We start from the raw sequence: 57,671 nt of genomic DNA, 5'->3' as shown, positions 1-57,671 counted from the left end.
TACTACAGAAGAGAGTCAACAGGATAAAGAGTCTATTTCTTCACCAAAAAATGAGCAAGAAGTAGAAGTTTCTCCATCACCTGAAAATGAGTAATTAAGTCTTGCAGAAGGAAGAAGTAGATGGGGATAGTCTTCGAAAAGGCACTTCCTGTCTACAAACCCCAAGCAATTTCAATACCGTCTAGAGGGGGGTATTATACTATGTTCTCAAAAATTTTTCTACATTTGTAAACCGAAAAGAAAAAGTACAAAATAATATCAAATAATTGAATGCCAATTAATACGAAAAAATCATCTTAAAAACTTACCCTTTTAATTGTGCAAATTAATTATCTGGTTTATAAAATGGAGACAAAGTTTTGCTTTATTTACAATTAGATGAAGGTATCAAAGAAATAATTAAAAAGTATGCTCCTGCTTTGACTAGCATAGGTGTAGATTTTTTGAATTCAGAAGTAGAAGAAGCAATTTATTACTTTTGTCAGGATTTGGAAGATGCTTTGAGGACTACTATATCTTAATTGGTATTGGAAACAAAATAATTGAGAAGATTTTGATGCACCAAATAATTTTTTAATTAAAGCACTTAAAAAGCGTTTAGGTCTGGAATTCTCCACAAACAGCTGATTGGCATTTAGTAGTCAGCTTCTTACAAGAGGCAATCCCTCTTAAAATTAAACGACTTATAGAAGTCGGGGATTTACAGAACTTTTGAGGATGGTGAGGTACCATTAAAGATGGTAGTCCTGTATAGTAATGGTCAATGGTGGCTGAAATGCTTGCTATACCGTTACCGAAAAAATTACAATGCACCACTACCTTAAAGATTAAATCTATCTTCCCTATTATACCAGTTTGAAAAAAGGGTAGTCCTGTATAGTAATGGTGAATGGTGGCTGAAATGCTTGCTATACCGTTACCGAAAAAATTACAATGCACCACTACCGAAAAAAGAATGCTATAAAAAGTGCATCTTGATCGGATATGCTTAAAAATAGATGACCCAGTGCAAGTTAGATGGTTATCTCTATCTTTTTCCCTTTTTTTTCAATACTTATCCCTTCTTCCTTCTTGCTTCTTCCTTATTTATTATTGGTATTAGACCTCTCCAAAAATACCTATTTTGGAACAGTACTATAAAGGTTTCAGAACCTTTTCTGGAGATGTCTATTGACTAAAGCGATCAAACTTTGTACCTCACTAACTCCGAAACTGCTGTAAACCCAAGCTTTTAGCGTGCTGAAAGCTTAGTGCTAAAATACTGATAGCTAGTTAAAGACAATTGGCATCCTTACAAATCGGATGATAAATGAATGGAAAATCAAATGTTTAAAAGTGAAGGAATGAAGCTGAAGTTCACTGGGGAAAAGATAAAGGGAATTATCTAGTGGTTGATATTCAAGAAACGATTATAGGAACAAAAGCGACGATAATTTTTAGGAGCGGAAAAAGTATTGATTTGCGGAAAGCTAGTAGGATGACTAGGGAAGAATTACTAGAATATGCTGAAGGAAACTATAGAAAATTTTGCTAAGTAATGAAAATTTATCTGAATAATTTTACAGTGAAGTTGTTTGAGAAGTTTGCTAATTACAAATTACAAATTACCAACCTTCATTTAAAAATAAAATTACATCAGGAGCTAGAAAACTTCTAACTCCTCAATGATTGAAGTTTACAAGTAATTAGACTAATCATCCTTGGGTCCAAAAACCATTTGTACTACCATTTGTTTTCCGTCTGATTGATGATAGCGATCAGCCCAATGTCTAATGATTTCGTCTAACTCTTCTTTAGCTTGCTCATACCGGTCTGGAGAAATATCAAACTCCTCCAAAACACGCATTACCTTGTTGTTTTGTTCTGCCCAATCCCTCATCATACGGAAATAACGAGCTGTCTCTTCGACCATGATATAAGTACGTTCCTCCTCATCTTCTGGAGAATAAGAAGAGCGAGTGAGGGCATAAAAAGGCATTCCCCAAGTAGAATCTATCTTAGTTACCGTACCAGAATAAATCAAGCGACGTTTAATATGTTCTGCTAAAGCTTCACTTAGAGGCATTCGGCGTTCTGGTGGTAAATCTTCCTGAGACCGCCTGTGTAAAAACTCAATTAACTCCATAAACTGAAAAGAATTAATCAATTTAGCATCAGGCATATTTGGAGGGAGTTTAGTTTCAGTGTATCGCTTTTCCTCAGTAGTAAGATTGTTACCAGGAACCCTTGATTGCCCAGGATTCCAAGGATATTGTTCGAGCCACACATAGGGAAACTGAATCAAATAGCGAGGTTTTTGAGAACCCAACATTTTTAGTAGTTTGCCTTCATTGAGTGCTTTTTCTACTTCTTGCACGATCACTTTAACCCGTTTAGGTTCTATGTGATGCAGATGTCCTGTCATGCGAAGATTTTCACCTTGTTCAATATAGGTCATATAAATCGCACATTTAGCCGCAGTTGCAGCTGCATCCAAGAAAGCTCCATGACGATGCCCGCTCGTCCTCATGGCACTAAATGCTAAATATAACATAATCTGATCCATAGCACTGGGGCTAAGGCTATTAATCAGATCGGTATCACTTTTCATTACAATCCCCAAAATAACAAAAACTTAAGAGGCATAGTATCATCCTCTATTAAAAATATGCTGACCATGATGATACTTCAATAATAGAAAGTCAGCCAAATATAACTCTTGCACCAAGCAAGTATATGTCTTTGAGACTTTTTGCATTTGGCGTAAGAGCAGGCACGCAAATTAAGCGTGCGAATAGATTGTTATCTTAGTAGATTTTTACACCCTGTGTACTTTTGACTGACATGCATATTTATATCAATATAACATACAAAAGTACTATAGACCGCACTTAATAGCAGTAGTATCAATAGTTACTAAGGTCAATAACCCATTGAGATTTGATGTTCTCTGTTAACACTTAAAGGTCTGAAGTTATATAGTTTAAATGCCCAACAGCTTTTTATGATATTAAACAATAAAATTCTCTCGTTAATTAACAAGAGAATTTTTGACAAATTTTCAGAGAGTTAAGATCGTCAAACCAAAGCCTTAAGTAACTTTAACAAAGATGTAATTAAGAATTAAAACTTAATACAGCAAGAGACATTTTAATAAGCTTCAGCGTCCACTACCACGATGAGAACATTTGTCATTTTCAAGCTCACAATCAAAATCAGAAGTACCAATTGTGTTTACAAAAGCTCGTATACTTCTCTTTCTGACATTATCTTTATGAGTTCTAGTTCGAGCAGATCCTCTGAAAAATGTAGAAGAGAATGCTACTTCATTTTCAGTGATTAAAGCTTTACTACTAGGAGCATTACCTAGTAATAATAAAAAAGAAAAAATTATCGCTGTATAACTTTGCATAGGTTAAATCCGTGTGAGAGTGTCTATTCTCTGATACAAACATGAAAGATAAAATCAGGATATTTCACTAATAATTTATGAATTGAATTTTCTTTTATACCCATTTTAAACACTAAAATATTGACCAATAATTGTGGTGAGTAAGTAATACTAATATTTTAAAAAGGGGTTGAGTAAAAAGCTCTTAGAGTGGGTTTACGAAGAGAAGCGGATGTAAAGTTAAGACCTAAATTAATTCCACAGATTATGAAAGAACAAAAACGATGTTTCAACTACCTACCCATTATTATCCGGTTTAGATAGCCCTCATTCAGTAAATAAAATTATTAACAGGTTGGTGGCCTAAAATTTTATTTGTGTTTGTCAAAAAATTTAGTTATATGAGTATTGCTTAACTACTAATTCACAAATTCCGGTAAAATGTAAAATTAGTCAAAACTCACAAAAATCAAGTTAAAATGGAAAAAGGGTTTATTCTTTGGTTTACAGGCTTAAGTGGAGCTGGGAAAACAACTATCAGTAAGGTTGTGGCAGAAAAATTAACAGAAAGAGGTCGTAAAGTAGAGATATTAGATGGAGATATAGTTAGAGAAAATCTATCAAAAGGGTTGACTTTTAGTAAAGAAGACCGAGATATAAATGTCCGGAGAATTGGGTTTGTAGCTCATCTCCTCAGTCGTAACGGAGTAGTGGCAATTACCGCAGCAATAAGTCCCTACAAAGAAATACGCAATCAAATTAGGAAAATGGATGAAAACTTTATAGAAGTTTATATAAATGCACCTTTAGCAGTATGCGAAACACGGGATGTAAAAGGATTATATGCCAAAGCAAGGGCAGGAGAAATCAAAAACTTTACTGGTATTGACGACCCTTACGAGCCACCAGAAAATCCAGAAATTACTTGTTACACAGATAAAGAAACATTAGAAGAAAGCGTAGCTCATATAATTAGTAGTTTAGAAAAATCAGGTCATTTAGCATAATCTAAAGAATAGGGAGGGATTCAGCAATGAGGCAAAATAAATCCAGATACTGGGAAGAAGACATTTTGCTAATAATATCTTTATCCAAAAATCTAAGCTATGGAATCATAGTTTTATTATGCAGTTGCTGGGGATTGGCATATTCTGCACAAGCTCAACCCCTCTCTCCAAAATTTCAGAAAGCACCAGCAAACTCAACTTTACCCAAACTAACAGAACCTTGGCCTCAAGGTACGGAACCAACACCACCACTGCTTCCTCCAGCACCAGAACCAATATCTATTCCTGAACCAGAAACTCCTTTACCAGACTCAACAGCATATACACTCGGCGGTGGCGATCGCGTTCAAATAGATATCTTCAATATGCCAGAATATAGTGGGGAAAATGGCCAACATCAAGTACAAATTGATGGGACTCTTAACTTGCCATTGGTAGGTAATATCTCGGTTGAAGGAAAGACTTTAGATGAAGCAAAAGAATTAATTCAAGAAAAATACGGAGAATATCTACAAATATCTATAGTTAATCTTAATCTCTTAGCAGCACGTCCATTAAAAATAGCGATCGCTGGAGAAGTCCAACATCCAGGTTCATATACTATTTCTCCTATTGTTGATGGAGGGGAGGATAATCAAAGTGGGACTCAATTACCGACAGTTACTAAAGCATTACAGGTTGCAGGTGGAGTGACAACTTCAGCAGATGTCAGGCAAATCAAAATTCGTCGTACCCAACTCAATGCTCCAGAGCAAGTCATCAGTATTAATTTATGGAAATTACTGCAAGATGGTAATTTGCGCCAAGATATTCCTCTGCGGGACGGGGATACTTTGTTTGTCCCTAGTATTACTGAAGTTAATCCAGTAGAGTCTGCTCAATTAGTAAATGCTAATTTTGCTGGTACTAATACTCAACCTCTCAATATTGCAGTGGTGGGAGAGGTGGCACGACCTGGTCCATATATATTAGAAACAGGTATTGACCAAAGTCAACTTTCAGCTACAGAAGAAAACTCAGATTCTACCGAAGCAGATAACAATATTTCATCTGCTCAAAATACTAAGTTGCATACTGTCACTAAGGCGATTAAAATGGCAGGGGGTATTACTCCATCTGCAGATATTCGGCAAATAAGGGTACGCCGACTAACTCGTGCTGGTACAGAACAAGTTATAAAAGTAGACCTTTGGCAACTTCTGCAAAATGGAGATTTAAACCAGGACTTAGTTTTAGAGTCAGGAGATACAATTTATGTGCCAGTAGCAGATGAAGTTAACTTGGATGAATTAGCTGAAGTTACCGCATCAAGTTTTTCTCCTGGCAATCTAAAAATTAATCTGATTGGAGAAGTTGTTAATCCTGGGATAATTTCTATGGTTCCTAATAGTACGCTTAATCAAGCTTTATTAGCGGCAGGGGGTTTTAACCAGGGAAGAGCTGAAACTGAAGAAGTGGAACTTATTCGTCTCAACCCAAATGGTACGGTTACTCGTCGTCAGGTACAGGTAGATTTTTCTGCAGAAGTTAATGAGGAAACTAATCCTACTTTACTTAATAATGATGTAATTTTAGTTGGTCGTTCTGGTAGGGCAGCTTTGACTGATAATGTTAGAGGTGTTTTAGCTCCTTTCAGTCCTATTAATAGAATTTTAGGGATATTTTTAGATATTTTTAATTAAGTTTCTAGGAATAAGGAAGAAGGGAGAAGGAAGAACAGGACTTACGCAAATTGACTATTAAAGAACCATTTGTAGGGGTGAATGGTATTAGATAACGCCAAGCTCCGAATGGCGCCCTAGCCATAAGTAGAGTCTCTGCGTAAGTCCTGAAGAAGCAAGAAGCAAGAAGCAAGAAGCAAGAAGCTTTAGTTATCTAGCAGAGGTAGATGAGGTACAAATATAGATGGTAAAGCCTTTTTCGTGTGGGCATCTTGCCCGCGACTAGTGTACCTCACTAATATGAAATAGGCTGTATTTATCAAAATAATTGGGTTGCGCAACCCCGCCTTTCAAGGGGAAATATTTTTGGAGACTTGCTCAAATCCCCGTTACAAAAATAACTTCTCATATCATATCCGCTGGGGTGCGTTTGTGTAAAACCAAGGGTGAATATCTACAGGAAATTTACGTTTTTTCAAGCTTTTAAGCCTTCTTCCTTCTTCCTTCTTCCTTCTTCCTTCTGCTCTAAAATTAAAATTATTGAATGAAGATATATAGTAATTGCAAGTCTGCCATCAGATATTCTTAAATATATCTTGCTTAATTCACAGTAATAACTTTATTTTTAACTTTTAACTTGATAGATATGGAACCCGAAAAAAAATCTCAATTATCTTTATATAGTAATAGCGGTCAACTCCTAAATCAGAGGAAAAACTTTACTCAGAATCAATATATATATGAAGCTGAATTTCATCAACTAGAGGAAAAATTATCTCAAAAAGAAAATAAGATTTGGAACTTAGTATGTCATCGTTTTTTCTTGATTTTCAGTGTAGCAACTGCCACAACAACGGGAGCATATTTCTGGACTTTAAATCAGATTCCTATATATCAGGGAAAATTTCAAATATTAGTTGAACCAGTTAAAATTACCAATTCAGTTAATTATCAATTAGGCACAGAATCACAACAATTAACTACAACTTCTCAAGAAAGTTGGGAACAACAAGCAGCAAAAATTATTTATGGTACGGGAAAAGAGAGAATCACTTCATATCCAAACCAAAATATTCAACAAAATCAAGAATCAGATAACTATAGTTTAGATTATCAATCTCAAATTCAAGTCTTAAAAAGTCCGCAGTTTATGCTGCCAATCATTGCAGATATACAAAAAGAATATCCAGAAATTAATTATAATTCTTTGTTTCAAAAACCAGAGAGGCCACTTTTTAGTCAAGAGAAACTAAAAATTCAAAGATTAGACAATACAAAAATTATAGAAGTTAGCTATCGAGATTCGGATGCAAAAAAAATTCAGTTTGTATTAGATAAACTAGCAACAGCTTACACTGAATATGGTCAAAATGACCAGAAAACTAATACTGATGAAGGGTTGGATTTTATTGAAGAACAAATTTCAAAAAATCAACAAAAAACCAAAGAATTACGACATAAATTACAACAACTACAGCAGGAATATCTGTTTATTAACCCAGAACTTAAAAGTCAAGAATTAGCAGCAGAAAGTAATCAAATTCAATCACAAAAACTAGAGAATAAAATATTACTAGACCAACAGCGATCGCTCTATGCCATGTTACAGAGTCAGTTGGGAATTAATCCAGAAGAAGCTTTGATAGCTTCAGCTTTAAGTCAAGCAGCAAGATATCAATCATTACTCAATCAATTACAGGAAGTAGAAACAACAATTGCTTTAGAATCAGCTCGGTTTAAAGAAAAAGCACCTCAAATGCAAGCTTTATATCAACAAAGAGAAAAATTAATGCCTTTATTAAATCAAGAAGCAGAAAAAGTTATTGGTAGAGATATAGAAGAGGTAAGTAAAAAGGCTTTAGCTTTTCAAGACTCAGTTCGCTTAGAGTTAATTCATAAAATGATTTTGGCTGCTAATCAAATTGAAGTTCTCGAAGTCCGGAGTAAAGTATTAGATGAAGCTGAGGCAAAATTAAATGAATATATTGCAAAAATGCCAGAAGTAGTAGGAAGTTATCAAGAAATTCAGCAAGAATTAAAAAATTCAAATAATATACTCAAAGATTTGTTAGAAAAACAACAGCAATTACAGATAGAAGTAGTATTTGAAAAAGTACAACCTTGGGAATTAATCGCACCACCAGAATTGCTGAAAACTCAAAATGGTGAGTTAGTAACAATCTCTCCAAATATGATATTAAATCTTGCCCTCGGAGGAGTAACAGGATTAGCATTAGGAATATTATTGGCTAAATTGGGAGAAGGATTTCAACAAGATGTTTTTCAAACGCCAAAAGAAGTCAAAAAATCTATTGGGTTGCCATTGTTAGGAATAATTCCTATACATGAACAAAGAAATTGGATGAACGATGAACTAAAAGAAAATAATAGTTCATCTCTAGTATTATATCCCTCAGCTTTTCAAGAAGCCTTCCGCACTTTAAATGCTAATATTCGTCTATTAAATATAGAAAATCCCATTCATTCTTTTGTAATTAGTTCCGCAACACCAGGGGATGGTAAATCTACAGTCGCAGCTCATTTGGCCAGGGCAGCTGCCGCTATGGGTCAACGGGTACTATTAATAGATGGGGATCTACGTTGTCCACAGATTCATAATATGATGGGACTTTCTAATCAACAGGGTTTGAGTAGTATAATTGCCGATTGTGTGCCAATAGAAACTGCAATTGAGCGATCGCCCGTAGATGAAAATCTATTTGTGTTAACTTCTGGCCCTATTCCGCCAGACCCGACGAAAATTTTGTCCTCACCGCAGATGCACCAATTAATTCAAGATGCAGCTACAACTTTTGATTTAGTTATTTGCGACACAGCGCCATTATTGGGTCGAGCAGATGCTAGTTTATTATCAGCTTGTACTAATGGATTAATGTTAGTAGTGGGATTAGGTAAAACAGAGCGAGAAGCTTTAAGTTTAGCTTTAGATGATTTGAGTATGGCAGGAGTACCAATGTTGGGAATAGTTGGTAATGGCGATCAAGCTGATTCTTATTATCAGCGGTATTATGATTATGAATATGTTCAGTCACGTTAAGAAGAAATGAAGTAGTTTTACTTAACTATCTCAAAAACACTAAGACTTAATTTTTTAATAGTTTCAGGATTTATACCAATTTGATAAATGTTTGTTACGAATTGTAGAAGTAAGAAAGAAGGAAGAGGAAAGAAGGAAGAAGGGATAAATATTGAAAAAAAGGGAAAAACGATATAAATAACTATCTAAAATGAACTGTAATAGCTATTTTTAAGCATGCTCGATCAAAGTCTATATTTTTGTAGCATTCTTTTTTCAAATTGGTATTAAACAGAGAATATAGATATAGCGAGGGCGAATACCATTCGCCCCTACAGGTGGTGGGTTAAAAGTCAATTTGCGTAAGTCCTGAGTTTATTTGTAGATAAAATTACAACAGATTGCACTTGAGTAAGGTACACTAATCGCAGGCAAGATGCTCGCATTTGCATTCATTCAATTGTTAATCTCTGTACTTCATATACTTGGAATCTGCTGTATCTTGATATTCTGTAGAAGATACAAAATAGATTCTAAAGATAGAGAAGGTGAAAAATTTTCCAAATATTTTGGAATTTCTGCCGAAATATACGATTTTATTGTTAGTTGTTTAAGCAGATATTACTAAGAAAATTAAGCTAATTTTTGAGAGATAGAAAAGTTAGTAATTAACCTAGATAATGGTATTGCGTAGTTTAATAGTAGGACTCAATTTATCAAACAAATTGTTCAGTTTAGTCTGAAAAAAAAATCAAAGATTCGCTTAATCTATATACCCTTTTCACCATAGTAAATATAATCCAATTGTAAATGCTGAACAGTCTTATATCGCAGTCGAAGGAAAGCTTAGAAGATATCAAAAGCTTAAAACTCAGACAACGCAAGAAAGAATTATGAAGTATTAAAAGTGAGATTTACCTGTTCCAAAAAAATTCATCCCTTGATTCAGCAACCCCCACAGTTTTTTCCACTCCCCCACTCCCTCACTCCCCCACTCCCCCACTCCCCATCTCCCCATCTCCGAAGTGAACTTAAACTACAACGATATACTTTGCAAATGACTACGAGGATTGAAAGTACGATTAGCTTTAATTTTTTCATAGCACTCTTTTTCTATAGCACTAATATCTTTGGGGACAGTAATAGTAACTCGTACTAACTGGTCAGTACGTCCCCCTGACTTAGCCTTTGGCCATCCCTTACCTCGTAACCGTAAAGACTGACCGGAACGAATACCCGCAGGAATATTAACATTAACCATACCATCAGGAGTTGGCACCTCAATAGATGTACCCAATACAGCTTCATCAGGAGTTATTGGTACTTCACAAAGTAAATTATCTCCGTCAAACTGGAAAAAAGAATGAGACTGAATTTCTACCTTCAGATACAAATCTCCTCTTTTCTTAGTGTATGGATCTAATTGACCTCTACCTTTAACTCTAATTTTACTTCCTGGTTTAACCCCTGGAGGAATAGAAACTTCTCCACTACCCACACGCTTCTGTGTTCCTCGGAAAGCTTCTGAAAAAGTAAGAGTAATATCAGCTTCTAAATTCAGAGAAGCTCCTGACTGACGATTTTCAAAATTAGAAAAACCATCAAATCCATTATTAAATCCCCCTGGCCAACCTGTATTAGTCTTGTAGGTATAAGTTTGTCGTCCACCAGGATTACCACCTGGAGTTCCACCACGACCTAATAAGGTATTGATAAAATCTTCAAAACTGGCATACTGACTAAAATCGAAACCTCCAAAATCTACGGTAGTACCACCAGTACCTCCAGGCCATCCGCCACTTGTAGAACCTACTTGATTCCAGTATTGACCAAATTGGTCATACTTTTTACGTTTTTCTGGATCTGATAAAACTTCATAAGCTTCATTAACTTCTTTAAAACGAGCTTCTGCTTTCTTGTCACCCGGGTTCATATCTGGGTGGTACTTCCTCGCTAATTTACGATAAGCTTTTTTTATTTCTTCGGAAGTAGCGCTTTTAGTTAAACCTAAGATTGAATAATAGTCTTTAAAATCAGTTGTAGCCATTCATCTATCTCCTCATTTTAATATTTTTCAGATTAATTTGAATTTGATATACGATTACTTAGTAGTTAATTATAAGAAAACTATTTTTGACTACTGTCAATTACAAAAAGCCAAAAGTAATATACCCTGTAGTTTCAAGTGTTTTTTTTGATTTGTCAGATGCGATATTCTTAACGAAGTCAGAAGTCAGAAGTCAGATAGGGGAGCCGTCGGATTGGCGACGTACAGAAGTTATTTTTGTAACAGGGACTTGAGCCTCGCTCCAAAAATATTTCGCCTGAAAAGGCGAGGTTTTAGACCCAATTATTTTGATAAATTTAGATACACATTGTCATGCTTGCTCGAATAGAAATTAGTTTCAACCTATATCCAGGTTTGCCAAATTTTTTATATATAAAAAAACTACTGCCAGATATTAGTAACTAATCAGTCAGGTTGAATTATAATGTTTGACTTTCTTTCAAGTTATCAAAGTTTAACATTCATTTAAGTTCGGTTTTTCCTGAAAGAGTAATAGCAATTTCCGTACTCTGTTTTATAGTTTAGCTATAGACACTCAGCTATTATCTATCAGGTTGATTTCAAACTATTACCTGCAAGGTATTGAAGTTTCATGGCTGTAATAATTTTTATTTAGTGCTATAACTCCACATTAAAAGTTAATTATTAATTATGAAAAATGTCAGAATTAAAGCTATTTTTTGGTTGTAATATAGGGATGAATTTAATTAATATTGTATGTATATAAAATTTCATTTTAGTAATTAATAACTAACAATTCCCTTTACTTAAAATCAGAGCATTGACTAAAAGATTTTTTTCTTTTTTTCGATAGGTAGATGCTCTACAGCGCTCCTGCTAATTGATGACCTCACGTCATCACAAAAACTCTGTAGGGGCGAATGGCCATTCGCCCCTACTAGATATGGCCATTCGCCCCTACTAGATATGGTGATTCTGCATAAGTCCTGATGATATTATTTAGCAATTCGTTTCAGTACGTCTAATCCTTCTTTACAAGAAGGAGGAGCATCTGTTAACTGTCGATACATTTTCATTATTACTTCTTCAGGAACTTGACGCTGTCGTTGTAGATTTCTTTTTAAGCATAATTCTAATGATTTGTCAAGCCATAAACCAGTTAGATGGCTAAATCCACTTTCCTTTGCCAAGTCAATTACTTGTCGTCGTTGCCGACGTTGGACATTAGTAGCGTCATATATGGCGAGAGATGTCTGGCGTACAGCTTGGTAAAATTGTTGCTGTACTTGCTGCCATACTTGGAGCCAAGGCCCTTGAATTGCTTCATCACCAAATAACTGAGCACGGATAGCATCAGTAGAGTTAAACTAAGCAAACCCATTTCCGGTTATCCCTTTATAGAGTCTGCTTGTCTTCAGAACCGGACGTGAGACTTTCACCTCATCACGGCTCCTCTCTTAAACGTCCCTTTTCATGGGTACATCTTGCTTCAGAGTTAACATATCGTCAATCCATATATAATTTTCAGGTAAGTCCTGTGGCTTAAATTGTGGATATGTCTTGTTATCTGACGCTGTTTTACTGTCGTGGCAATGTCGGTGCAACAATTGTTTATTTTTGAGTGTGTTGTCACCACCTTTAGACCTTGGTTTTATATGGTCAACTTCCATAAGGTCAGTCGATCTAAAGGTTAGTCCACAAAATGCGCATTTATTTTTTTGTCGTTTTAATAGCGTTGCGACTTCTTTCCTTACGCCTGGATATTTACCGATTCTGTTACTCCAATAAGTCCAATCGCCGTCATAAGGGGATTTACTACCTTTCACCTTGATGTGCCTTATAATAGATACATCCGAGTGTTGGTTTAGTATATATTCGCCGTCGTTAAGTATCCAGTTTCGGGTTTCTTTGCAGCGGGGGAAATACTTTTTCTTCACCCATTTGGCGGACTTATTTGGATGCCTTCTACTTGCCCACCTCCATAGTCTTTTCCATAGGAGGCTATCCATTTTACTGAATACCTTCTTGCTGACTTTGGTTGAGAAGTAGTTAGCCCATCCCCTAATTACCGGGTTTAGTTTAGCTACTAGAGCTTTTGTAGGGGCAGATTTATGTGAATCACATATATCTGCCAGTTTCCGATAATGAGTTTTAATACTCTTGGAAGATGGTTTAATCAGCGTTTTAAATCCTTTTTTAGTTGACTTAACTTTCCATTGCCTGATTGTGAAACCTAAGAAGTCAAATCCGGGTTGATTACCTTCATATTCTTCTAGGGTGTGGACAATTTTAGTTTTTTCTGGTTTTAGTTCTAATCCTACCTGGTTTAACCATTCCTGTATTACCGTTTTAGCTTGCAGGACTACTTTGATATCTTCATGTAGGATTACAAAGTCATCAGCATAGCGTATTATGGATAGTGCCTGTTTATTTACTCGCTTTGTTCCTGGTAAGGTTTTAGCAAATTCTTCGAGGCATTTTTCCATACCATGTAAGGCGATGTTTGATAGTAGGGGACTAATTACCCCTCCCTGCGGTGTACCTTCCGTAGTGTCTAGGAATTGATTGTTATCAAAAACTCCGGATTTTAACCATTGTTTGATTAATCTTCTGTATGGAGTTTTTCCAATCTTTCCTAACAGTGCATCATGGTTAATTCGGTCAAAACATTTGGATATGTCTGCATCTAAAACATATTTTGATTTCTGGCAGATACTGTTAAAGATGGCCTCAATGGCATCATGTGCTGACCGTCCTGGTCTAAAACCATAGCTGTTAGGTTCAAAGCGTGCTTCCCATTCTGGTTCCATACCTAGCTTCACCAGGGCTTGTAACGCACGGTCATACATCGTAGGGATGCCTAACGGACGTTTTTCATCTTTTCCTGGTTTTGGTATCCAGACTCTACGGGTTGGGCTTGCTTTGAGGTGTCGTGATGAAAGTAGGTACACCAGGTTGAAGCGTTGCATTGGTGGTAGATTCTTGATTCCGTCCACACCTGCGGTCTTTCGTCCTTGGTTATCCTGTGTCACGTGCCTAACAGCTAGCAACCTAGCATAATAACTTTTGGTCAGAAGTTTTTGGTATTTGCGCATCTTGCGGATTTCGCCACGGCTGGATGCTCTGTAAATTAACTTTTGCAACTTAAATACATACGTTTCTACCCGTTTCCAATTTATGTCCTTCCATTGGATATTTGGGTTGACACTGACTTGGGACGGAACATCGTCTGTATCCCATGCCACGCTTAAAAAGCGAGTGCGTAATTCTGAGGTCTCCTCAGAATGTAAGACACACTCAAGAAAGGGCTTTGGATTATCCAATCTTTTTTTTAGTGTTTTAGCTTTATTCATCGCTAATAATTACCTTACATTACGTCTAACAGTGGGTACGTCAGCTTGATAGCTTTTTACCCAATCCTACTCTCCCTAAGACCTACGTCCAAAGCGTAGATTCACCTTGAATGGCTTCCTAAGTTATCGACCTATATTCTTAGGTGTCTCAAAGAGGTTTTCTCGTTCCCTTATTCCTTTATTACGGCTGATTTAGTGGGGTAAACTCTCCCGAAGGGTTCGATACGATTGTTGATATAAACTTAACTATATTTATATCCATAGACCCTCTGACTTTCGTCCTACACCCCATAGCTACCTTTGAGGTGGTCATGTCTAACGAGAGTTTAATTACCTTCCTGTTCGTCCACTTGTCAGCCTCTGCTTGCGGTATCGTTCCTCGGTAACTGGTATTTTCCCGCTTTTGGACCAGCTTCACCAGTTTGATGTTCAGTCTCACCAATGTGGCCCATGCTGTCAACCCAACAACAGGGCGGATGGAATTTCACCACCAAGGGTATAAGAGTTTTCACAGGTCGTTAACGAAGTTATCCCGTAGGGAAAGTTATTAGCTTCATGTCGTGACCTGGAAGGCTAGATATACCTGCTTTTCAGCAGTCTTGACTAGCCAACGAGTCGCACAATTAATTGACACTGAGGATATCTAGTAACTATTTTCCTTGCTAGAGTGGATTTGCCACTAGCTGGAAGTCCAATCAGAATAATTAGTTTGCTCATCTCAACGTTGGTTGGAGACCCGCGCTCTCCCGTTGGCGAAGCAAGTGCGGCAGCTATTAGGGGAGCGTCGTCCGCGAAAACCAATCAATTTTGCGGTTCTTAAAATAATATGCTATGCTCAAAGAATAAGGCTATTGAGCTAGCAGTGTCTAGAGGATCTGTCGGATTGGTGACCTACTGTGGAGCACACCTTTAGACCGACAAGAGGTTCGGCCTTGGAGGCAGGTGCGTTAGAAGCAGAAAAATCCTATCAGCGATGTTAGGGAATCCCGCGTTGCGCTTACGCGAAACGTCAGGAGGATGTCAAAAACTCGCAATTAGCATTTAGTGGTTAGCAGCATTTAATAATAACCGCTAACCAACTAACAACTAAAACTCAAACACTTACTAGATCACTGTGCCATCTGGGATAATGGCATTCTTCAAGACAACAACAATACCGTTACGAATGATAAATCCTTCATCCTCACGTTGAGCTTCCTCTATACGGTCTTTATTAATTATCTGGACATTCCGACCAATACGGGCATTCTTATCAACGATCGCCCCACGAATAGTCGTTTCAGCACCGATACCCAATGGGACAATACCCTTTTGTCGGCCAGATTTACGTTCTGCAAAAGGTTCGTAGTAATCTGCACCCATCAGAAGAGAGTCTTCTATTATACAACCAGCTTCAACTCGCGATCGCAATCCTAAAACACAATGGTCAATTCGGCATTGTTTAAGAATACAACCTTCTCCGACAATTGACTCTGTAATCTGGCAGTCTAAAAGTTTACTTGGTGGTAAATACCGAGAACGAGTATAGATAGGAGCTTTTTCATCATAGAAGCTAAAGGGTGGTTGAGGCTGTTGGGTCAAAGCCAAATTAGCTTCATAGAATGACCTAATCGTCCCAATATCTTCCCAATAACCTTCAAATGGGTAAGCTTGAACATTATAATCTTTAGCCGAATTAGGTATAATTTGCTTACCAAAATCTGGATCTAGGGATTCTTCCAATAGTTTGACCATGACATCTTTATTAAAGACATAAATCCCCATAGAAGCAATATAGGGTTGTTCTTTAGCAACTTCTGGACTAACTCCTAAAACAGAGGTATCCACTGCCATAATTTTTAGAGCGTCCCCTTTAGGTTTTTCGCTAAATTCAACGATTCGACCAGAGTCATCAATTTTCATTAAACCAAAATCAGATGCCCGTGCTTCATCAATGGGCAAGACAGACAGAGTAATATCTGCCTTTGTTTCAATATGACGTTGGACAAACTCCCGATAGTCCATGCGGTAGAGATGGTCTCCGGAGAGAATTAGGTAATAGTCAATATCCCACTCTTTGAATAACCAGATATATTTACGGACAGCATCGGCGGTTCCTTGGAACCACTCTGGATTATCTTTAGTTTGTTGAGCTGCAAGAACTTCTACAAAACCTTCACTGAAACCTGGGAAGTTGTAGGCGCGAGTAATATGACGGTTTAGAGAAGCTGAGTTGAATTGGGTCAGAACATAGATTTTCTCGATGTCTGAGTTGATGCAGTTACTGATGGGAATATCTATCAACCGATATTTCCCGGCTAGGGGGACTGCTGGTTTGGCCCGCAGTTTTGTTAATGGATAGAGACGGGTACCTGCACCACCGCCTAGAATTATACTTAGTACGTTTTTCACGGTTGAACCTCACTGCCAACAATATTGTCATTCTCAGTGTCCAATGGTAGGGGATCATTGGCAAGGGGGTAGATAGTAGGAGAAGTCAGAAGTCAGAAGTTAGAAGTTAGAAGTTAGAAATTATCCCTGACTGAGTTTGAGCATTTATAAATGTTCGCGCCCTATTTCTGTGGTGTTATATGTAGATATGGTTAGGTTAAATTTTGGTTATGGGTGGGCGATCGCTGATTATCTTTTCTCTTATGGGTTTAATCAGGTAAAAGGAAGAAAACAACAAATATTTGGTAATATAGTCAAGGGTTATTACTGAGAAGAAGCTAAGTTTATATTTCTTCAAGTCATCAAATGAGGCCCCGAATCTGAAAATTGTTTGGGCAGATCAAGGTTATAGAATAAAACTAGAGAAGCCAGTGGCAATGAGCAAGTGGATGGAAATTAACTATTCAGAACTGAAAAAGGATTTAAAGTTTTGCCCAGACGTTGAGTGGTATAAAGGACTTTTGCTTGGCTAGGCTGTAATCCTAGACTTTCTCAAGATTATGAAGAATATCCTCACTAGCGAAACAGTGTAGTTGAAATTTTATAGTAGTTGACATACTCCCCGACTGTTAGGCACGGGGATTCTCACAAAAAGTGATTCTTTGCTCATCGACACAGCTTACTCAATCAAGTTGCCCATCATTAGCAGAGGCCGTTATCTCCCAAAGCGTTCCCTATTACTAGGAGGTTCCCGTATGCCCTACGGTACCTTGATTCCACTCAATACCTATTATTTCTAATCCACGATTCAAGATGTTTCGTGCTGCGTTAGTATCACGACATATTTCAGCATGACAGCTAGGACAAACATGAGTACGAGTTGACAAAGTTTTCTTGACTCTATGCCCACAATTAGAACAATCTTGAGAAGTGAATTTGGGATTTACTGAAACAACTGCTTTACCCAAAATTTTTCCATAATATTCCAACCATTGAGTGAATTGATACCACGATGCGTCAGATATTGACTTTGCCAAATGATGGTTTTTGACCATGTTTTGTATCTTCAGGTCCTCATAGACGACAACATCGTTAGATGCTACTACGCACCGGGCTTGCTTAATGCAGAGCGTCTTTACGCTGCCTACTTACCTTCAAGTGACATAACCCTAGTCTCTTTCTGGCTTTGTGGTAATTGTTTGATTGAGGCTGTCTTGGTGCGCATTCCGCAAGCGAGCTGTCGTCGTCGCGGGGTCGCACCGCTTTTTGCCTTTCACAAACTTCTTGCTTAATTGTCGTTGCCGACGTTTTAATTTCTTTTCTGCAAACCTTAAATATTGAGGATAAACAACAGCATGATCGTTTTGGTCTTTATAGAAGTATTTTAAACCTAAATCAATACCTATAACATTGCCAGTATAATTTCCTGGTTCTTCTCTATTAGCATCTATACAAAACTGACAATAATAACCGTCTGCACGTCTAACTATTCTCACTCGATTAATTTTTGACCTAAACAAATCCTCTCTTGTTTCTGAGTTACAATACAGAGAAAATTTGCCAGATTTAAACTTATCAGTAAAAGTTATAAACATACAATCCTGTGATAGTTTGGTGGAGTCGAGTAGGGAATCGCTCCCCCACCCTCTCCTACAAAACCGTGCTTGCAAGTTTCCCTGCACACGGCTCCTCAATTGTTTGACACTTGTCATGTGACCTCTTACCCAGTTTTGGGTTNTTCCAGTACTGGATTTACTCTTTCTACAGGAGCGAAAAAATCTCCTGATGCTTCCTGGATAAAATTAGAAAGATGGAATAGTTTATCTCAAGAACAAAAAGAAAAGTTTGCTCCGATTTGCCCGGATTTTGTGGTGGAATTAATGTCACCTTCAGATAATCTGAAAACTCTCCAAGCAAAAATGACAGAATATCTGGAAGAACCGGGGGTAAAATTAGGTTGGTTAATTGATAGAAAGCAACAGAAAGTTTATATTTATCGCCCAGGAATGACTACCGAATGTTTAGAAAATCCTGATAGTGTGAGTGGAGACCCAGTATTGCCTGGATTTTTTTTAAATATGAGCAAAATTTGGTAAAATAATATTTTGTACATAAAATATTGGTCAAAAAATGGATATTAAACAAGGTTTTATCGGTACAGTTGGCAACACTCCATTAATTAGATTAAATAGCTTCAGTGAAGAAACTGGATGTGAAATTTTAGGTAAAGCAGAATTTCTGAATCCAGGGGGTTCGGTGAAAGACCGAGCTGCTCTTTATATTATTAAAGATGCAGAAGAAAAAGGTTTACTGAAACCTGGTGGAACAGTTGTGGAAGGAACTGCTGGTAATACAGGAATTGGTTTGGCACATATTTGTAATGCTAAAGGTTATAAATGTTTGATTATTATTCCTGAAACTCAATCTATTGAAAAAATGGATGCTTTGAGAACTTTAGGTGCAGAAGTTCGCCCCGTTCCTGCGGTTCCCTATAAAGACCCGAATAATTATGTAAAAATGTCAGGTAGATTAGCTTCGGAAATGGAAAATGCTATCTGGGCAAATCAGTTTGATAATTTGGCAAATAGAATCGCTCATTATGAAACAACTGGACCGGAAATTTGGGAACAAACAGATGGAAAAGTAGATGCTTGGGTAGCTGCTACTGGAACGGGTGGAACTTTTGCTGGTGTTTCATTGTTTTTAAAAGAAAAAAATCCCCAAGTTAAAACTGTTGTAGCTGACCCGATGGGAAGTGGTATTTATAGTTATGTGAAAACTGGGGAAATTTCTACAGAGGGTAATTCTATTACTGAGGGTATTGGTAATAGTAGGATTACGAAAAATATGGAAAATGTGCCGATTGATGATGCAATTCGAGTGGATGATAAAGAGGCGGTTAGAGTAGTTTATCAACTGTTAAAAAAAGATGGTTTATTTATGGGAGGTTCTGTCGGAATTAATGTTGGTGCAGCAGTTGCTTTAGCAAAAGAAATGGGTCCCGGTCATACTATTGTGACTGTATTATGTGATAGTGGCGCTCGTTATCAATCAAAATTATTTAATAGTGAGTGGTTAACTGCTAAAAATTTATTGCCGGATGAAGGATAATACTATTTCTCAAAAACTTTTCTATATTTTTGCATAGTAGGGGAGTAGGGGAGTGGGGGAGTGGGGGAGTAGAGGAGTGGGGGAGTAGGGGAGAATTAAACATAAGAATAGTTAACATTAACTTACCTCAAAGTAGTAAAAAGATGATTCGACATAAGTTAATTCCCTAATAACTGAAGTTCTAATGAAGTACAGCATTATTTTTGTGAATTGGTATAACAGGGAGAAATTATGATGGAAAATAGTCAAGTTGAGAGACGTTTATTGGTTTGTCAAAATCGTACTTGTCGGAAACAAGGTTCTGCAAAAGTATTAGCTGCTTTTGAGTCATCTGAAGTTTCTAATATTCAAGTAGAAAAAAGCGGATGTTTGGGGCAATGTGGCAACGGACCGATGGTTTTAATTTTGCCAGAGGAAGTTTGGTATAGTCGTGTTTTCCCTCAACAGATTTCAACAATTTTAGAGGAAAATTTTCTTGGTAGAATAACTGTGAAATGAATCTTTGATGATGAATTTTATTCTCTGAACAGTTAGTTGAATATTTGAGAAAAATAAGTCGAATAAGGAGAAGTTTTTAAATTGAGCAATTTATTTTTACAACCGGAAGATTTTGAACGTATATTCAAAGACCATCTGAAAATAGAGACTTATTCAAAATCAATAGAAACTCTATTTAGCGATCGCCTTTTAAGGCGTATTGATTATAAACCTTACTATCAAAGAAATTATGTTTGGGATGATGACAAAGCTTCATATTTTATTGAGAGCATACTTCTAGGAACAGAAATTCCTCCTTTAATATTTTTCAATAATGCAGAGAAAATAGAAGTTATTGATAGAAGACAAAGGTTTGAAACGATTAAGAGATTTAAGGATAATGAACTGCAATTAACTAAAAAGGGGTTATCTGCTTTAAAACAACTCTCAAGAAGTAGATACAAATCCCTTTTTGAAAATAATGAAACTACTAGCATAATAGATTTATTTTTAGATGCAAAAATTAGAATCGTTGAATTTGAAATTGTTAATGAACGAAAGTTAGACTCTCTATTAGAAGATAAAATCAAAAAAGAAATCTTTGCTAGATATAATTCAGGTATAACGCCTTTAACAACACCAGAAATTGACAATGCTGTTTATGATAACGATCCAATTTATCAGTATTTTAAAAATCTTTTAACGCAAGAACCAGATTTTGAACAATTAATGTATGATTTGTTCTTTAAAAGAAGTGGCAATAATAGCATAGAACATGACAGAGGAAAAATTTTACAGTTTATTAGACGACATTTAGTTTTAAAAATGTTTCCTATAAAGCAATATTCTTGGGGTAATTCTAGGACAGAAACTTTAGAAAAATTATTTGAATACTTATCAGATCAAAATCCCGATCCAGAGCCACTATGTCAGTCATTTATTGAGAAAGTTAAAATTGTAGAATCATTCAAGCAAATATTTATAGAATTCAATTTCAAAAACAATCAGTTAGTTTTTGAATGTTTACTATGGAGTATGCTAATTTTAGAGAATGAAAAACTAGATTTATCTAAACTAAAAAATAAAGCTTTGTTAAAGAGAGTAAGTAAAAAAATATCAAATAATATCCAAAAATATAGCGACGGGAATTATAAACAAATACAAGAACGATATACTTTTACAGCTAAACTGTTTGAAACAGAATTTAAAATTAAATTACAAGTTTATTATGAAGGTAGTGATAAGAAAACAAAAGAACTGAGTAAACTTCGCCAAACAGAGGATGAAGATACTGTTACTAAACTCAGTGAGCTTGAATCTTTAAGAGTAACTAAGCCAGATCCATCCCGAAACTCAATAGACGATATAGCACGAGTGATGGAACGTAAGAAATTTTTAGTTAGACCTTCTTATCAGAGATCGGAAGTAATTAATTTGCCGAAAGCATCAGCTATCATAGAAAGTATTTTGTTAGGTATTAATTTACCACCTATTTTTATTTTTAAACGTTTAGATGGAATTTCAGAAGTTATTGATGGTCAGCAAAGACTTTTAACAATTTTAGGATACCTGGGAAAAGAATATGTTGATGAGGAAAATAATAAATGTAGCACGAAAAACTCAAATTTTGCCCTGAAAGATTTACGAATTCTTAAAGACTTAAAGAATAAAAAATTTGAAGCTTTAGAACCTGCATTACAAGATAAAATTTTAGATTTTGAACTATTTGTTGTTGAGATAGAAGAACGCCTAAATACAGAATTCGATCCGGTAGATTTATTTGTTAGATTAAATAATAAGCCTTATCCTATCAAAGAAAATTCCTTTGAAATGTGGAACTCTTGGGCAGAACGCGAAGTAATTACAAAAATCAAAGATAATGTTAGTAAACATCGAGAATGGTTTCATTTAAAATTAGCCAAGCAACCTAAAGATCGTGACCGGATGGAGAATGAGGAACTATATACATCTTTAGTATATTTTGAGTTTAAACAGCTTCAAGAGCAAAATATAGAAAAGTTTCTCAAAATATATAAACAAAATAATAGAATTAATCTCAGATTAGGTGTAATAAAAGATATTAATTTAGTCTTGACAAAAGTTTCTGAAAATCAGGAAGATAAGAAACTATTTATGAAGAGCATTACAATGGTGGAACAATTTATATCAAAAGTCAGATGTGTGTTGCTTGATGAAGATATAGATAAAAATCAGCTAGATGCATATTTGAAAGATGAATTAGACTCTCTATATAAAACTCGTAAGGGAAGTCGTAATTTTAGAAGAACTAAACAAGATTTTTATATACTCTGGTATGTATTTATTCCTCTAAATTATGAAATGGTAAGGCACTATAGACAAGAAATAAAACAGGAACTTAAAGATTTATTCTATAGAATGAAAAATACACAAGATAGTAATTATGATGAGAATAAATTTAAAAAAGAAATAGAAAAATTTCAAAAAAAGTACAAGCAAGATAAAAGAAAACTCAAATTATTTGATTCAGAGAAAGAAATGTTAATAAAAAAACAAGGAAATAGATGTCCTATATCTGGAAACCCTCTGTTTATGGGAGATGAAATTGAAGTAGATCATAAAAAACCATTAGCCATAGGAGGATTAGATTCTATTGATAACTTACAAATTACTCATAAAAATGCGAATAGAAGAAAAGGTACAAAATATAAGAATGATTAATTAATTGTAGTGGTTAATTATTTTCTATAACTTAAGATTCAAAGAAATTATAAAGTAAGCATTCAGCCGTCAGCCATCAGCTATCAGCTATTGCTTTTAATTTAGGATAAAAGCTTTATTAATTGTCTTACTAAAAAAGTTGGCTTATTTGCCCTTAAAGTCTATTGAAATTTAAACAATGTTCTATATGAGAGAGCTTTGTTGCTGATAGCTGACAGCTAATAGCTGAATGCTTACATTATAAATTGGTATAGCGCAAAAGCGGAAACCTAAATAGGATGTAGAGAAAATTTTTATTTAATAACTAAAGATTTGACTGTTCTTGAAACTTTATTTTTCAAGTTGGTTCAAGAAAACCTCCTACCTAAATAAATATGTTCCCTCAACAAGAATCTAAATAGTTGAGTTTGTTCATACTTTGTTATAATTTACTCAACAAAATAATTAAAATATCAATCAAAGGATATCAAATTATGGCATACGATTACGATCTATTTGTGATAGGTGCAGGATCGGGTGGGTTAGCATCTTCCAAAAGAGCAGCATCTTATGGAGCAAAAGTAGCGATCGCTGAAAATGACCTAGTAGGAGGTACTTGCGTCATTAGAGGATGTGTCCCAAAAAAACTTATGGTTTACGGTTCCAGATTTTCCCACTTGTATCAAGATGCAGTAGGTTATGGTTGGAGTCCAGTAGAACCGAGTTTTGATTGGTATAAATTAATAGATGCTGTAAATACAGAAGTTCTACGTTTGAATAAACTACACATCAGTTTCCTGGAAAAAGCAGGAGTGGAACTAATAGAAGGATATGCAAAATTTATCGACCCCCATACTGTAGAAGTAGGCGATCGTAAAATCACAGCGGACAAAATCTTAATTGCTGTTGGTGGAAAAGCAGAAAAAATCAATATTCCTGGAATTGAACATAGTATTACTTCCCGCGAAATGTTCCACCTCAAAGAACAACCAAAAAGAATGGCAGTTTGGGGAGGTGGTTATATCGGTGTAGAATTTGCCGGAATTTTAAATGGTGTCGGTACTGAAGTTACTCAAATTATTCGTCGGGATTTAATTTTGCGAGGTTTTGACCAAGACATCCGCAGCAATATTCAAGAAGGAATGACAAAACATGGAGTAGACTTCCGCATCAATACAAATGTAGAAAAAATTGAGAAAGTCGAAGAAGGTTTAAAAGTTCACTTAACTGGAGAAAATACCGAACCTTTAATTGTCGATACTTTCCTCTGTGCAACTGGTCGCAAACCAAACTTAGAAGGTTTGAATTTAGAAAACGCTGGAGTAGAAACAGTCAGTGGTGCAGTTGCCGTTAGTACCAACTGTCGTACCACTCAACCAAATATATATGCGGTGGGAGACTGTATAGATAAAGCAAATTTAACTCCTGTTGCTATTGCTCAAGGTCGTGCTTTTGCTGATACAGAATTTGGTAATCTTCCTAGATCAATTTCTCTAGAAAATATTCCCACAGCAGTCTTCTCAGAACCAGAAGGATCTACTGTCGGTTTAACAGAAGCAGAAGCTAAAGAAAAATTTGGTGATTCTATCAAATGTTACCGCGCCAAGTTTCGCCCAATGTTCCACAGTTTCACAGGTGCAGATGAGAAAGTAATGGTGAAATTGGTAGTCGAGGGTAATACTGAGCGCATTTTAGGAGTACACATGGTCGGTAAAGATGCAGGTGAAATTATCCAAGGAATGGCGATCGCTGTTAATATGGGTGCAACCAAAGCAGACTTTGACCGCACTATTGGTATTCACCCTTCCACTTCAGAAGAGTTAGTAACTTTACGTTGAAGAAGGTGTTTAACAATTAATAATTAATAATTAATAATTAATAATTACAGGACTTACGCATTACCGTTACATATAGTGTATAACTTGGTCATTATTACTGATTTAACCACTGCAATTAGTGCCGTTGCGTAAGTCCTAAATTAATGAGGGTTTGCGTATGGAAAGTCTTTTTGCTCTTTGTAGGAGACAGGAGACAGGAGATAGGAGAAATGGGAATTTAGAGGAAGTTAGGAGTAAGAATTGTCCCTGAATTTTTCTGCCCAACTATGCGCCTAAAATACTAACTTTTTGAGCGTGAAGAGCTGAAAACCAGGCACTGCAATTCGACCCCAAAAAGGCTAAAACCTTTATCTGTAAATACTTTTAGATTTAATCAACAAGCCCTAATTAATAATTAATAATTAATTATTACTGACAATAGATATAGGGTTTTGGTGTGTTATACCAATTCCCAAAAGCAATGCTATACTTCAGTGACACTTCAACAGTCAAATATTTACCAAGATTCAAAGTCTTTTTTTGACAATTATTAGTCGGTTAGTATAGATTTTTCCTACTTTTAAACTCTCCCCACACTTCCCACACTTCTCACACTTCCCCACCCAATCATACATAGCATTCTTTTTGATAAATGGTATTACGCTACCGCGCTATACACGCTACCAGTAGCTGATAACTGATAACTGATAACTGATAACTGAAATGGCGATCGCTATTTTCTCTCGTTTAATGCAGGTAAGTTGTTCAGGATTAGCCAAAATTTTACCTTTTATATATTTTTTAAACCCTTCAACTTGTTGATTATAAAAATAAATCATTCTTGTCATATTATCAATAACTGATTTATGGGAAAAATTATAAACCCAAGTGTCTCTACTTGTTGCTAATCCTCTTGAAGACACATCAAAAATAGTTTTACTTGTTTGATATTTCTTATCACCTAAAGAAATAAAGCTTTCAAAAATATCATTACGTTGATTAATCCAATCATAATTTTCATTCGGTGTTATTTCTTGCCATGTGATAGTCGAAATATCACCAAAGTCTTTAATAATCCTTAGTTGATATTCCCGACTTAAATAATCACCAATATCATAATAAAATAATTTTCTTTCCTGCTTTTTACCAGGATTTTTGATTAACAAAGTAATAGCAATAGTAGCACGACTACCTGAATCAAAAAATTTACCGAATAATTAATAATTAATAATTATTAATTAAATAATTCTGGTTTAAAGCCTCCCCTTTTAAGGGGAAAAAAGCGGTCGATATTCGGAGCTTCCCGTAGGATGGGATGGCGAATTCGGAGCGGGTCTGCAAGAACGGGTCTCCTCGCCATATTCAATCGACCAAGAGAAGAAATAATATTTCCTTATTTTCAATTCCGTAGCGGTTTTAACCAGAGGTAATTATCAATTATCCATTATCCATTAATGAATCATATCTACACCAGTACAGCTTTTAATCCTAAACCTTACTATTTTAATCTTCTTTCCTGGAGCAAAGTCGATATTTAGCAAACTTTTTAAGACCTACTATAAGATTGTTTTATAAATAAAAAGTACAGATTAATCTCTAGTCCCTGGTTTAACAAAGGGATATCTTTGCTGATAAATGGTAAGCATTTCCTCCGGAATGCTGCGCAAACAGCGGTCAGCCATCAGCTATCAGCTATTGCTTTTAGTTTAGGATAAAAGCTTTATTAATTGTCTTACTGCAAAAATTCCCTCCCTTACCCTTAAAGTCAGTTGTTAATTTAAACACTGTCCCATAAGATAGAATCTTGTTGCTGATAGCTGATAGCTGAATGCTTACCATAAATGATAACTGATTGATCTAACGCTCACCTAATTTTTAGATTCAATTTGACTTAAAAAAATGCTGAATAATTACACCTATATTTATTTACATGGATTTGCCTCTAGTCCCAAATCTAATAAAGCTATATATTTACAGGAACGCTTCTCCGAAATAAACCTCAATCTTAATATTCTTGACTTAAATAAAAATGATTTTTTCAACCTAACCTTAACAAGACAAATTCATCAAGTAGAGTCAGAAATAACAAAAAAATCTACACCAATAATATTAATTGGCTCTAGCTTTGGTGGTTTAACATCTACTTTTTTAGCAGAACGAAACTTCAATATTAAAGCAATAATTTTACTGGCACCAGCCTTTAATTTTTTATCCCATTGGCAACAAAATTTAGGAGAAGAAAAATTACAAAAATGGCAGCAAAGAGGAAATTATTGGATATACCATTATGGAGAAAAAAAATATTCACTATTGAGTTATGATTTTATAGTTGATTTGCTTGAGTATGAAGAAAAAAAATTAAAACGTACTTTACCAACTTTAATTTTTCATGGTTTAAATGATAATGTAATTCCCATTCAAGCTAGTCGAGAATTTGTTGCCAAACGCTCCTGGATAGAATTAATAGAACTTGATACTGACCATACTTTGGGGAATGTGATGCCAAAAGTTTGGCAGGAAACTTATCAATTTTTAAATCAAAACTTTAATTAGGGTTTGCGCTTCACTAGTCTTTTAGTAGGGGTAGGAGACAGGAGACAACCCACCCCTCGCCCCTCCCTCTCCCAGGAGGGGAAGACAGAAGACAGGAGAAATGGGAATTATAGAGGAGGTAATATTCAACAATTAATAATGAATAATGAATAATGAATAATTACCTCTTCTTTTCAAGGAGAGGATTGACAAATTCATGAAAATTTTTTTTATTATCCCCTTAAAAGGGGAGGCGCATACCCACAATTTTTCGGTAAGAATTTTCCCTTAATTTTTCTGCCCAACTATGCGCCTAAAATACTAACTTTTTGAGCGTTTTAGACGTGATACCAGCCACTTTTTAAAGGCAAAAAAAAGCCTAAAGTCTTTATATGTCAATGTTTTTAGATTTAATCAGTAAACCCTAATTAGATATAGCAATTCCCATCCTGATGAGATACAAAATTCGTTTGTTTTAGGGAGTAGGGAGTAGGGAGTAGAAAATCAAAAAAATCACTGTACTTCAGTAACTTGAGAAACGCTATAAATAATTAAGATAAGGTTATAAATATTGTAGGAGTAAAACAATATTAATTATAATGATAATATGTAATAAAAAAAGCGTAAACAATGAATGAAGTTAAAACTATACAAACTTTAGCTGTTGATATTGGTGGCAGCGGAATTAAAGTAATAGTCTTAGATGAAACAGGAGAACCTATCACAAAACGTAGTCGTGTCGAAACACCAGACCCAGCAAAACCAGACCCAATGTTAAAAGAGATTGTCTCTTTAGCAGTAGAACAAGGAGAATTTGACAGAATATCCGTAGGTTTCCCTGGTGTAGTTATGGATGGTGTGATTAAAACAGCAGCAAATTTAGATTCTGACTGGATAGGGTTGAATTTAGCAGCAATGCTTTCAGAACGCTTGGGGAAACCCGTGCGAGTTGCTAATGATGCTGATATTCAAGGACTAGGAACAATTGAAGGCAAAGGAGTAGAGTTGGTAGTTACTTTAGGAACTGGTTTCGGTTCAGCATTGTTTCTAGGAGGAAAACTAGTGCCAAACTTGGAAATGGGTCATCATCCATTTCGCAAAAAAGACACTTATGAGGAACAGTTAGGAAGAGCAGCATTAGATGATATTGGTAAAAAGAAGTGGAATAAGCGCTTAGAAAAAGCGATCGCTACTCTACAACATTTATTTAATTGCGATTGTATTTATCTTGGTGGTGGCAATACAAAAAAAATTGAATTTGAATTACCAACAAATGTAAAAATAGTGCCTAATGTAAATGGTTTATTAGGAGGAATTGCTTTATGGAAAGAATAATTGGCGTTGGTAAATTAAGGTATGATATTAATCTTAATTACTTAGGAGTCAGGAGTCAGGAGTCAGGAGGAAAGAAAGAAGAAGAAACAAGGAATAGAAGGAGAAAGTTTTTTTGTTTGCGCTCTTATCCGGACAAAATATCATACCTCTTTTCACCAACGCCTAATAATTAAGTAGTCATAATTTTCGTATTTTTCTATTAGACATAGGCGCGATCATCAAAAATCAAATCAATCCCATACGCATAAATCATCAATTATTTCCCCCTACTCCCTACTCCCTACTCCCTACTCTCTCTCTTTCGGAGATGCCTATTTAGTTAGGATTGACTAATTTTAAAAGCTTTTGCTTAACTTGAATATTAAAAACATCCCATTTTTTTTGAGCATATTCACTGTTAAAATTAAAACCAGAAAGAAATTCTATAGGAATTTCAAAACCTCCTGCTTGGGAACGCCCTCCACCAAAAAAATTTCCTTGGGTATCCATTCCAAAAGCTTCTTTAATAAACTCATCTGGATCTAGAGTAATTTTATTAGTTCGCAACGATCCAGTTACTACTTCTAGTTCTTTTTCCTCATCTTGAACAATACCATAAACAACAGCAGTATGAACATTTTCTTCTGTGATTAAAAAGTCAGCAGCTTGAGGAATAGCATCTCGATCTAAAGCACGAAGATAACCAACACCAGAAATAGAAACATTGTTATATATAGAGCGATGAGACAAAGCTCTTTCAATAATATCCATCACCCGTTGAGACCTAGAAGATTGTAGCACCGCATTTAATAACGTTGCATCATAAAAACGACTTAAATAAGCCGTCGCCAGAAAATCTTCATCTGTTGCTTGTAATAACTGATTTGTATCAGATCTGATACCATGCATCAAAGCGGTAGCACATTTTATATGTTCGATAGTATTATTATCAAATTCTAGTAATCCTGCTTGAATATATTGGGTTAAGATAGTTGCTGTAGCTTTGATTGAAGGCCGAATATCTACAAACTCTGCCTTTAAGTTTTCTTGTAGACTATGGTGGTCAATAACAGCCACTACAGGAATAGTTTTTAGCACCAGTGAAGTGAGCTGACTGGTAGTACCTTGGTTATCAATAAAAACACATCCCTGGTAAACAGATAAATCCTTTTTTTTAGCAGTTTCTACTGTCCATTTTTGGACGGGCAAACCAGTCAATTTAACAAGTGTAATATTTTCTTGATGACTAAGAGTACCAGCATAAACAATATCACATTGAATATCATATTGTTCGGCAATTAACTTATAAGCCCAAGCCCCTGAAAGTGCATCTGGGTCTGGAAAATCTTGGAGAATAATTAATTGACGAGTATGAGAGTACTTCTCCAAAGTTTCGATTAAAGCATCTGTTTTTAAATTAGTAGGAATTGGGATAATTTTAGATAAAGTTTGACTGGCATATTTTTTAGTCAGTTCCTGATTTTTAACTTGAGAATGATTGGTCATAATTATTTTTTTAGACAACTAATAAGCTGTCATAAATTCAGTTTATTTCCATTTATTTTGTAGCTGAAAGAGGATATTAATTTTGTACAATGATTCTAATTTTGGGACAATTATCAGAAATACTTTTTGGATTAACCGTTTGATTTCAAACTATCCTCTTTCATTCATCCTATTGTTTGTAGAATTTATCACCTCAAGTAAATGTTTAGCTATCTCAACTAGAATGCAGGCCTTGGAGAGATTTGTCAAGTTCCATTCTTTGTTTAGCTTGATGTAAAAAGTAACCACTCATCATCGCAGAAGCCAGCATTTGACCAAGATTTTCTCTGCTCGTACTTATAGTCATACCAAAATGCTCTGGTGGTAAATTTCCCAACATTCCTCTTAAATTTTGTTCCATAATTTGAGCAACTTCTGGTTCTGGTTGAGAAAGTTGAGCTACGGTTTCTGGATTCAAAGATTGAACATATTGCCATAATAAGTTATCACTACTGGATTGATTGGCAGAATATTCAGAGGGATGACCTGGAAGATTATTCATAGTACTTATCTGGAATTAATATAGTTTAGTATTTAGTTACATATTAGCAACATTTTCCAGCTACTCCATTAAGTGTGACCGAACTTTTCGATCCGGTTTTTTCTACTCATTCTAGTGTAGCTAAATCATATTTTACAAGGAAGAAGCAAGAAGGAAGGAGGAAAAAGGAAAAAGTGGATGGGGATAGTCAACGGCTAGCCACTTTGTGTCTTATAACCCCAACAAATTGTAAATACTGCTTATGAGGTGCGGGATATTATACCAAAAAAAAAATAAATAATTGAATAGTGGGGTTATTAAACGAACCTATTAAAAATTATATATAAGTAATAGCGATCGCTACTCAAACTTCCCAGTTAAAATTATTCCTTTGGGTAGAAGTCCAGTTATTGTCAAAAATGTTTTTCTCCCTGTTCTCTGTTCCCTACTATACAAAAATAATATAAAATCTTTCTTTAGATAGACGTGCTTATCAAAAAATCTAGGTAAATAAATCAGATGTACAGAATATTTATTTTGAACGAATCAGAAGTATAGTATTTTTCATATTTCAGAGGTATTTTAACTAACCGGAAGAACTTAGTTAAGTTGGGTAAACAAAAAAGCCACTCTAAATATTTAACTTGAAATTATAACCTAGGATAGATATTATAACCTACGATAGATGAAAAAAAATACTTAATTAATTCATATTTAACTGTACAATTACTACCCACAGAGAAATAAATCACAATTTTAGTGAATTAGTAATAGAAAAAATAACTAATGAATCTCATATACCAAACCATAGAACGAGGATTAAGATTAGATAATCTAGCATCCTGGATAGGACAAATTGATGTTTTAACTGATGCAGAAACAGTAGAAAACTCAGCATTATTATTTAGCAGACCACAATTTTTTACAGCTTTAATTGCAGGAGTAGTTCTAGCTTTTGCATTTCAACTTTTACTAACTAATCTCGGTGTAGCAGCCGGGATTTCATTATTGGGTGCTTCGTCAAGTTCAAAGAAAAAAAATGACAATGAAGATGATTCTGGAAGTGTCAGCAGTACCATTCAGAAAATCAGTCTAACTGTAGGTTTAGGAACCTTAATAAGCGTTACTATTGCTCTATTTTTAGCCAGCTTATTAGCAGTAAGATTAAGTTTGTTTATCTCTCCAGTATCAGGAGCAATAGTAGGCTTAGTAATTTGGGGTACCTACTTTTCTCTAATGGTGTGGGTGAGTTCAACAACAGTTGGTTCCCTCATTGGTTCGGTAGTTAATACTGCAACGTCAGGATTTCAATCCCTACTAGGAACAGCCACAGCAGCCATCGGAGGAGCCACTGCTAGTAAACAAGTTGTAGCTACAGCAGAAGCAGCAACAACCATCCGCCGGGAACTCAGCTCTATCCTAGATCCTAATACTCTGCGGGAAAATGTAGAAGATTACCTCGAATCTATACGATCGCCAGAGCTAGACATAAAAGAAATCAGGAAAGAGTTTGAAAACATCCTCAATGATCCCAGTTTGCAAAAAGTTGCAGATAGCAACAGTCTCCGAAATATAGACCGCCAAGTTTTTATCAATCTAGTCAGCAGTCGCACCGACTTATCTCGTCAAGAAGTCAACCGTCTTGCCAAACAATTAGAAGCTGCTTGGAGAAGTACAGTCAATAAACTACCAGAACGCACAGACCCCATGGCTGAGTTAGTAGACTATCTTAAATCTGCCTCACCCCAACAGTTGAGTAGTAACGATCTAAGTCAAAAAGTAGATCCTCTAATCGCAGAGAAACGAGCAAATCGTGGTAAGTTTCAGTCACAAAATCCTTTATCTCAAGGTACATCAATGGGTTTTCAGAGCTTAGTAGGTTTAGTAATGGGGCGCGCCGACCTATCTGACTTGAATGTAGAAAAAATTATTAATCAACTGCAACCGCTCAAAGACCAAGTAAATGAAGTAGTAGATCGAGCCAAGCAAGATAACCCCTCCCAGAGTCTATTACAGGCCGATGTGGAAAACTATTTGCTTAATACTTATTCTTGGCACATGAAACCAGATAGAGTAGAGCGCGACTTCCGCCATATAATTTATGACGAATCTGCTGATCCAGAACTATTAGCTAATGAGTTAAGACAGTTGAATCAGTCATATTTTGAGAATTTACTGCGCCAACGAGGTCTGTTCACTCAAGAAGAAATTCAACATATAGTCAGTAGACTTGAAGCAGTTCGTTTACAAGTTTTAGCTCTAGCAGAAGCAGCGGTGGAGCGAGAGGCACAAATTGTTTTATTTGCAGAAGTTGAAAATTATCTATCAACTACTCCTCCACAAGAGCTGACACCAGAAAAAATTCAGCTCAACTTCAAACCCATTCTTAAAGCTCCTGATGCTAGTCATGAAAAAATGAAGGCTCGTCTAGGTCAACTAGACTGCCCCACTTTTGAACGGTTGTTAGAAAAACGAATAGATTTGAATCGGGAAGATGTAGCAGTCGTTATATCAGATTTGGAAAAAGTAAGAGATAGCGTTATAGAAGAATCCCTCGATCTACAGAGTAAGGCAAAAGCCAAAATTTCAGAACAATGGCTGAAGGTTCAGTGGTACCTGAAAGATAGGGGCAAAGATGAACTCAACCCCCAAGCAATTGAACGGGATTTAAAAATGCTCTTAGATAACCCTCAAGGGGGAATCTCAGCAATAAAAGCGCGAGCTGAACAATTCGAGCGCAATACTTTAGTGCAGTTATTGACCACAAGGAATGACCTGAGTCAAGCCCAAATTGAGAGCACTCTCGACCAGGTAGAAGAAACGTGGAACAGCACGGTCTATGCACCTCAATACTTAGCAGAAAAAGCTCAGAAAGAATATGAAAATGTAACTACTTCCATAGCTAGTTATCTTTGTCAAACAGGTAAGGAAGAACTCAACCCTGCTGGTATTAAGCGCGACCTAAATAAATTATTAGAGAGTCCTCAAGAAGGTGCGCAAGCTATCAGAAGAAGGTTAGCACGAATGGACCGCGATACTCTGGTGCAGTTACTCAATCAAAGGGATGACCTAACAGAGGAGCAAATTAATCAGGTCATAGATGAAGTGTTGTCAACCTTGCGGGATATTGCCAAATCACCTCAAAGACTTGCACGACGAACTCAAGCTAAGATTGAAGATTTCCAGAGTTCTCTGGTTGATTATTTGCGCTCCACAGACAGGGATGAGTTGAATCCTGATGGCATTCAGCGGGATATTAATTTACTGATGAATGACCCCCGTTTGGGTATGGAAAGTTTGCGCGATCGCCTTTCTCATTTTGACCGAAATACTCTGGTGACAGCTTTGACTCAGCGAGGCGATATTTCTGAGGAAGATGTTAATCGTATTGTTGACCAAGTGATGGAAGTGCGCGATCGAATAATTGAGCAACTTCGCTCTATCCAAGAACAGATGCTTTTTGTGGTGAAGCGCATTTTTGCTAAGGTACGCGATTATCTGAATGGTTTAGAACGACCAGAACTTAATTATGAAGGTATTCGCAAGGATGTACGGACTTTGTTTGATGACCCAGAAGCAGGATTTGAGGCTTTGCGCGATCGGCTTTCTCAGTTTGACCGGGATACTTTGATTGCTATTCTCAGCTCTCGTGATGATATTTCCGAAGCAGATGCTAATGAAATTGTGGTTCAGATTGAGCGAACTCGTAATCGGGTATTACAAAAGGCTGAAAGGTTAAACATGGAAGTACAAGTACGTCTAAGCAAGATTAAGCACGAGGCACAGCGTCAAGTGGAAGAAGCTCGCAAAGCGGCAGCAGTTGCATCATGGTGGTTATTCTTTACTGCTTTGATTTCCGCCATAGCTGCTGCGGGTGCGGGTGCTTTGGGTGTAGTTAGTTAAGGATAGGATCGTGTATAGCGCTACGCGTAAGTTAGAAGTTATATTAAAACGGACATGATATAATCATCAGGACTTACGCAAATTTACTGTTTAACCACCATCTGTAGGGGTGAATGGTATTTGCGCTCCGCAAAGCTCCGAATGGCGCCTTCGCTATATGTAGAGTCTCTGCGTAAGTCCTGATAATAATTAATAATTAATAATAACAATTACCTCTCCTTGAACAGAAGAGGATTGACGCGGAGCGTGAAAATTTTTTCTCTCTTGGTCGATTGGATATGGCGAGGAGACCTCGCCATCCCCCGACCGCTTGTTTCTCCTTTAAAGGAGAGGATTTTTACCTTAATTATTCGGTAATTATGATGATTTATCAAAATAATATGGGTCTAAAACCCCGCCTTTTAAGGCGATCGGGTTTTTGGAGAGTTGCTCACGCATCCCCGTTACAAAAATAACTTCTGACTTCCCCTCCTGGGAGGGGTGAGGGGTGGGTTGACTTCTGACTTCTAACTTCGTTAAGACGCGAGCAAGATGCTCGCACTAATTGTCATATCATGTCCGAAGTCCGAAGGCAATCGTTTGTGCAAAAGTTAGCGTGGATATCTACAGGAAATTTAAGTTTTTTTCTTGCCTGTTGCCTGTTGCCTGTTGCCTGTTGCCTGTTGCCTGTTGCCTGTTGCCTATTTACTATTTACTATACAAGACCGATGCTACCGGACATGATATGACGCGCGTTAAGACGCGAGCAAGATGCTCGCACTAATTGTCAAACACCAACCAGGCAGTTGCTATACTAAATGTTTAAGGGTTTAGCATCCTCTAGTAACTACTGACTAGATATTGAGTGTGAGGTTGTTCAACGTGATTTGGTATTATATCAAATCCGCTGCCATTCGGTCTAAGAAAATGTTCCATCTGAGCGCCATCTCCCCACATTCCTCTCCAGGGAGGGGCGCGCGGGTGGGTACCCACACTCCCCACACTCCCCACACTTCCCACACTTCCCACACTCCCCCTTCAGGGAGGGTCTCCACACACCAATGCTACCGGGCATGATATTATATCAAATCCGGTAGCATCGGTGTTATTCAGCATTCAAAGATAAGAATCTATATTGTAAGGGCGAATGCCATTCGCCCCTACCCATTGTATGACGATCGACGGAATTATATTACTCCGAAGCCAACGGATTTGATATTACCTGGTATATACTGATTATGTAGTAATCTAAATAATATTCCTTTAAAGTTATGGGTCGTTCAAAAAATAATTCCCCTAATATGACATCTGCTAAAGGCGATCGCGTAGTTTACTCAGAGTTTGGTAATAATGCTACCTCCCCAGCAACAGAAAGAGCAGTACCAAACTTACCCCCAAATCAACAAAATTTAAAAGTACAAGCATCCCGCAAAGGTCGCAAAGGAAAAACAGTTACAATTATTAGTGGGTTTCAGTCGAACCAGGAAATTTTGACAACTTTACTGAAACAGCTGAAAAATCAATGTGGTGCGGGTGGTACTCTCAAGGACAATGAAATTGAAATTCAGGGGGAACATAAGCAAAAGTTACTGGAGATTTTAACTAAATTGGGCTACAAAGCTAAAATTAGTGGTGGTTAAGGTATTTTAGGATGATAAATTTCAACAAACTGTAATTAAAGCATTTAAAGTAGACCGAGCGAAGCAGTAGGGAGTCAGGAATATATGAGTTATATTTCCCATGAATTTGAGCTATTCTTCCCTACTGTAATATCATGTCCGGTTGAACAGTGATAAATAAATAACTACCGAGGAGTCAGGAGTCAGGAGTCAGGAGGAAAGAGGGAAGAAAGAAGAAGAACTGAAGTTGAAGGAGAAAGTTTTTTTATAACTAATTATCCGGACATGATATAACTTACTTGACAGCGGTTTTCATTTCAGTGAACCACAATAAGGGCGAATGCCATTCGCCCCTACAGGGTTGTATTTATGACGATGTGGTTTATTAATCTGAAAAGCACTGTAATCTCTAGTCTATATAATACGAAAACTTCTGTAATTATAAAATCCGGAAAATATCACAGAGATACTGTAGAATTCGATCGGCAAAGCATTAATTATGAAATATAAATGTACCATTGAAGAAGGAAGAAGGAAGAAGTGGTGCGACCCCGCGGGGTGCGACAGACGCAAGGGAATGCGCACTCCTGTGAGGAAAAAGTGGATGGGGACTCAAACCCCAACCAATTGTAAACACCATGTAGACGATGGGGTATTAAACCGAAAAGAAAAAGATATAGCAGAAGAAAGAAGGAAGAAGGAAGAAGGAAGAAGGAAAAGTATTACCTTGTCTGAGTTTTAAGTTTTTGATCTGTCCTAACCTTTGCTTCGACTGTTATAATATTTATATAGCTAATATTTAGAACGATAATTGTTGCGGAATTTTGATTTTAGCTTTGTAGTTTTAAATAAGAAGTAATTAAACTTATATTAGTGGAGATATATAAATGTTTAGAACAGTTGCTTTAGTATTACTAGGAACTTCTGTTGGTTTTGGATTTTCTATGGTAGGTGATGGTAATGGGTTTGCTATTAAAGTACCTCAAATAGAAGCAGGAAAATTAGAATGTCGTTGGTTACCTGAAGATACCTCTAATAACTCTTCTATTAACGGAGAATTCTTGGAGCCTAGATATTAGACTTGCTCTCAAGTCCAATTTTAATTACACAGAATTTCTCAGTACGTTGAGAAAAGCTATATTTTCTCTTTCTTTTTGAAGTATCATAAGTAGCTCTACTTAATTAAATATAAAAAGTTTTACTATCTAGTAGACCTCTCCATAAAAGAGGGAACAGGGAACAGGGAACAGGAGACAGGGAACAGGGAGAAGTAATTGATAATTTATAGATAATAATTGATTCTATTTTGAATTTTTACCTTAATTATTCGGTAAAAATCCTCTCCTTTAAAGGAGAAAAAATAAAAAAATTTCCTTTGAGTCAATCCTCTCCTTGAAAAGAAGAGGTAATTATTAATTATTAATTATTAATTGTTGAACAGATGTCTAGTTGTTTCGATTTCCTCAATAATTCCCATTACCCAGATTTGATATAATTACTGACTCGTGAATTTATCTAGAAGTATATCAATGCTCTCTAATACTTGCTGAAACTGTTGGGCTAAAATTAAAGCTTTGGTAGATAAAACTTCCATATCGGGAGTTTCACTTCGTAGTTCCTGATGTAGAGAGGCAGCAGACTTGTAGAGGGTATCTGCTCCAATGTTACCTGCTGCTCCTTTGAGTGAGTGAACCAAATATAAGGTATTCTTCAAATCTCCGTGGTTTAGTGCTGTTAGGATTTCAGTGTCATACTTTTGTTGAGAAGTTTGAAAGAGTCTCAGAATGTCCAGATAATCACTCCATTGACCACCCGTAAACTCTAAACCCAAATTGACATTTAGACCAGGTAGAGATAATTTAGGAGTCTCTGGAATATCAATCTTTTCTAGGAGAAGACTAGGGATATTATTGTTCGTGGGTACAGAGGAACTGTTAGTTGGAATAATCCACTTCAGGAGAGTCTCATATAGCTCTTGAGGGTTAACAGGTTTGGATAGATGATAATTCATCCCCGCTGCCGAACTTTTAGCTCTATCCATATCCATAGCATTAGCTGTCATAGCAATAATCGGTACAGTAGCAAACCATTCTGTTCCGCTGTTGTCCTCCTTTGCCAGAGAACGGATACGGCGAGTCGCCTCTAGTCCATCCATTCCCGGCATCCGAATATCCATCAAGATTAGGTCGTAAATCTGCTCCATAACTTTAGCGATCGCCTCTGTTCCATTGGTTGCGCAATCTACTTTCAACCCTACCTTTTGCAGTAATTCCTGGGCGATTTGTTGGTTCACTGCATTGTCTTCTACCAGTAGAATATTAGCCCCTTGAATTTTTTCAAGTTCTTCCATGCAGAACAATTGAGTTTCTCTAGAATCACTGAGTACCGGATAATCAGAATCATCATCAGGTTCCCAGAGGTAGTCCAGTTCTAGTTCAAAGTAGAATACACTGCCTTTACCGAGTTCGCTCTCAACACCAATAGTGCCTCCCATCATGTTCACAAGACCTTTAGAAATTGCCAATCCAAGTCCTGTACCACCGTACTTGCGACTGGTAGAAGCATCCACCTGGGTAAAGGACTGAAATAGTTTTTCCATCTGAGAAGGACTAATACCAATTCCTGTATCTTTCACCTGAAATTTCAGGCAAACAGTTTCCTGACTATAAGTGAGTAGTTCAACTCCAATGGTAACGCCACCTATTTCGGTGAATTTGATAGCATTGCTCGCTAGATTCATCAAAACTTGAGTTAAGCGCAGTGAGTCTCCAATTAAATAATGGGGAATCCTATCCCCAACTTGGAATAATAGTTCTAGCCCTTTTTCAGTAGCTTTTAGACCAAGAACATTGTTGATTTGATTCAGGATTTGATCTAATTCAAATGGGATAGATTCCAGTTCCAGTTTCCCGACTTCTATTTTGGAAAAGTCCAGGATGTCGTTGATGATTTCCAACAATGATTGGGCAGAACTCTGGATTTTGGTGAGATAGTCTTGCTGGTAGTGGGTAAGATCGGTTTGTAAAGCCAAGTGAGTGAGTCCCAGAATACCATTCATCGGAGTACGAATTTCGTGACTCATCAGAGCTAAAAATTCGCTCTTGGCACGGTTAGCATATTCGGCAGCTTCTTTTGCTTTTTGCAACTGCTGTTCAGCTAATTTGCGCTCTGTGATATCTTGTACTGTACCTATGATGTATATTACTTTGCCGGAGACATCGCACAGAGGTCTGCCACGAGCCGAAATATAAACCAAAGAGCCATTCGGTCGAGAGATGCGACATTCGATTTTGTAGGGTTGAGCAGTTGCTATGGTAGCCTGAACTGCACGGTCTATACCCTCGCGGTCTTTAGGATGGACAAGTTCTAGGAAATCTTCATAAGTTAGAGTTTTCACTTCTGGCGACTGTCCAAAAATACGGAAAGTTTCGTCAGACCAAGCAACCGCCCCCGTTTTTACATCGAATTCCCAACTCCCCAGTTTACCTATTTTTTGTGCTGCTTTTAAATGAGCTTCACTTTTGCGCAGAGTTTCTTCCACTTGTTTACGACTGCTAATATCAGTAATTGTGCCAACATAACCGATTTTCTGTCCCTCACTATCCCATTCTACCACCGCTTGTGCATACACCCACTTCACAGTACCGTCAGGATGTTGCAAGCGATATTCCATTTGGCCAGAATGCTTACCTTCGAGAAATTGCTCCCAGACTGTGGCAACCATCACTCGATCGTCAGGGTGTAACGCCTGTTGCCATCCAGTTCCAGTTGCTGTCTCTACAGATATTCCGGCAATCTGACTCCAGTGATCGTTAACATATATACAGTTTCCTGTCAGATCGGTACGAAAAATTCCCACTGGAACAGTCGCAGCTAATGTTGAGTAACGATTTTCGCTCTCGTTCAAGGAATATTCTGCTCGTCGCCGTTCTTCTAGTTCAACCTTTATTTGTTCATAGGCTTTTCCCTGTTGGATCGCAATAGCAATGTGAACAGATAATCGTTCTACTAAATAGATCCCATTTTTTTTCCAGACATAGGCATGATCGTGGCTGGCAAGAATCAGACCCCATAGTTCATTTTCTACTATAATTGGCACAACTAGGGTAGCACGAAGACCAGAATTTACCAGGATTTCTTGATGTTCTGGACTTATATCTGATTCGTATACGTCATTTACTGCCCTAATCTGACCATGGCGATACTGCTCCATCCATTCAGGTGTCACCCATATCTGGGCAAATTCTGCATCCAATAGCGATCGCTTGCCTTCAGCAATTGACTCAGCAACTACAGTATCAGAAGACTGAGGATGGAATTGGTAAACCATCGCCCGATGGCAGTGCAACAGTGGGGGTATCTCTCGTACTGCTGTATCAAGAATTTTCTGCAAATCCAGCGATGACCGTATCTGGTCTGTTACAGTCATCATTAATTTTTCGCGACTTGCCTTAGCTTTGAGAGCATTAGTTCTCGCTTCCACCAACCTTTCTAGTTCAACAGTGCGACTTTCCAGTAGTTTGATTCGCTCTGCTTCTAAACGCACTACCCTTTGTTCCAAAACTTCCATCAACTTGCTAACTTCCCAAGGATTGATGGCTTGCAACACACTGGTTTGTGTCACAATGCCTAGAAGTTCTCCTTGCTCGCCACACGCCACTAATCGACGGATATTGCGCTCTTCCATAATCTGTTGGACAGTCCAAAGTGACGCTTCTGGTTTAACTGTCAGCAACGGTTTACTCATCACTGCCTCTGCTATGGAATTTTCTAGATTTAAGCCCAATGCCTGAAATTTAACCATATCTCGCTCAGTCAGCATCCCCACCGGAATTTGCAGTGATTCTGTACCATATTTCACAATTACGATTGAACTAATACGGTGATCGTTCATAAGTTGGGCAATTGTCAACAGAGATGTCTCTGCTGTGGCACAAATTACTTTATGGTTCATGACTTCGCGTACCAGACGTAGCCGTAGCAAGTTAGTTGGTTGGCAAATTTGTCGCAAACTATCATGGGTAACTAGACCAAGCAGATGCTCGTGTTCATCTAGAATCGGCAAGTGACGAATCTGATGCTGCTGAAGCAGATTAATTACAGAAAACAAATCAGTCAAATCATACTCAGGTAGGGTAATGACTGAACGTGCCATAATCTGACCCATTACCAAACGATCTAGGGATTGTTGCTGGGCACTTAAGCGAACTACATCCCGCTCAGTCATAATACCTACGACCCGCCCATCCTCAACTACTAATACACAACTTGACCTTGCCCTTTGATGACGATCTTTTTCTGCCCTATCTGTCATTTTGACATCACTGGTAAGCGACCGCTGGTTATTCATTAAGGTAATAGCATCTCTGACTGTTGTCTCCGGATTTACAATCAAGGGATTCCTAATGATTGCAGATTTCAGTTCTAGCTGAGTAAGCACCGTGGTGCGAACAGAAACTTGACTAACACAGGAGCATAGTGAGGTAGCTGTAAGATCTCCCTTGACCAGATAGTCTGCTGCTCCTAGTTTCATTGCTCGTACTGCAACCCGCTCATCCCCCAATCCAGTTAGCACGATTACGGGTAATTTATCTTTAGGGTAGTCAGTGGCAATTGCATCTAAGAACTCCAATCCATTTCCATCCGGTAGATTTACATCAACCAAGGCTATATTTGGTCGCTCCGAGTGCCACATTTCTATTCCTTCTTCTAAGGTTTCCGCTTCTATTATGTGGTAAGTGCGGTCTGGATCTGATTTAAGATAACGAATGTAGGTGAGACGATCGACCTCAGAATCATCTAGGAGTAAAATAGTTATTGTCGGCAATAAAGCTTCAGGTGTGCTAACATTGCTGTCACCATGGGGCATTTTGCTATAGCTTGAGTTAGGCATTTTTGTGCTTCTTTGAGGAAGTAGTCAGTATGAGTGATAATAATGCGAGTGATGGTAGGGTATTCAACCTATCAGGCCACAATTATTAATTTAAGCTTACTACAGCTAGATATACTAAATATTTAGATTGGTAAGTTATAGCGCTGTGCGCAGGCAACAGCTCCGGAAGGCAACAGCTCATCTGGGGGAATAAATTGCCGTTTGCGCAGCATCTCCGTTGGAATAATATAAGACTTTTAGCTATTTTGCCCCTCCTGCAATTTGTAAATATACCAGCGCTCATTGCTATAATGAAGTAAACTTCTTGATTCGATCAATCTCCTATATCTTCAAAATAGTTAACAAGTGTTTGTTACTGTATTCATCACCCTAAAATATATTGTAGATTATAGTTTAATAGTGATAATCACGCAATACTAGGCATAAAATAAATAAATAGTTACTGTACTAGCACGGCAAATATTCTAAATATTAATAAGGCGCATCTAAATCTAAGATATTTGGCGGAGTTTCTCCTTTTGTTCAATAGAAATAGGGGCGAACAAGAATGTATAGATGTCTGATAAATTCTTAATACAAAGGTGAAAAAAGAATGCGATAAATACAGCATAGCTTTGCTGCTAAATTATTTTAATATCTATTTAAAATTACTTAATCACTGAAGTGTGACCTAAGTATAGTATTAATGCATGGGAATTGGTATTAAATTCCCATAAATAACATTAGACATCTCCAGAAAATAAATCTTTTAATTAGAGCAGGCTAAGGATACAAAAAATTTACCCTAAAAAATCTTTTTTCGTACCTTTGCGCGTAAAAATATCTTACCTGTTCCCTGACGGAGCAGATGAGCTGTTGCCTACTCCTGCAAAAAACCTATATCTTTTTCGGAGATGTCTATTTATTAGGAACGTTGTATTCAGCACCCCTATAGGCAATTTCTCTAAGGAGTATAGGGAAATTTGAGACATTCTCAACATGATCGACAAGAGCATTAATATTTACCGAGAAATTGTGGTTTAAAGCCTCCCCTTTTAAGGGGATAATAAGCGGTCGATCTTCGCAGCTTCCCCGTTGGGTGGGATGGCGCAATTCGGAGCGGCTCTGTCAAGAGCTAGTCTCCTCGCCATATCCAATCGACCAAGAGAAGAAAAATTTTCCTTTTAGTCAATCCTCTTCTTTTCAAGGAGAGGTAATAATTAATAATTAATAATTAATAATTAATAATTAATAATTAATTGTTGAAGTCTCATTCATGATACTCTATCTGAGAAAAAGAGTAATCATTTAGCTATTATACCAATTTGATCAACGTTTTTTACAAATAGTAGAGACGTTGCATGCAACGTCCGTACGAAAGAAGGAATAAGCAAGAAGGAAGAAGGAATAAATAGGGTTTGCGTATGGAAAGTCTTTTAGTAGGGGTAGGAGACAGGAGACAGGAGACAACCCACCCCTCGCCCCTCCCCCTCCCTGGAGGGGAAGACAGGAGAAATGGCTTGGGAGCGAGGAGGTAGGAGTAATATCAAATCCGGTAGCATCGGTGTTATTCAGTATTAAAGAACTGTAGGGGCGAATGGCCATTCGCCCTTACACATTGTATGACGATCAACAGAATTATATTACTCCGAAGCCAACGGATTTGATATAAGAATTGTAAGAATGATTTTTCTGCCATAATCGTCCCAAAATACTAGCTTTATGCAGCTCAAAAAGCTGAAAAGCTGGCATTTTTTTGTCTAAAAAAATGCTAAAACCTTTATCTTTCAATGCTTTTATATTTAATCAGCAAGCCCTAAATATTGAAAAAAAAGGGAAAACGATAGATATAACCATCTAAAATTAACTGGATAAGTTATTTTTAAGCATATCCGAACGAGATGTACTTTTTATAGCATTCTTTTTTTAAACTGGTATTAGCGGTTAGTTATAAGCAATAAAAATTAATCAGGTAAGCATTATATTTAATTACTAAAATATTAAGATCAGGACTTATATCAAGTCTCATTAGTTAGCCAGAATAAAAAAGTTTTCTCTGATAAATTTATCCCAGATTCCAGATCCAGTGTTCCCTATTCCCTAAAATTTTTATTGTCGGTATTTTAAAGATACATGATATTAAGCATGAGGTACGAAAAACTAGGATTTGAGATGGCTTTCCTGTGGGTCGCTTCGGAGGCAAATACGTTGTAGGTGCTTCAACAATTAATAATGAATAATGAATAATGAATAATTACTTCTCCTTGAAAGAAGAGGATTGACAAAGAGATGAAAATTTTTCTTTATTATCCCCGAAAAAAGGGGAGGCACATACCCACAATTTTTCGGTAAGTCCTAAATATTTAGGGTCTGCTGAAAAAATTGGTTGTGGGGTTAGGAAACGGGGACGCGGAGACGCGGAGACGCGGAGATGGGAGGAACAGGCAACAAGTTTAGACTATTTTTGAAAATACAACAGATTCGGTGGTATATTAGGTAAAAATATTAACGATTAAGTGCGAACATCTTGCACGCCACAGATGTACATCATTGATATGAAATATTCTGTATAATTCAACTATTAGGCAAAATAGCTGTTTCAAACCAATAGGATAAAAAATCTTCTATGTTTTTGCTAAAAGTTTTAAGATTTACTGGTTTTTCCATATAGCTATTCACTCCCTGTTCATAACAAATTTGAATATCTTTAGTATTTGATGAAGTTGAAAATACAACTATAGGGATAATTTTTAATTGTTGATGATTTTTGATAATTTCAATTACTTCTCGTCCATCAGTTCCTGGCAGATTTAAATCTATTAAAATCAGTGTAGGACGAGGAGCTATTTCAGGAGAATATTCTCCTGTCTGGAAAACAAAATCTAACGCGTCATCTCCATCTACACAGTGATATATAGGATACTCAAAACCTTGTTTATTAAGAATTCGGAGCAATGTAGTATAATCTTCTTCACTATCTTCAACTATGAGCAAAGATAAATCTTTTTTTTGTTTATTTAGTAATTCACTCATTGATGATTAATGCTCCGATAATTTAATATAGAATGTTGTTCCTTCTCCATAATTAGACTCCAGCCAAATTTTTCCACCATGACGCTCAATGATTTTTTTGACTATTGTTAAACCTACCCCTGTACCGCCACCAAACTTATCTTTCCCATGTAATCGTTTAAAAAGTTTAAAAATTGTCTCTATATGCTTTTCTCGAATACCTATACCATTATCTTTGATAGATATTATACAGGCAGATTCTTCAGTTGTTTTATAACCAATTTCTACAGTTTTATGAGTTTTTTTATTATATTTAACCGCATTATTGATTAAGTTGCTAAATACTTCTTCCATGAGAATTATGTCACCATAAATTATCGGTAAATTATCCATTTTTATAATTTCAATAGATTCATTAGGTTTACTCATCCTAATAACTTCTGCCACATTTTCAATTAATTCATTCAGATTAATCGGAGCTTTATGAAGTGCTTGACGACCCAAACGGGAAAAAAACAATAAACCATTAATTAAATCTTCCATCCGTTGAGTTAAACGCACCAAAGTATCTAATTTTTGGCGACCATCTTGGTCAAGAATTTCACCATAATCTTCCATCAAAAATGTAGCATAATTATGAATACCTCGTAAAGGTTCTTTTAGATCGTGGGAAGCAATATAAGTAAAAGAATCTAAGTCACTATTACTTTCTTCTAATTCTAGATTTATTTCTGCTAATTTAGCCATTTTACGCATTAAAATCCCCAAAATAGCACTTTTGAGTTCTTGTGCTCCTTCTATTTCATAAGATTGCCAAGGAAGAGAATGACATTCAACTGTTTCGAGCCATTTTGCAAAAGATTTTCGAGGCAAAAGTGTAATGCTACCATCCGATTCAATTTTGCCATGTTTTTGTGGATTTCCAGCCCAATTAACTGTTTGACTTACCTCTGGGCGAAACCATAACACATAATTTTTTTGGACTTTGGTAATTTCTAACACTAATAAACCACTAGCAATCTCTTTAAATTCATTAGCTGGATGATAAACTTTTGGCAAAGAATCTGTGTAATAGATATCAGTCTTTATTTGAGTTATGACCCAATTAAGCAAAGGTTCAATTTCTTCATCTTTGATAGTTTCTCCTATTTTTTGAAGTTCTCCTTCTGCATAAATTATTGCTCCCGTTGCCCCTACTATTGTTAATAATTTTTCTCCAATATTTTTGAAGGCCATCAATAAATTTTCAGATTCAGAAATAGCTGTTATCACCTGAGATTGTATAGATTTTAGAACAACATGATAATCTAAATTATCATGTTGTTCTTTTGTCGTAATATGAATAGACATTACTTGTCCAAAGAAATCACAAACTGTTCGTAAATCGTAGGGAATATATTTAACTGAATAGTGATGACAAGCAATCAATCCCCACAACTTTCCTTCTTTTAATAAAGAGATTGACATAGAGGCTTTTACACCCATATTCTGTAGGTATTCTATATGAATTGGGGAAACACTCCGCAATACAGAAAAGCTTAAATCTAGGGGTTGGTTAGTCAAAGGATTATTTTTAGGAAACAACTCCACAGGTTGATAGTTAATATCTGGAATAATCCGCAGATAGTTAATACTATACAAATGTCGTGATGATTCAGGAATATCACTAGCTGGATAATGCAAACCTAAATAAGGTTCTAAATTTTCTCGTTTAGCTTCGGCAATAACTTCTCCTGAATTATCGACATGAAACTTATATATCATCACCCGGTCTAACCCTGTCAATTGACGAATTTCTTTAACTACAATTGAACAAAGTTCCTGTAAATTGGCAGACTTCTGAATCCGAGTAATAGTGTGGCGAGTGAGTCGATAAAATTGGAAAAAATCTTGTTCTAATTCAATTTTACAAGGTTCAAGTTCTAAAATTACTACTCCATCATTGCGATGTACTATACTGTCAAATAATTTTGTTTCATCCCCACATTTGATAGATAATTTTAGTGGATTTAGATATTCAAAATCTCCTGTTAAACTATTACGTATAGAATCTATTTTTTGAGGTTCTAATAGATATTTGATATTTTGGTTGAGCAAATTTTCAGGGAGAACATCTAACCATTCTTCTGTATTATTACTAACTTGAATAATATCCAATTCTGGTTCTTGCAAAACTAATAATACCCCATGAGGTTGAATCGAACCAGGAATATGAATTTGTTCGCGATCGCAATTAGTTAAATTTACTTTATCTGCTGTTATAATTTCAGTTTTATTGTTCATTACTTCTAGTTTTAAGTTGGTATAAAGAAGGAAGAGAGTTCAAGAATTTAGAATTTATAATTTAGAATTTAGAATTACCGAATAATTAATAATTAATAATTAAATAATTCTGGTTTAAAGCCTCAATTTTTCGGTAATATCATGTCTGGTTGAATACTTACACTTTAGAGGAAGGAAGGCAGAAGGGAAGAAAAGGTTAAAAGGAGTAAGGTTTTTTTATCACTGATTATCCGGACATGATATGACACCAATTTCTATCTATTAATGCTATACTTCAACAGTCAAATATTTACCAAGAATCAAAGTCTTTTTTTGACAATTATTAGTCGGTTAGTATAGATTAAATTTTTCCTACTTTTAACCCCACCTCCCACACTCCCCACACTCCCCACACTCCCCACACTCCCCACACCTCCCACACCTCCCACACTCCCCACACTCCCCACACTCCCCACACCCTGACTATTTAATCCTCTAATTCCTCAACTAATTTCGGAACTCCCGCAGTTAATACTTCATTTCCTTCAGCAGTAACTAAAACATCATCCTCAATTCTGACACCAATTCCACGCCAACGGTCATACACTTCCGGTTGACCTTCAACTGACTTAATATTCGGTCCGATATAAATACCAGGTTCCACAGTTAACACTTGTCCTGGTTGTAAATTTTGCGGTTCTTCTCCCCACTGATAAACACCAACATCATGTACATCTAAACCTAACCAATGTCCGGTTTTATGCATATATAAATGCTTATATTTTTCCTTTTCAATTATTTCGTCAATATTACCTTTTAACAATTTTAAATCAATCAAACCTTCCACTAATACTCGTACTGCTGTATCGTGAAATTGTTTATAAGGATTTCCTGGTTTTACTTCAGCAATTGCTGCTTGTTGCGCTTTTAAAACCAACTCATAAATAATCTTTTGTTCTGGTGTAAACTTGCCACTAATAGGAAAAGTCCGAGTAATATCAGAATTATAATAATTGTAAGCAGCTCCAGCATCAATTAACAACAAATCATTTTCTCGCATTTGCCGATTATTTTCTATGTAATGAAGAATGCAAGAATTAGCACCAGAAGCAACAATAGAAGGATAAGCAGGAGTCGCTCCATGACGAGAAAAAATATACTCCATTTCAGATTGAACTTGATATTCAAACTTCCCCACTTGAGCAAACTTCATCGCATGGTTATGAGCATCAACAGCAATATCAGCAGCTTTGCGCATTTGTTCTAATTCCACATCACTTTTAATCAGACGCATCGGATGTAAAACCGTACCCGCATCTTGAATAGCGATCGGTCCAGTACCAGTTCTCGGATAGACCCGCATCAAATTTTGCCAATGTTTAAGCACTGTTTCATTAAAGTGGCGATCGCGTCCCAAACGATAATATATTTTATCTGCCTTTTTCAAATATCCAGGCAATTTTTGATTCAATTCATTAATAGGAAAAGCTGCATCAGCACCATACTTTTCTTTAGCAGTTTCCACACCAGTGCGATAACCACTCCAAGTCTCTTTTTCCGGGTCCTTTGGTCGGACAAACAGAACAAATTTATGTTTTTCATGGTGTGGTGCAATAACTGCTACAGCTTCCGGTTCATTAAAACCTGTTAAATAAAAAAAATCGCTATCTTGACGATAAGCATATTCTACATCATTGTGCATAACAGCCATTGGCGCACTTCTGAAAATAGCCGTACCATTGCCAATTTTTGCCATTAATTGTTCGCGTCGTTGTTTATATTCTGAGTAATTTGTCATGGTTGATTTGTTATTAGTTAGAAGTAAAAAGGTAAGCATTTCCTCCGGAATGCTGCGCAAACAGCCGTCAGCCATCAGCTATCAGAAGAGTGCTTTTAGTTAACGATAAAAGCTTTATTAATTTTCTTACTACAAAAGTTGACTCCTTTGCCCTTAAAGTCTATCTATATTACAGCGCTTTCTGCTGCCCGTGAGGTACACCCCGAAGCGGGCAAGATGCCCGCACTACAATATTTTCACTATTCATCTTGTACATCATTTGCCAGAAATATGCTGTAATTTAAACGTTATCCTTAAGGAGAGAGTCTTGTTGCTGATAGCTGACAGCTAATAGCTGAATGCTTACGTAAAAAGTTATCAGGAATAATTTAGAAAGAGACGATTTTATCTGTCCAAGGAAATAAATAAAATCAACTTATCTCTAATACCAAATTATTTGTCTTAAGCAACTCTTGCAGTTCTTAACGCAAAGAAAAATAACAGTTATTTTAGATTAAAATTATAATGCAAGATTAACCTAACTTGTCAAAAATATTATGGACAAACTCAAATTAGAATATAGCAATCTCACGGGTTTAGGAAATTACTTCCTATCTTCGCAATGACAAATTTTCAACTGTTTTATACAGCACTTTCCGTTGTTATGAGGTACACCCGCGCGTGCATCTTGCCCGCACTACAATATTTTCACGATTTATCTTGTACATCATTTTCCCGAAATCTGCTGTATATAAAACCAGAGACTAGAAATGCTGAAGTTTATTTTTTTCATTCCCTGAAAACACTTTTCAGATTGATGAATCACATCATCACAACCAAAACTTTGTAGGGACGTTCCATGGAACGTCCCTACTTTGGTCTGCTAAACAGAAACCTGCTTGAGTGCGTAAGTCCTGTTAAATTGACATACTCCCGACGTTGCCCTTACGGGACAACGCGGGATTCTTCAGTCTGGGAAACCCTGACCGCTGTTTAGACAGAGGTGATGTCCTCCCCCTGTGTTGGGCCTTACAATAACAAAATGTACCTAGCTTGTCAAGGGCATATGAACGTTTAGCTTATGAAGGTATCCGAATCTTGGCCTTGGCTTTCCCATACGACGCTCCCCTGCGGGAGAGCGCGGGACTTCCCGCCAGGGAAGTTAACTACTAGCTATCAGCTTTTAAAGTCCGCTGCTTCTATAAGCAGAATTGTTTAGGAGAGGTTTAACCCCTTCTAAACGTTAAAAAAATAATCTTGCTGACTGCTGATTGCTGAGCGCTGACCGCTTCTTTAATTACATGATCGGAACATAACGTTCTTTTTCTGGAACATTAGTGTACTCAGCCACAATTTGTCGGAACTCATCACCATCAATAGTTTCTTTCTCAACGAGCAAATCAACTAAACGATCTATAACAACCCGGTTCTCACGCATTATATTACAAGCGTGTTCATAACAATGTTCAACAATAGTGCGAACTTGATCATCAATACGAGAAGCGATCTCATCAGAATATTCTGAACGAGTCATTAAGTCCCGACCCAAAAACACTTCACTTTGTTGAGTTTCCAGAGACATCGGACCGAGATCAGACATACCATAACGAGTCACCATTTGACGTGCCATCCCCGTAACCTGTTGAAGGTCATTACCAGCACCAGTCGTCACCTCAGCATCACCAAAAATAACCTTCTCAGCAGCGCGACCACCAAGAGCACCAGTAATACGAGCCAAAATTTGTGACCTGGAGATTAAACCTTGGTCTTCACTAGGCATAAACCAGGTGAGACCACGAGCTTGACCACGGGGAATCAAAGTAACTTTTTGCACCGGGTCATGGTCTTTGATCAAAGTACCAACTATCGCATGACCAATTTCGTGATAACCAATTAATCGCTTGCTCTTACCATCCATGAGTGGAGTTCCTTCCATACCTGCAACCACCCGGTCTACAGCATCATCAATTTCCGGCATGGTAATTGCTTCTTTACGACGACGAGCAGTTAGAATTGCAGCTTCATTCAACAAGTTGGCCAAATCTGCACCTGTAAAACCAGGAGTACGACGAGCGATCGCATCTAGAGATACTTCTTCACTTATCTTTTTGTCGCGAGCATGAACTTCCAGAATTGACAAACGACCTTTAATGTCTGGAGCATCAACACCAACTTGACGGTCAAACCTGCCTGGACGTAACAATGCAGAATCTAATACATCAGGGCGGTTAGTAGCAGCAATAATAATGATACCAGTGTTACCCTCAAAACCATCCATCTCTGTCAACAATTGGTTAAGAGTTTGTTCCCTTTCATCGTTACCACCACCGATACCAGCACCACGTTGTCTACCCACCGCATCAATTTCATCAATAAAGATAATACATGGAGCGTTTTCCTTAGCTTTTTTGAAGAGGTCGCGAACGCGGGAAGCACCCACACCCACAAACATTTCCACAAATTCCGAACCAGAAATACTGAAAAATGGAACACCAGCTTCACCAGCGATCGCCTTGGCCAACAAAGTTTTACCAGTTCCCGGAGGACCAACTAAAAGCACACCTTTAGGAATTCGCGCTCCAACTGCAGTAAATCTTTCTGGTTTTTTGAGGAAAGTCACAACTTCTTGTAATTCTTCTTTGGCCTCATCAACTCCAGCCACATCATCAAACAATACACCTGTTTTCGCCTCCATGGAAAAGCGGGCTTTAGACTTACCAAAATTCATTGCTTGTCCAGGACCACCAGGAACATTACTGGAGCGACGGAATAGGAAAAACAGACCGACAATCAATAAAACTGGGAAAATCAAATTTCCTAATAGGCCCCATATCGCCCCTTCATTGCGTGGGGGATGACTGTCAAAGCTGATATTTGCCTCTCGCAGACGAGAAATTAGGTCTGGAGAATTGGCTGGTAAATCTACTCGTAATCGTTGGACCCGATTATCTAGTTCTGGATCGACTGCTTCAACAATAGCTGTACGGCCACCTTCATAAAGGTCTACACTTGTCACTCGGTCTGCTTGTAAGTAGTCCAAGAATCGACCATAGCTCATCCGGGTGCTGGCGGTATTGCTACCCATGTTTGCTACTGTTGGGGAAAATGCCCCTTGCCAGACAAAAAAACCGATGACTAGAGCTGGTAAGCTCCAAAGTACAATTGTTCTCCAAGAAATTTTCATAAATTATTGGCCTCTTTTAGTAAAATTGAATTGAAATAGTTGGTGTAATTTTTTACACTTTTGACATTTTTTCCCACCTGACTTGATTTAAGGCGGAGAGTCCCAAATATCACTATTTGGGTCCTGCTGCCTCTTCCAGAAACCCTAACAATGCAGCTACCTTCTTTGGGGTAAACCATTTCAGATCTAAAGGTTTGCTCCACAGTTAAGCCAGGGCGGTCTTGGGAAGGCAGTGCGGTCTTGGGGTCTCCCCCAAGTGGAGCAACTGCCGTGGTTTCCCCCATCAGCTACTGGCACTGACACCACTAGTCCAGCGGCCAAGAAATACTCATAATCTTAACTAAATGTAACTTAACAATAGACATTAGGGCAACTACTTGGACTTCCAGAACAAATCTCCTGGTATTGAGACAAACAAATTAGTGCCGCTACCCGGAAGTCATGCATCGAGTGTGTAATTCTGAGGTCCCCTCAGAATGTAAGACGCACATCTGACAGTCAAAAGTATTGATTGGTAAGGCTTTTAGGATTTTGTAACTGGTTAGTTATTTCTGCCATCCTGCATTAGGGGACTAGAAATTCCTTTAGAGTTATCCCCGATGGAAGCAATCTTAGGCTAGGGTTAGCAATATATATATAGATGGAGAGAATACTGAAATTCTCTGTTTTGATGAAAAAATAACTGAAGGATATGATCAAGAATATTAAAAAGGAAGTATTAATTTAAGGTTAAATCTCTAAATGAATCAGGAATGGACGCAAATTTACTTTTAAACCACCATCTGTAGGGGTAAATGGTATTCACCATCCCTATATGTAGAGTCTCTGCCTAAGTCCTGTGAATATTAAGTCATTTTCTCAGAAGTAGGGAATTACTCTAGTTCCCTAGATGTTTCACTTACCTTAAGAAGTGAAGTGACGCACGGTCAAAAAATCAACTTTTTTCCTCTTCCTTTTCCTTTATATGTGCTAAACATTTTTAACTTAAGATGCTAAGTTCATGGAAAGTTATTTTAATTAACTTAGAAATTCTGATAACAATTCTTGCAAAGTTTCATTAACTTGTTTAATTAATGGAGGGAGCTTCGTGAAACGATGCTTTAATCATAATTTTGATCGGACTAATATCTAATATTATATTTAATTAGCTATATGTCCTCGGCTCAAAAGAATAGGTTTGACCAAAAAGCTATCTAGAGAAAGTCTGAAAATCTCCACCTTTCGATCGCTCGGTTGAAAATAATCCCTTGTTAAAACAAGTGTGAAATAGAGGAAGGTGTCACACCTGATATGGGAGTCTCCCCGTACTGCAGAAGTGAAGGTGTAAAAGTATAGAGTGTGTATTCTCCAGTTGACTGAAACTTCTGAAAGTACTTTACTTCTACCTTCTATGTTAATTTTATTCAGCGATTTTATTCGCTTAATACCGTAGGTCTTAATTCATCTATAACTTAGGATTTTTAACAACGGTAGTATTTTGATTTAAAAGTTTAGTGAGGTAATACAGCCTAATGGTTATTAAACAGCCAGCAGCAGCAGCAATGCTGACCCAGAAACCACCTAGTGTGGGTAAAAAAACAATCCTGAGTGTGGACTTAGGACGGACAGCTAGTAAAGCTTGTGTTAGTCGGACCCCAAATGGTGTAGTTTTTATTCCAGCTAATGTCAAACAATTAAGTTTAGAACAGGTCAGATCGGGTAATTTTGAGTCTAAACCTACAGACCCACTATTAGATATGTGGCTAGAATATCAAGGTTCTGGATACGCTGTAGGTCAGTTGGCTGCTGATTTCGGGGCCAATCTATTCGGTGATGAACGCTCTTTTGCCAAGTCCAAAGTCGAGGATGCTCTAATTAAAATCTTGGCCTGTGCTGGTTATTTTCAGCTCAAAGGCGAATTTTCAGTTGTGATGGGTTTACCATTTTATTCCCAAGAGCAATTTGAAAAGGAAAAGGAACAGATTGTTAGTCAATTACAATGTCCTCATAAAATGTCTTATCGAGGTAGCGAACCTACCGAAATTAGAATTAATAAGGTTTGGGTCATGCCAGAGGGATATGGTAGTTTGCTATGGTGTGAAGCTAACAATGGCAAGGAATTTAAGCCAGAGTTACCCAAACTATCTCTTGCTATTGTTGATATTGGCCATCAAACTACAGACTTCTTAATGGTAGACCGTTTTCGGTTTGCTAGAGCTGCTTCTAAGAGTGAACCTTTTGCCATGAGCCAATTTTATGAAGATGTGGCTTCTAAGATTGAGGGAGCAGATGCTCAGTCTTTGTATTTGCTAGAAGCAGTCCATAAACCAGAAGGCCAGCGTTCCTATCGTCCCAGAGGAGCGACAAAACCAATTAATCTTGATGGTGTTGTCCCTGAGTTGCGTAAAGTTTTTGCAACTAAACTCTGTGACCGTTTGATTAAGTGGCTACCAGAAAGGGTGACAGATGTTGTTATGACTGGCGGTGGTGCAGATTTTTTCCAGGAAGATTTGGAAAGGTTATTACAAGAGGCAGGTCTCAATGCTCATTTAGCTCAACCACCTAGAGAAGCAAATGCTCTGGGACAATATATTTATGGAGAGGCTCAACTAGCAATATCTAGATAAGTTTTAACATCACAAAGATATTTGAGGTTGTACAATCTAAGCATTTTTAGATAACCTCAGGTGCTAAAATCTAGTTTATATATAATTGAGTATAGCACTGAGGTTCCTGTGTAGTTTTTTCTATATCTGGAAGTAAAAAATAACGGGGCACAGTAGAAAATAAATTTTCTCTGTCCCCGTGTTAAGTTAACAAAAATATTACCTGATGCTTTGGGAAAAAAATCAGAAAAAAGAAGTCTTTTTTACCGAAGAGGCAGCAGATAAGCAATTATTGGTAGCTATAGAAAAAGAGTTAAATTCTCAAAAATATCGAACTTTTAGCAATCTTTGTAAACAAGCTCTGTGGCAATTTTTGGATGTATCTTCATCATCGACAGAATTAGCTAAATCTGCGTCTAATTTACAACGGCTAGAGCACAGAATTTATGAGAAGCTTACCAAACATTTTTCTGAGTTAGAAACAAAATTGGTTTCTGATGAATTTAATACATCTAATGACAAATCTCAATCAAATGAAAGTGAGTTAAAAAAACACTTGAATCAATTGCATCAACAGTTGGCTCAAATCCAATTAAATTTAGATGCTAAATTCATCGAAGTTATGGAGACTTTTAAGACAGAGTTGTCACGGATAGAAATACCTATTACTAAATCAGCCCAAGAAGAGTCAGAAGAATTAACTCCTACTAATACTAAACCAACAGAAGAAGATTTATCTGTTCAACAATCTACAACTGATGCAGATCCTTTATTGCAGCGCTTAAGTTCTCTGTTAGAAGAGTTCTAATTAATTATGCTTCAATATATCTTTATTCACAAAGATAATGCCCACCAATTTGAGTGAGTAATGGCAAAATAGTCAAGGCAAAGAAGTAGAGAAGCAAGAAAAAAAAGAAACTAATGTACATAGATTAAGTACCAAATAAGATTGGAGAAACTATCGAACTGCATAACTTGCCAATTTCCTTTTCATAGCATTCTTTTTGATGATTGGTACTAATATAGTCTTCGGAAATTAGTTATTGTAGGAAGACCGAGTCAATAAAAAGCAAGGATTAGAGTGGGAATTATCTGGGGATATTCCGGCATTTTATGTCTGCATTGAATGGAAATAAAAAGTGCAATAACTGTATAGCCGGATTTCATATAAGAGGCAGACAAATAAATTTGGAGACTATTTTACGAATGCTTTGATTTTTGACATAAGGTATAGTGGATTTCAGAATTAAAAATAATCGATAAATTATAAATAAAGTAAAAATAATTTTTAGATATTTGAACTGTATTCCTCATCATTCACAAAAATTAGTTAGTATATTACCTTAATTAAACTTTAGTTAGTACAAATACATTGCCTTGATTGCCTCTTCCAATGCGTAAATCTTCATCTAAATATGTAATATCTAACCATCCCTTTTGTTCTCGGTTTTGTATACTAAAATCAACAGCAGTAAATTTTTTCCCTGATTCTATTTCGGCAATTAATCTATTAGGTGATTGATAACCTATTAAACTTTGTAAACCTAAAATTGAACGATTAAATTTAACATTTACTCGCTTTTCGGAAACAGCTTCAAACTGAGCAACAACACTAACTATTCCTTCTAATAAAGGCAAACCAGATACTTCAGCAATATTATAGATTGCTGTATCTTGGACTCGGATACATTGATAAATCTCCCCTAGTTTCAGGAAAGGAAAACTATCAATGCGTAGTAATTCTTGACTGGTAGTATAAAGTAATCGCCAATTGCCATTTAATAGTTCTTTTGCTTCAAAGGGACAAGGGTTTGGATTGTAATCTTCTACTTGAGCGATCGCTGCTAGAATTACTTGTTGGTCATTTTTACTTGCTAGTAAACCACGATTTTTGCCTGTAAGTGTTTCTATTAATCTGGATTTATAAATCATAATTTTTGTTTATTGTCAATCTGCGTTGATTCTAAGCTGACAATTTTCATTTATTTGCAGAAGAAGAAAATTTCAAAAACATTCTTCGGGTATCCGGGTCTTAAGCAATTTTAACGATATCCTTAACAGTAGCAAAAAATTTGGATCGGCTTACTACTTGAGATTGATTTTACTTTGTTTGAATGAATCTAAAAATTTTATATTTTAGATTATTTTTTGGTGCCAAATTATCCATCTTGTTCTTTTTCAACCTCTGAAATTCTCTTTTCCCTGATAGGTTCCCATCTTACAGGAGGTGCAAATAAGGTTTGATAGGGATTCTCACCCCTATCGACAGCATTGTAACCTACTGTAGGGGGAAATGGCCATTCGTCCCTACTACTGACTACTTCTTCAAGATTTGATGCAAGTAAATTCATCTAATCTGTTAAACAAGGACAGGAAAAACATTTATATATATTATTTGCTGGCAAATTTAAAACAAAATCCCCTAAAATCCAAGAGACCGGATAGAGGAGATGAGTAAATCTAAAGATATTAGGATAGACTTACTAAAATTTCTTGACTGAGGATATATGGAAGAAAAACAACAAATAAACGAGCCATCACAACCTGTAGTGCCACAACCAACTACGGTACAGGAAACAGTAAATCCACAACCTGTAGTGCCACAACCAACTACGGTACAGGAAACAGTAAATCCACAACCTGTAGTGCCACAACCAACTACGGTACAGGAAACAGTAAATCCACAACCTGTAGT

37 protein-coding genes and 3 pseudogenes (1 of these 40 running past the window's edge) are annotated in these 57,671 nt (G+C 36.7%); 21 read left to right on the top strand and 19 right to left on the bottom strand.

The window, feature by feature from the left end; genetic code table 11:
• Positions 1-94, top strand: the end of a protein-coding gene (locus F6K23_RS08615; RefSeq protein WP_293153398.1) for an ABC transporter substrate-binding protein. Its footprint begins 1,697 nt before the window's first position; 94 of the gene's 1,791 nt are visible here — the last part of the coding sequence; its start codon lies beyond the left edge, outside the window; its stop codon occupies positions 92-94.
• A gap of 265 nt (positions 95-359) precedes the next feature.
• The gene (locus F6K23_RS08610; protein ID WP_293153395.1) at positions 360-521 is read left to right on the top strand and encodes a hypothetical protein; all 162 of its coding nucleotides are present in this window, start codon (positions 360-362) and stop codon (positions 519-521) included.
• A 1,169-nt stretch (positions 522-1,690) separates the two neighbouring features.
• On the opposite strand, the gene hetR is transcribed toward F6K23_RS08610, so the two are convergent.
• Together hetR and F6K23_RS08600 are read right to left on the bottom strand one after the other, a co-directional pair.
• Positions 1,691-2,590: a heterocyst differentiation master regulator HetR gene (gene hetR, locus F6K23_RS08605; RefSeq protein WP_293153393.1), complete on the bottom strand. Its 900-nt coding sequence runs from the start codon at positions 2,588-2,590 to the stop codon at positions 1,691-1,693.
• Positions 2,591-3,139: 549 nt separating this feature from the next.
• Complete coding sequence (locus F6K23_RS08600) at positions 3,140-3,391, bottom strand: hypothetical protein (protein WP_293153391.1); 252 nt, start codon at positions 3,389-3,391, stop codon at positions 3,140-3,142.
• A gap of 440 nt (positions 3,392-3,831) precedes the next feature.
• Here F6K23_RS08600 and cysC point away from each other — a divergent pair.
• The 3 genes and pseudogenes from cysC to F6K23_RS08585 form a co-directional block, all read left to right on the top strand.
• A pseudogene (cysC, locus tag F6K23_RS08595) lies at positions 3,832-4,377 on the top strand (adenylyl-sulfate kinase); the annotation flags it as partial.
• A 134-nt stretch (positions 4,378-4,511) separates the two neighbouring features.
• Entirely contained in the window at positions 4,512-6,059 is a 1,548-nt protein-coding gene (locus tag F6K23_RS08590) for a polysaccharide biosynthesis/export family protein (RefSeq protein ID WP_293153388.1), read from the top strand.
• A gap of 625 nt (positions 6,060-6,684) precedes the next feature.
• A complete protein-coding gene (locus F6K23_RS08585; RefSeq protein WP_293153385.1) occupies positions 6,685-9,096 on the top strand; it encodes a polysaccharide biosynthesis tyrosine autokinase in 2,412 nt (803 codons plus the stop codon).
• A gap of 1,015 nt (positions 9,097-10,111) precedes the next feature.
• On the opposite strand, the gene F6K23_RS08580 is transcribed toward F6K23_RS08585, so the two are convergent.
• The 4 genes from F6K23_RS08580 to F6K23_RS08565 form a co-directional block, all read right to left on the bottom strand.
• The gene (locus tag F6K23_RS08580) at positions 10,112-11,122 is read right to left on the bottom strand and encodes a DnaJ C-terminal domain-containing protein (protein WP_293153382.1); all 1,011 of its coding nucleotides are present in this window, start codon (positions 11,120-11,122) and stop codon (positions 10,112-10,114) included.
• Between the two features lie 977 nt (positions 11,123-12,099).
• Positions 12,100-12,453: an AAA family ATPase gene (locus F6K23_RS08575; RefSeq protein WP_293153487.1), complete on the bottom strand. Its 354-nt coding sequence runs from the start codon at positions 12,451-12,453 to the stop codon at positions 12,100-12,102.
• A 108-nt stretch (positions 12,454-12,561) separates the two neighbouring features.
• A complete protein-coding gene (gene ltrA, locus F6K23_RS08570) occupies positions 12,562-14,457 on the bottom strand; it encodes a group II intron reverse transcriptase/maturase (protein ID WP_293153379.1) in 1,896 nt (631 codons plus the stop codon).
• A gap of 1,104 nt (positions 14,458-15,561) precedes the next feature.
• Positions 15,562-16,848, bottom strand: coding sequence for a glucose-1-phosphate adenylyltransferase (locus F6K23_RS08565; RefSeq protein ID WP_293153377.1), 1,287 nt, complete (start codon positions 16,846-16,848; stop codon positions 15,562-15,564).
• Between the two features lie 187 nt (positions 16,849-17,035).
• On the opposite strand from F6K23_RS08565, the gene F6K23_RS08560 reads away from it, so the two are divergent.
• On the top strand, positions 17,036-17,158 hold the full coding sequence (locus tag F6K23_RS08560) for a hypothetical protein (protein ID WP_293153374.1): 123 nt from the start codon (positions 17,036-17,038) through the stop codon (positions 17,156-17,158).
• A 409-nt stretch (positions 17,159-17,567) separates the two neighbouring features.
• Here F6K23_RS08560 and F6K23_RS41635 read toward each other — a convergent pair whose 3' ends face one another.
• Together F6K23_RS41635 and F6K23_RS41630 are read right to left on the bottom strand one after the other, a co-directional pair.
• Complete coding sequence (locus F6K23_RS41635; protein WP_367267664.1) at positions 17,568-17,951, bottom strand: RNA-guided endonuclease InsQ/TnpB family protein; 384 nt, start codon at positions 17,949-17,951, stop codon at positions 17,568-17,570.
• Positions 17,952-17,996: 45 nt separating this feature from the next.
• Complete coding sequence (locus F6K23_RS41630) at positions 17,997-18,422, bottom strand: transposase (protein ID WP_367267661.1); 426 nt, start codon at positions 18,420-18,422, stop codon at positions 17,997-17,999.
• A 144-nt stretch (positions 18,423-18,566) separates the two neighbouring features.
• On the opposite strand from F6K23_RS41630, the pseudogene F6K23_RS08550 reads away from it, so the two are divergent.
• The 6 genes and pseudogenes from F6K23_RS08550 to gor form a co-directional block, all read left to right on the top strand.
• Positions 18,567-18,923: pseudogene (locus tag F6K23_RS08550) on the top strand (Uma2 family endonuclease); the annotation flags it as partial.
• 34 nt (positions 18,924-18,957) lie between these two features.
• A complete protein-coding gene (locus F6K23_RS08545; RefSeq protein WP_293153371.1) occupies positions 18,958-19,938 on the top strand; it encodes a cysteine synthase A in 981 nt (326 codons plus the stop codon).
• A 29-nt stretch (positions 19,939-19,967) separates the two neighbouring features.
• Positions 19,968-20,108 (top strand): hypothetical protein, encoded by a 141-nt coding sequence (locus F6K23_RS08540; RefSeq protein WP_293153368.1) that lies wholly within the window; start codon positions 19,968-19,970, stop codon positions 20,106-20,108.
• Between the two features lie 61 nt (positions 20,109-20,169).
• Positions 20,170-20,436, top strand: a complete 267-nt coding sequence (locus F6K23_RS08535; RefSeq protein WP_293153365.1) for a ferredoxin — start codon at positions 20,170-20,172, stop codon at positions 20,434-20,436.
• Positions 20,437-20,517: 81 nt separating this feature from the next.
• Positions 20,518-23,115: a DUF262 domain-containing protein gene (locus F6K23_RS08530; RefSeq protein ID WP_293153362.1), complete on the top strand. Its 2,598-nt coding sequence runs from the start codon at positions 20,518-20,520 to the stop codon at positions 23,113-23,115.
• Between the two features lie 473 nt (positions 23,116-23,588).
• Positions 23,589-24,932 carry a glutathione-disulfide reductase gene (gene gor, locus F6K23_RS08525; RefSeq protein ID WP_293153359.1) on the top strand — a complete coding sequence of 448 codons (1,344 nt, stop codon included), beginning with the start codon at positions 23,589-23,591 and terminating at the stop codon, positions 24,930-24,932.
• A gap of 659 nt (positions 24,933-25,591) precedes the next feature.
• Here gor and F6K23_RS08520 read toward each other — a convergent pair.
• Positions 25,592-26,077: a type ISP restriction/modification enzyme gene (locus tag F6K23_RS08520; protein ID WP_293153356.1), complete on the bottom strand. Its 486-nt coding sequence runs from the start codon at positions 26,075-26,077 to the stop codon at positions 25,592-25,594.
• Positions 26,078-26,810: 733 nt separating this feature from the next.
• Here F6K23_RS08520 and F6K23_RS08515 point away from each other — a divergent pair.
• Both F6K23_RS08515 and F6K23_RS08510 read left to right on the top strand, forming a co-directional pair.
• Entirely contained in the window at positions 26,811-27,464 is a 654-nt protein-coding gene (locus F6K23_RS08515; RefSeq protein WP_293153353.1) for a YqiA/YcfP family alpha/beta fold hydrolase, read from the top strand.
• A gap of 609 nt (positions 27,465-28,073) precedes the next feature.
• Positions 28,074-28,778 carry an ROK family protein gene (locus F6K23_RS08510; protein WP_287275092.1) on the top strand — a complete coding sequence of 235 codons (705 nt, stop codon included), beginning with the start codon at positions 28,074-28,076 and terminating at the stop codon, positions 28,776-28,778.
• A 315-nt stretch (positions 28,779-29,093) separates the two neighbouring features.
• Here F6K23_RS08510 and F6K23_RS08505 read toward each other — a convergent pair whose 3' ends face one another.
• Entirely contained in the window at positions 29,094-30,263 is a 1,170-nt protein-coding gene (locus tag F6K23_RS08505) for a bifunctional oligoribonuclease/PAP phosphatase NrnA (protein WP_293153348.1), read from the bottom strand.
• Positions 30,264-30,477: 214 nt separating this feature from the next.
• A complete protein-coding gene (locus F6K23_RS08500) occupies positions 30,478-30,804 on the bottom strand; it encodes a DUF760 domain-containing protein (RefSeq protein WP_293153345.1) in 327 nt (108 codons plus the stop codon).
• 765 nt (positions 30,805-31,569) lie between these two features.
• Here F6K23_RS08500 and F6K23_RS08495 point away from each other — a divergent pair.
• Entirely contained in the window at positions 31,570-34,686 is a 3,117-nt protein-coding gene (locus tag F6K23_RS08495) for an MFS transporter (protein WP_293153342.1), read from the top strand.
• Between the two features lie 872 nt (positions 34,687-35,558).
• Here F6K23_RS08495 and F6K23_RS08490 read toward each other — a convergent pair.
• Positions 35,559-35,720 (bottom strand): hypothetical protein, encoded by a 162-nt coding sequence (locus F6K23_RS08490; protein ID WP_293153339.1) that lies wholly within the window; start codon positions 35,718-35,720, stop codon positions 35,559-35,561.
• Positions 35,721-35,936: 216 nt separating this feature from the next.
• On the opposite strand from F6K23_RS08490, the gene F6K23_RS08485 reads away from it, so the two are divergent.
• From F6K23_RS08485 to F6K23_RS08475, 3 genes are all read left to right on the top strand, one after another.
• Complete coding sequence (locus tag F6K23_RS08485) at positions 35,937-36,305, top strand: translation initiation factor (RefSeq protein ID WP_293153337.1); 369 nt, start codon at positions 35,937-35,939, stop codon at positions 36,303-36,305.
• Positions 36,306-36,783: 478 nt separating this feature from the next.
• A complete protein-coding gene (locus tag F6K23_RS08480) occupies positions 36,784-37,026 on the top strand; it encodes a hypothetical protein (protein WP_293153334.1) in 243 nt (80 codons plus the stop codon).
• 145 nt (positions 37,027-37,171) lie between these two features.
• Entirely contained in the window at positions 37,172-37,363 is a 192-nt protein-coding gene (locus F6K23_RS08475) for a hypothetical protein (protein WP_293153331.1), read from the top strand.
• A 416-nt stretch (positions 37,364-37,779) separates the two neighbouring features.
• Here F6K23_RS08475 and F6K23_RS08470 read toward each other — a convergent pair whose 3' ends face one another.
• The 5 genes from F6K23_RS08470 to ftsH2 form a co-directional block, all read right to left on the bottom strand.
• Positions 37,780-42,177 (bottom strand): response regulator, encoded by a 4,398-nt coding sequence (locus F6K23_RS08470; RefSeq protein WP_293153328.1) that lies wholly within the window; start codon positions 42,175-42,177, stop codon positions 37,780-37,782.
• A gap of 2,553 nt (positions 42,178-44,730) precedes the next feature.
• Positions 44,731-45,189 (bottom strand): response regulator, encoded by a 459-nt coding sequence (locus F6K23_RS08465; RefSeq protein ID WP_293153325.1) that lies wholly within the window; start codon positions 45,187-45,189, stop codon positions 44,731-44,733.
• Between the two features lie 6 nt (positions 45,190-45,195).
• Positions 45,196-47,451 (bottom strand): ATP-binding protein, encoded by a 2,256-nt coding sequence (locus F6K23_RS08460; RefSeq protein ID WP_293153322.1) that lies wholly within the window; start codon positions 47,449-47,451, stop codon positions 45,196-45,198.
• Positions 47,452-47,917: 466 nt separating this feature from the next.
• Positions 47,918-49,228, bottom strand: a complete 1,311-nt coding sequence (locus F6K23_RS08455; RefSeq protein WP_293153319.1) for an aminopeptidase P N-terminal domain-containing protein — start codon at positions 49,226-49,228, stop codon at positions 47,918-47,920.
• 1,276 nt (positions 49,229-50,504) lie between these two features.
• Positions 50,505-52,391, bottom strand: coding sequence for an ATP-dependent zinc metalloprotease FtsH2 (ftsH2, locus tag F6K23_RS08450; protein WP_293153316.1), 1,887 nt, complete (start codon positions 52,389-52,391; stop codon positions 50,505-50,507).
• A 1,511-nt stretch (positions 52,392-53,902) separates the two neighbouring features.
• On the opposite strand from ftsH2, the gene F6K23_RS08445 reads away from it, so the two are divergent.
• Both F6K23_RS08445 and F6K23_RS08440 read left to right on the top strand, forming a co-directional pair.
• Positions 53,903-54,997: a ParM/StbA family protein gene (locus F6K23_RS08445; protein WP_293153313.1), complete on the top strand. Its 1,095-nt coding sequence runs from the start codon at positions 53,903-53,905 to the stop codon at positions 54,995-54,997.
• Between the two features lie 205 nt (positions 54,998-55,202).
• Positions 55,203-55,784: a hypothetical protein gene (locus F6K23_RS08440; protein ID WP_293153310.1), complete on the top strand. Its 582-nt coding sequence runs from the start codon at positions 55,203-55,205 to the stop codon at positions 55,782-55,784.
• A 539-nt stretch (positions 55,785-56,323) separates the two neighbouring features.
• On the opposite strand, the gene F6K23_RS08435 is transcribed toward F6K23_RS08440, so the two are convergent.
• Both F6K23_RS08435 and F6K23_RS08430 read right to left on the bottom strand, forming a co-directional pair.
• Entirely contained in the window at positions 56,324-56,908 is a 585-nt protein-coding gene (locus F6K23_RS08435) for a PAP/fibrillin family protein (RefSeq protein ID WP_293153307.1), read from the bottom strand.
• A gap of 227 nt (positions 56,909-57,135) precedes the next feature.
• Positions 57,136-57,327 carry a hypothetical protein gene (locus tag F6K23_RS08430; protein WP_293153304.1) on the bottom strand — a complete coding sequence of 64 codons (192 nt, stop codon included), beginning with the start codon at positions 57,325-57,327 and terminating at the stop codon, positions 57,136-57,138.
• Positions 57,328-57,483: 156 nt separating this feature from the next.
• On the opposite strand from F6K23_RS08430, the pseudogene F6K23_RS08425 reads away from it, so the two are divergent.
• Positions 57,484-57,671: pseudogene (locus tag F6K23_RS08425) on the top strand (pentapeptide repeat-containing protein); the annotation flags it as partial.

This window comes from Okeania sp. SIO2C9 (genome assembly GCF_010672455.1).
In the GTDB taxonomy this organism is placed as follows: domain Bacteria; phylum Cyanobacteriota; class Cyanobacteriia; order Cyanobacteriales; family Microcoleaceae; genus Okeania.
This window is presented reverse-complemented; position numbering and strand designations above follow the sequence as displayed.

Coding starts and splice junctions, on each gene's coding strand:
- hetR (WP_293153393.1), bottom strand. CDS start 2,590: ATGAAAAGTGATACCGATCTGATTAATAGCCTTAGCCCCAGTGCTATG.
- F6K23_RS08600 (WP_293153391.1), bottom strand. CDS start 3,391: ATGCAAAGTTATACAGCGATAATTTTTTCTTTTTTATTATTACTAGGT.
- F6K23_RS08585 (WP_293153385.1), top strand. CDS start 6,685: ATGGAACCCGAAAAAAAATCTCAATTATCTTTATATAGTAATAGCGGT.
- F6K23_RS08580 (WP_293153382.1), bottom strand. CDS start 11,122: ATGGCTACAACTGATTTTAAAGACTATTATTCAATCTTAGGTTTAACT.
- ltrA (WP_293153379.1), bottom strand. CDS start 14,457: ATGAATAAAGCTAAAACACTAAAAAAAAGATTGGATAATCCAAAGCCC.
- F6K23_RS08560 (WP_293153374.1), top strand. CDS start 17,036: ATGGTTAGGTTAAATTTTGGTTATGGGTGGGCGATCGCTGATTATCTT.
- F6K23_RS41630 (WP_367267661.1), bottom strand. CDS start 18,422: ATGTTTATAACTTTTACTGATAAGTTTAAATCTGGCAAATTTTCTCTG.
- F6K23_RS08545 (WP_293153371.1), top strand. CDS start 18,958: ATGGATATTAAACAAGGTTTTATCGGTACAGTTGGCAACACTCCATTA.
- F6K23_RS08535 (WP_293153365.1), top strand. CDS start 20,170: ATGATGGAAAATAGTCAAGTTGAGAGACGTTTATTGGTTTGTCAAAAT.
- gor (WP_293153359.1), top strand. CDS start 23,589: ATGGCATACGATTACGATCTATTTGTGATAGGTGCAGGATCGGGTGGG.
- F6K23_RS08515 (WP_293153353.1), top strand. CDS start 26,811: ATGCTGAATAATTACACCTATATTTATTTACATGGATTTGCCTCTAGT.
- F6K23_RS08510 (WP_287275092.1), top strand. CDS start 28,074: ATGAATGAAGTTAAAACTATACAAACTTTAGCTGTTGATATTGGTGGC.
- F6K23_RS08505 (WP_293153348.1), bottom strand. CDS start 30,263: ATGACCAATCATTCTCAAGTTAAAAATCAGGAACTGACTAAAAAATAT.
- F6K23_RS08500 (WP_293153345.1), bottom strand. CDS start 30,804: ATGAATAATCTTCCAGGTCATCCCTCTGAATATTCTGCCAATCAATCC.
- F6K23_RS08495 (WP_293153342.1), top strand. CDS start 31,570: ATGAATCTCATATACCAAACCATAGAACGAGGATTAAGATTAGATAAT.
- F6K23_RS08485 (WP_293153337.1), top strand. CDS start 35,937: ATGGGTCGTTCAAAAAATAATTCCCCTAATATGACATCTGCTAAAGGC.
- F6K23_RS08480 (WP_293153334.1), top strand. CDS start 36,784: ATGAAATATAAATGTACCATTGAAGAAGGAAGAAGGAAGAAGTGGTGC.
- F6K23_RS08475 (WP_293153331.1), top strand. CDS start 37,172: ATGTTTAGAACAGTTGCTTTAGTATTACTAGGAACTTCTGTTGGTTTT.
- F6K23_RS08470 (WP_293153328.1), bottom strand. CDS start 42,177: ATGCCTAACTCAAGCTATAGCAAAATGCCCCATGGTGACAGCAATGTT.
- F6K23_RS08465 (WP_293153325.1), bottom strand. CDS start 45,189: ATGAGTGAATTACTAAATAAACAAAAAAAAGATTTATCTTTGCTCATA.
- F6K23_RS08460 (WP_293153322.1), bottom strand. CDS start 47,451: ATGAACAATAAAACTGAAATTATAACAGCAGATAAAGTAAATTTAACT.
- F6K23_RS08455 (WP_293153319.1), bottom strand. CDS start 49,228: ATGACAAATTACTCAGAATATAAACAACGACGCGAACAATTAATGGCA.
- ftsH2 (WP_293153316.1), bottom strand. CDS start 52,391: ATGAAAATTTCTTGGAGAACAATTGTACTTTGGAGCTTACCAGCTCTA.
- F6K23_RS08445 (WP_293153313.1), top strand. CDS start 53,903: ATGGTTATTAAACAGCCAGCAGCAGCAGCAATGCTGACCCAGAAACCA.
- F6K23_RS08440 (WP_293153310.1), top strand. CDS start 55,203: ATGCTTTGGGAAAAAAATCAGAAAAAAGAAGTCTTTTTTACCGAAGAG.
- F6K23_RS08435 (WP_293153307.1), bottom strand. CDS start 56,908: ATGATTTATAAATCCAGATTAATAGAAACACTTACAGGCAAAAATCGT.
- F6K23_RS08430 (WP_293153304.1), bottom strand. CDS start 57,327: ATGAATTTACTTGCATCAAATCTTGAAGAAGTAGTCAGTAGTAGGGAC.